Source organism: Streptomyces sp. NPDC024017 (genome assembly GCF_040638895.1).
GTDB lineage: Bacteria > Actinomycetota > Actinomycetes > Streptomycetales > Streptomycetaceae > Streptomyces.
In genome coordinates this window covers 167,557-223,215 of the sequence record NZ_JBEZYZ010000014.1, presented here as the reverse complement: position 1 = coordinate 223,215, position 55,659 = coordinate 167,557, and the positions used below count along the sequence as shown (strand labels likewise).

The 55,659-nt window shown below is 71.3% G+C and carries 55 protein-coding genes and 1 pseudogene (2 of these 56 cut by a window edge); 22 read left to right on the top strand and 34 right to left on the bottom strand.

The genetic code is table 11. The features are described from left to right. Both dnaN and AB0G20_RS33280 read left to right on the top strand, forming a co-directional pair. Positions 1-63, top strand: partial view of a DNA polymerase III subunit beta gene (dnaN, locus tag AB0G20_RS33285; protein ID WP_361308866.1) — the 3' end only. Its footprint begins 1,086 nt before the window's first position; only the last 63 of its 1,149 coding nucleotides appear in the window; the start codon falls outside the window, past its left edge; the stop codon is at positions 61-63. A gap of 151 nt (positions 64-214) precedes the next feature. Next, positions 215-1,231: a sigma-70 family RNA polymerase sigma factor gene (locus AB0G20_RS33280; protein ID WP_361308864.1), complete on the top strand. Its 1,017-nt coding sequence runs from the start codon at positions 215-217 to the stop codon at positions 1,229-1,231. On the opposite strand, the gene AB0G20_RS33275 is transcribed toward AB0G20_RS33280, so the two are convergent. Beyond that, entirely contained in the window at positions 1,115-1,501 is a 387-nt protein-coding gene (locus AB0G20_RS33275) for an STAS domain-containing protein (protein ID WP_361308862.1), read from the bottom strand. The two genes, AB0G20_RS33280 and AB0G20_RS33275, sit on opposite strands and share 117 nt — an antisense overlap. A gap of 136 nt (positions 1,502-1,637) precedes the next feature. Between AB0G20_RS33275 and AB0G20_RS33270 the strand changes: the two genes are divergently transcribed. Continuing rightward, the gene (locus tag AB0G20_RS33270; RefSeq protein ID WP_361308860.1) at positions 1,638-2,558 is read left to right on the top strand and encodes an AEC family transporter; all 921 of its coding nucleotides are present in this window, start codon (positions 1,638-1,640) and stop codon (positions 2,556-2,558) included. Between the two features lie 8 nt (positions 2,559-2,566). Here the strand turns inward: AB0G20_RS33270 and AB0G20_RS33265 are convergent. The 9 genes and pseudogenes from AB0G20_RS33265 to AB0G20_RS33225 form a co-directional block, all read right to left on the bottom strand. Further along, positions 2,567-2,740 (bottom strand): annotated as a pseudogene (locus AB0G20_RS33265) (Uma2 family endonuclease); the annotation flags it as partial. A gap of 98 nt (positions 2,741-2,838) precedes the next feature. Next, positions 2,839-4,116 (bottom strand): thymidine phosphorylase, encoded by a 1,278-nt coding sequence (locus AB0G20_RS33260; RefSeq protein ID WP_361308920.1) that lies wholly within the window; start codon positions 4,114-4,116, stop codon positions 2,839-2,841. A gap of 91 nt (positions 4,117-4,207) precedes the next feature. Continuing rightward, on the bottom strand, positions 4,208-4,612 hold the full coding sequence (locus tag AB0G20_RS33255; protein WP_361308858.1) for a cytidine deaminase: 405 nt from the start codon (positions 4,610-4,612) through the stop codon (positions 4,208-4,210). Continuing rightward, entirely contained in the window at positions 4,609-5,874 is a 1,266-nt protein-coding gene (locus AB0G20_RS33250) for an ABC transporter permease (protein ID WP_361308856.1), read from the bottom strand. Before AB0G20_RS33250 ends, AB0G20_RS33255 begins: the two co-directional genes overlap by 4 nt. After that, complete coding sequence (locus AB0G20_RS33245; RefSeq protein WP_361308854.1) at positions 5,871-6,989, bottom strand: ABC transporter permease; 1,119 nt, start codon at positions 6,987-6,989, stop codon at positions 5,871-5,873. The genes AB0G20_RS33250 and AB0G20_RS33245 overlap by 4 nt, the downstream gene beginning before the upstream one ends. Further along, complete coding sequence (locus AB0G20_RS33240; protein WP_361308852.1) at positions 6,989-8,560, bottom strand: ABC transporter ATP-binding protein; 1,572 nt, start codon at positions 8,558-8,560, stop codon at positions 6,989-6,991. The genes AB0G20_RS33245 and AB0G20_RS33240 overlap by 1 nt, the downstream gene beginning before the upstream one ends. A 210-nt stretch (positions 8,561-8,770) precedes the next feature. Then, on the bottom strand, positions 8,771-9,817 hold the full coding sequence (locus tag AB0G20_RS33235) for a BMP family ABC transporter substrate-binding protein (RefSeq protein WP_361308850.1): 1,047 nt from the start codon (positions 9,815-9,817) through the stop codon (positions 8,771-8,773). 286 nt (positions 9,818-10,103) lie between these two features. Continuing rightward, on the bottom strand, positions 10,104-11,147 hold the full coding sequence (locus tag AB0G20_RS33230) for a BMP family ABC transporter substrate-binding protein (RefSeq protein WP_361308848.1): 1,044 nt from the start codon (positions 11,145-11,147) through the stop codon (positions 10,104-10,106). A gap of 275 nt (positions 11,148-11,422) precedes the next feature. Then, positions 11,423-12,655 (bottom strand): M20 family metallopeptidase, encoded by a 1,233-nt coding sequence (locus AB0G20_RS33225; protein ID WP_361308917.1) that lies wholly within the window; start codon positions 12,653-12,655, stop codon positions 11,423-11,425. A gap of 298 nt (positions 12,656-12,953) precedes the next feature. On the opposite strand from AB0G20_RS33225, the gene AB0G20_RS33220 reads away from it, so the two are divergent. Beyond that, complete coding sequence (locus AB0G20_RS33220; protein ID WP_361308846.1) at positions 12,954-13,688, top strand: class I SAM-dependent methyltransferase; 735 nt, start codon at positions 12,954-12,956, stop codon at positions 13,686-13,688. Positions 13,689-13,849: 161 nt separating this feature from the next. Here the strand turns inward: AB0G20_RS33220 and AB0G20_RS33215 are convergent, their stop codons facing one another. Genes AB0G20_RS33215 through AB0G20_RS33200 form a run of 4 tightly spaced genes read right to left on the bottom strand, consistent with a single transcriptional unit; the run spans position 13,850 to position 18,765 of the window. After that, the gene (locus AB0G20_RS33215; protein ID WP_361308844.1) at positions 13,850-15,085 is read right to left on the bottom strand and encodes a hypothetical protein; all 1,236 of its coding nucleotides are present in this window, start codon (positions 15,083-15,085) and stop codon (positions 13,850-13,852) included. 47 nt (positions 15,086-15,132) lie between these two features. Continuing rightward, positions 15,133-16,071 carry an N-acetylneuraminate synthase family protein gene (locus AB0G20_RS33210; RefSeq protein ID WP_361308842.1) on the bottom strand — a complete coding sequence of 313 codons (939 nt, stop codon included), beginning with the start codon at positions 16,069-16,071 and terminating at the stop codon, positions 15,133-15,135. A 13-nt stretch (positions 16,072-16,084) separates the two neighbouring features. Further along, positions 16,085-17,350, bottom strand: a complete 1,266-nt coding sequence (locus tag AB0G20_RS33205; protein WP_361308840.1) for an N-acylneuraminate cytidylyltransferase — start codon at positions 17,348-17,350, stop codon at positions 16,085-16,087. Between the two features lie 44 nt (positions 17,351-17,394). Further along, on the bottom strand, positions 17,395-18,765 hold the full coding sequence (locus AB0G20_RS33200; RefSeq protein ID WP_361308838.1) for a DUF6716 putative glycosyltransferase: 1,371 nt from the start codon (positions 18,763-18,765) through the stop codon (positions 17,395-17,397). Positions 18,766-18,963: 198 nt separating this feature from the next. Between AB0G20_RS33200 and AB0G20_RS33195 the strand changes: the two genes are divergently transcribed. From AB0G20_RS33195 to AB0G20_RS33180, 4 genes are all read left to right on the top strand, one after another. Beyond that, entirely contained in the window at positions 18,964-19,950 is a 987-nt protein-coding gene (locus AB0G20_RS33195; protein ID WP_361308836.1) for a glycosyltransferase family 2 protein, read from the top strand. Then, on the top strand, positions 19,950-21,281 hold the full coding sequence (locus AB0G20_RS33190; RefSeq protein WP_361308834.1) for an alpha-2,8-polysialyltransferase family protein: 1,332 nt from the start codon (positions 19,950-19,952) through the stop codon (positions 21,279-21,281). The genes AB0G20_RS33195 and AB0G20_RS33190 overlap by 1 nt, the downstream gene beginning before the upstream one ends. A 209-nt stretch (positions 21,282-21,490) precedes the next feature. Beyond that, on the top strand, positions 21,491-22,597 hold the full coding sequence (locus tag AB0G20_RS33185; RefSeq protein ID WP_361308915.1) for an acyltransferase: 1,107 nt from the start codon (positions 21,491-21,493) through the stop codon (positions 22,595-22,597). A 63-nt stretch (positions 22,598-22,660) separates the two neighbouring features. After that, the gene (locus tag AB0G20_RS33180; RefSeq protein WP_361308832.1) at positions 22,661-23,575 is read left to right on the top strand and encodes a class I SAM-dependent methyltransferase; all 915 of its coding nucleotides are present in this window, start codon (positions 22,661-22,663) and stop codon (positions 23,573-23,575) included. Between the two features lie 14 nt (positions 23,576-23,589). Here AB0G20_RS33180 and AB0G20_RS33175 read toward each other — a convergent pair whose 3' ends face one another. Then, positions 23,590-24,240 carry a TetR/AcrR family transcriptional regulator C-terminal domain-containing protein gene (locus AB0G20_RS33175; RefSeq protein ID WP_361308831.1) on the bottom strand — a complete coding sequence of 217 codons (651 nt, stop codon included), beginning with the start codon at positions 24,238-24,240 and terminating at the stop codon, positions 23,590-23,592. A 74-nt stretch (positions 24,241-24,314) separates the two neighbouring features. Here AB0G20_RS33175 and AB0G20_RS33170 point away from each other — a divergent pair, with 74 nt between their 5' ends. Next, positions 24,315-25,715, top strand: coding sequence for an FAD-dependent oxidoreductase (locus tag AB0G20_RS33170; RefSeq protein WP_361308829.1), 1,401 nt, complete (start codon positions 24,315-24,317; stop codon positions 25,713-25,715). Between the two features lie 12 nt (positions 25,716-25,727). Here the strand turns inward: AB0G20_RS33170 and leuE are convergent, their stop codons facing one another. Continuing rightward, the gene (gene leuE / locus AB0G20_RS33165; protein ID WP_361308827.1) at positions 25,728-26,375 is read right to left on the bottom strand and encodes a leucine efflux protein LeuE; all 648 of its coding nucleotides are present in this window, start codon (positions 26,373-26,375) and stop codon (positions 25,728-25,730) included. 51 nt (positions 26,376-26,426) lie between these two features. Next, positions 26,427-28,007: a methylmalonyl-CoA mutase family protein gene (locus AB0G20_RS33160; protein ID WP_361308825.1), complete on the bottom strand. Its 1,581-nt coding sequence runs from the start codon at positions 28,005-28,007 to the stop codon at positions 26,427-26,429. Between the two features lie 141 nt (positions 28,008-28,148). Here AB0G20_RS33160 and AB0G20_RS33155 point away from each other — a divergent pair, with 141 nt between their 5' ends. Then, positions 28,149-28,997: a L,D-transpeptidase family protein gene (locus tag AB0G20_RS33155; protein WP_361308823.1), complete on the top strand. Its 849-nt coding sequence runs from the start codon at positions 28,149-28,151 to the stop codon at positions 28,995-28,997. 158 nt (positions 28,998-29,155) lie between these two features. On the opposite strand, the gene AB0G20_RS33150 is transcribed toward AB0G20_RS33155, so the two are convergent. The 4 genes from AB0G20_RS33150 to AB0G20_RS33135 all read right to left on the bottom strand — a co-directional run bounded on the left by AB0G20_RS33150 (position 29,156) and on the right by AB0G20_RS33135 (position 32,837). Beyond that, entirely contained in the window at positions 29,156-30,202 is a 1,047-nt protein-coding gene (locus AB0G20_RS33150; protein WP_361308821.1) for a hypothetical protein, read from the bottom strand. After that, positions 30,202-30,876, bottom strand: coding sequence for an RNA polymerase sigma factor (locus AB0G20_RS33145; RefSeq protein WP_361308913.1), 675 nt, complete (start codon positions 30,874-30,876; stop codon positions 30,202-30,204). The genes AB0G20_RS33150 and AB0G20_RS33145 overlap by 1 nt, the downstream gene beginning before the upstream one ends. 386 nt (positions 30,877-31,262) lie before the next feature. Then, positions 31,263-32,066 (bottom strand): hypothetical protein, encoded by an 804-nt coding sequence (locus AB0G20_RS33140; protein WP_361308819.1) that lies wholly within the window; start codon positions 32,064-32,066, stop codon positions 31,263-31,265. Positions 32,067-32,219: 153 nt separating this feature from the next. Next, positions 32,220-32,837 carry an RNA polymerase sigma factor gene (locus AB0G20_RS33135; RefSeq protein WP_361308817.1) on the bottom strand — a complete coding sequence of 206 codons (618 nt, stop codon included), beginning with the start codon at positions 32,835-32,837 and terminating at the stop codon, positions 32,220-32,222. Between the two features lie 216 nt (positions 32,838-33,053). On the opposite strand from AB0G20_RS33135, the gene AB0G20_RS33130 reads away from it, so the two are divergent. Then, positions 33,054-34,226 carry an N-acetylmuramoyl-L-alanine amidase gene (locus AB0G20_RS33130; RefSeq protein WP_361308815.1) on the top strand — a complete coding sequence of 391 codons (1,173 nt, stop codon included), beginning with the start codon at positions 33,054-33,056 and terminating at the stop codon, positions 34,224-34,226. Positions 34,227-34,228: 2 nt separating this feature from the next. Here the strand turns inward: AB0G20_RS33130 and AB0G20_RS33125 are convergent, their stop codons facing one another. The 4 genes from AB0G20_RS33125 to AB0G20_RS33110 all read right to left on the bottom strand — a co-directional run bounded on the left by AB0G20_RS33125 (position 34,229) and on the right by AB0G20_RS33110 (position 37,628). Then, the gene (locus tag AB0G20_RS33125) at positions 34,229-34,624 is read right to left on the bottom strand and encodes a hypothetical protein (protein ID WP_361308813.1); all 396 of its coding nucleotides are present in this window, start codon (positions 34,622-34,624) and stop codon (positions 34,229-34,231) included. Between the two features lie 155 nt (positions 34,625-34,779). Further along, complete coding sequence (locus tag AB0G20_RS33120) at positions 34,780-35,334, bottom strand: hypothetical protein (protein ID WP_361308811.1); 555 nt, start codon at positions 35,332-35,334, stop codon at positions 34,780-34,782. 108 nt (positions 35,335-35,442) lie between these two features. Continuing rightward, a complete protein-coding gene (locus AB0G20_RS33115) occupies positions 35,443-35,949 on the bottom strand; it encodes a hypothetical protein (RefSeq protein ID WP_361308809.1) in 507 nt (168 codons plus the stop codon). A gap of 95 nt (positions 35,950-36,044) precedes the next feature. Next, positions 36,045-37,628 carry a glycoside hydrolase family 20 protein gene (locus tag AB0G20_RS33110; RefSeq protein WP_361308911.1) on the bottom strand — a complete coding sequence of 528 codons (1,584 nt, stop codon included), beginning with the start codon at positions 37,626-37,628 and terminating at the stop codon, positions 36,045-36,047. 290 nt (positions 37,629-37,918) lie between these two features. Between AB0G20_RS33110 and AB0G20_RS33105 the strand changes: the two genes are divergently transcribed. The 6 genes from AB0G20_RS33105 (at position 37,919) to AB0G20_RS33080 (ending at position 42,791) form a co-directional block, all read left to right on the top strand. Beyond that, complete coding sequence (locus AB0G20_RS33105; protein ID WP_361308807.1) at positions 37,919-38,413, top strand: 2-oxo-4-hydroxy-4-carboxy-5-ureidoimidazoline decarboxylase; 495 nt, start codon at positions 37,919-37,921, stop codon at positions 38,411-38,413. 192 nt (positions 38,414-38,605) lie between these two features. After that, on the top strand, positions 38,606-38,986 hold the full coding sequence (gene sdhC, locus AB0G20_RS33100) for a succinate dehydrogenase, cytochrome b556 subunit (RefSeq protein ID WP_031107855.1): 381 nt from the start codon (positions 38,606-38,608) through the stop codon (positions 38,984-38,986). A 5-nt stretch (positions 38,987-38,991) separates the two neighbouring features. Next, positions 38,992-39,474: a succinate dehydrogenase hydrophobic membrane anchor subunit gene (locus AB0G20_RS33095; RefSeq protein ID WP_107455798.1), complete on the top strand. Its 483-nt coding sequence runs from the start codon at positions 38,992-38,994 to the stop codon at positions 39,472-39,474. A gap of 19 nt (positions 39,475-39,493) precedes the next feature. Then, positions 39,494-41,248 carry a succinate dehydrogenase flavoprotein subunit gene (sdhA, locus tag AB0G20_RS33090; RefSeq protein ID WP_361308805.1) on the top strand — a complete coding sequence of 585 codons (1,755 nt, stop codon included), beginning with the start codon at positions 39,494-39,496 and terminating at the stop codon, positions 41,246-41,248. Further along, positions 41,248-42,027 carry a succinate dehydrogenase iron-sulfur subunit gene (locus AB0G20_RS33085; RefSeq protein WP_031107859.1) on the top strand — a complete coding sequence of 260 codons (780 nt, stop codon included), beginning with the start codon at positions 41,248-41,250 and terminating at the stop codon, positions 42,025-42,027. Before sdhA ends, AB0G20_RS33085 begins: the two co-directional genes overlap by 1 nt. Positions 42,028-42,179: 152 nt before the next feature. Beyond that, complete coding sequence (locus AB0G20_RS33080; RefSeq protein ID WP_361308802.1) at positions 42,180-42,791, top strand: Uma2 family endonuclease; 612 nt, start codon at positions 42,180-42,182, stop codon at positions 42,789-42,791. A 3-nt stretch (positions 42,792-42,794) separates the two neighbouring features. On the opposite strand, the gene AB0G20_RS33075 is transcribed toward AB0G20_RS33080, so the two are convergent. Both AB0G20_RS33075 and AB0G20_RS33070 read right to left on the bottom strand, forming a co-directional pair. Continuing rightward, entirely contained in the window at positions 42,795-45,284 is a 2,490-nt protein-coding gene (locus tag AB0G20_RS33075; RefSeq protein WP_361308800.1) for a DUF4132 domain-containing protein, read from the bottom strand. Further along, positions 45,284-45,676, bottom strand: coding sequence for a hypothetical protein (locus tag AB0G20_RS33070; RefSeq protein WP_361308798.1), 393 nt, complete (start codon positions 45,674-45,676; stop codon positions 45,284-45,286). The genes AB0G20_RS33075 and AB0G20_RS33070 overlap by 1 nt, the downstream gene beginning before the upstream one ends. A gap of 119 nt (positions 45,677-45,795) precedes the next feature. Between AB0G20_RS33070 and AB0G20_RS33065 the strand changes: the two genes are divergently transcribed. Genes AB0G20_RS33065 through AB0G20_RS33055 form a run of 3 tightly spaced genes read left to right on the top strand, consistent with a single transcriptional unit; the run spans position 45,796 to position 47,501 of the window. Next, positions 45,796-46,203, top strand: coding sequence for a hypothetical protein (locus AB0G20_RS33065; RefSeq protein ID WP_361308796.1), 408 nt, complete (start codon positions 45,796-45,798; stop codon positions 46,201-46,203). Positions 46,204-46,215: 12 nt separating this feature from the next. After that, positions 46,216-46,710, top strand: a complete 495-nt coding sequence (locus AB0G20_RS33060; protein WP_361308794.1) for a DCC1-like thiol-disulfide oxidoreductase family protein — start codon at positions 46,216-46,218, stop codon at positions 46,708-46,710. A 44-nt stretch (positions 46,711-46,754) separates the two neighbouring features. Further along, positions 46,755-47,501 (top strand): TetR family transcriptional regulator, encoded by a 747-nt coding sequence (locus tag AB0G20_RS33055; RefSeq protein WP_361308792.1) that lies wholly within the window; start codon positions 46,755-46,757, stop codon positions 47,499-47,501. Between the two features lie 20 nt (positions 47,502-47,521). Here AB0G20_RS33055 and AB0G20_RS33050 read toward each other — a convergent pair whose 3' ends face one another. The 3 genes from AB0G20_RS33050 to AB0G20_RS33040 form a co-directional block, all read right to left on the bottom strand. Beyond that, positions 47,522-49,075 carry an ABC transporter substrate-binding protein gene (locus AB0G20_RS33050; RefSeq protein ID WP_361308789.1) on the bottom strand — a complete coding sequence of 518 codons (1,554 nt, stop codon included), beginning with the start codon at positions 49,073-49,075 and terminating at the stop codon, positions 47,522-47,524. 174 nt (positions 49,076-49,249) lie between these two features. Continuing rightward, positions 49,250-50,908, bottom strand: coding sequence for a metallophosphoesterase (locus AB0G20_RS33045; RefSeq protein ID WP_361308787.1), 1,659 nt, complete (start codon positions 50,906-50,908; stop codon positions 49,250-49,252). Positions 50,909-50,931: 23 nt separating this feature from the next. Beyond that, positions 50,932-51,171: a hypothetical protein gene (locus AB0G20_RS33040; RefSeq protein ID WP_355720415.1), complete on the bottom strand. Its 240-nt coding sequence runs from the start codon at positions 51,169-51,171 to the stop codon at positions 50,932-50,934. A 172-nt stretch (positions 51,172-51,343) separates the two neighbouring features. Here AB0G20_RS33040 and AB0G20_RS33035 point away from each other — a divergent pair, with 172 nt between their 5' ends. Beyond that, on the top strand, positions 51,344-52,645 hold the full coding sequence (locus AB0G20_RS33035) for a D-alanyl-D-alanine carboxypeptidase (RefSeq protein WP_361308785.1): 1,302 nt from the start codon (positions 51,344-51,346) through the stop codon (positions 52,643-52,645). On the opposite strand, the gene AB0G20_RS33030 is transcribed toward AB0G20_RS33035, so the two are convergent. From AB0G20_RS33030 to AB0G20_RS33015, 4 genes are read right to left on the bottom strand one after another with little or no spacing between them, the layout of a single operon-like run. Further along, positions 52,593-53,510, bottom strand: a complete 918-nt coding sequence (locus AB0G20_RS33030) for a YihY/virulence factor BrkB family protein (RefSeq protein WP_361308783.1) — start codon at positions 53,508-53,510, stop codon at positions 52,593-52,595. The two genes, AB0G20_RS33035 and AB0G20_RS33030, sit on opposite strands and share 53 nt — an antisense overlap. Next, positions 53,498-53,923 carry a GtrA family protein gene (locus tag AB0G20_RS33025; RefSeq protein ID WP_361308910.1) on the bottom strand — a complete coding sequence of 142 codons (426 nt, stop codon included), beginning with the start codon at positions 53,921-53,923 and terminating at the stop codon, positions 53,498-53,500. Before AB0G20_RS33025 ends, AB0G20_RS33030 begins: the two co-directional genes overlap by 13 nt. A 23-nt stretch (positions 53,924-53,946) precedes the next feature. Further along, positions 53,947-54,891, bottom strand: a complete 945-nt coding sequence (locus AB0G20_RS33020; RefSeq protein WP_361308781.1) for a decaprenyl-phosphate phosphoribosyltransferase — start codon at positions 54,889-54,891, stop codon at positions 53,947-53,949. Next, the gene (locus AB0G20_RS33015; RefSeq protein WP_361308779.1) at positions 54,884-55,405 is read right to left on the bottom strand and encodes a phosphatase PAP2 family protein; all 522 of its coding nucleotides are present in this window, start codon (positions 55,403-55,405) and stop codon (positions 54,884-54,886) included. The genes AB0G20_RS33020 and AB0G20_RS33015 overlap by 8 nt, the downstream gene beginning before the upstream one ends. 133 nt (positions 55,406-55,538) lie before the next feature. Here AB0G20_RS33015 and AB0G20_RS33010 point away from each other — a divergent pair, with 133 nt between their 5' ends. Next, positions 55,539-55,659 carry the beginning of an FAD-binding oxidoreductase gene (locus AB0G20_RS33010; RefSeq protein ID WP_361308777.1) on the top strand. Its footprint extends 1,262 nt past the window's final position, so the window shows 121 of its 1,383 coding nt (coding positions 1-121); the start codon lies at positions 55,539-55,541; the stop codon falls past the right edge of the window.

Here is a 55,659-nt window from a genome sequence, read left to right as displayed (position 1 = left end):
GGTACGGCCGCGGCGGCCGGGGAGCACCGGCATCTGCTCATGTCGGTCAAGGAGCTCGTGTGAAGGCCCGCACGCCTGTCGCGGCCGGTCTGGATCACCAGCTCCCACCTGCGCCTTTGTGTGCTCGGGGGGCCGTTGTCAGTGGGCTGCGGTAGCTTCCGAAGTGCTGGAGCGCAAAGGCGCGTGAACAGAACGTCCACAGGGGTGGGTGGAGATGGCGAACGGCACGGCGACACCGACGGATCTGGACACCAGGCTGGAGGCACACCGAACCGAGCTGACGGGGTACTGCTACCGGATGCTCGGCTCCTCCTTCGAGGCCGAGGACGCGGTGCAGGACACGATGGTCCGCGCCTGGCGCAGCTACGACAAGTTCGAGGGCCGCTCCAGCCTGCGCTCCTGGCTCTACCGCATCGCGACCAATGTGTGCCTGGACATGCTGACCGCGGGCAACAAGCGCGCCCGGCCCATGGACCTCACCGAGTCCACCCCGCTCGCCCAGGCCGCCCTCTCCCCCCGCCCGGACAACACCTGGCTGGAGCCCATGCCGGACGCCCGCGTGCTGCCCACGACCGAGGACCCGGCGGAGGCGGCGATCGCCAAGGAGTCCGTGCGGCTCGCCTTCATGGCCGCCCTGCAGCAGCTCCCGGCCAAGCAGCGGGCCGTGCTGATCCTGCGCGAGGTCCTGGCCTGGAAGGCCAGCGAGGTCGCCGAGCTGCTGGGCACCTCGGTGGCGTCGGTGAACAGCGCCCTCCAGCGGGCCCGCGCCACCCTGGCCGAGCGGCAGGAGCCGGGCGCCGGCGCGGCCGTCTCCGACCCGCTGGACGAGGACCAGCAGAAGCTGCTGGACCGCTACGTGGCGGCCTTCGAGGGCTACGACATGGCGGCGCTGACGGCCCTGCTGCACGAGGACGCGGTCATGACGATGCCGCCGTTCGACCTGTGGCTGACCGGCACGCGGGACATCACCGGCTTCATGACCACCCTCGGCGCGCCCTGCGCGGGTTCCCGGCTGGTGCCCGTCCAGGTCAACGGCCTGCCGGGGTTCGCCCAGTACAAGCCGGACCCGGACAAGGGCGGCTTCACGCCGTGGGCGGTCCAGGTGCTGGAGATCTCAGACGGCCGGATCACCGGGTTCCACTGCTTCCTCGACACCCAGCGCTGGTTCCCGCTCTTCGACCTCCCCCTCCACCTCGAAGCGGAGACCGACCAGGTCGAGCAGGGCGCGTAGGGCGGGGTCGGGGGCGCGCAACCGGATCCGTCCCCCGGCCCGGCGGGCGGCCAGCTGGAGCCTCGCCAGCAGGTCGACGGCGGCGAGCCCCGGCGGCCCCACGCCCGCTACATCGCACACCACGACCCGGGCACCGCTGCCGTGCAGCAGTGCCCGTACATCGTCGCTGAGCCCTCTCACCTCGTCCCGGGTGACAGGGCCGGGCAGTACGAGCACGGGCGGTGTCATGGCGTCCACGATCGGTAGACCGGCCGGGCGGCTGTAACTCATCGCGTCTGTCCGTCCTGTCGGCGCCGCAAGGATCACATTGACCCGGGCGGCGCCTTCCCCAGAGGGTTGGCTGTATGCCCCAACCATCTGCTCCCGACGCGTTGCCCGATGCCCTCTTCGCAGGCCAGGAGGCGCCGTGCAGGGGGTACTGAGCGGGTTCGCGGTCATCGCCGTCGTCATCGGCGTCGGCTATCTGATCGGCCGCCGGGGGTATCTGGGCGACGGCGGCCGCGAGGTCCTGACCAAGCTCGCCTTCCACGTGGCGTCCCCGGCACTGCTCTTCACGACCCTCGCGCAGGCCGACCTGTCCGTGATCTTCTCCGACCGGCTGCTGGTCACGGCGATGAGCACGGCGGTGGCGGCGGGCGTCTTCGTGGCGGTGGGGGCGGCGCGCGGCTGGGGCGTGGGCCGCACGACGATCGGCGCGCTGTGCTCCAGCTACGTCAACTCGGGAAACCTCGGCATCCCGATCGCCGTGTACGTGCTGGGTGACGCGTCACTGGTCGCGCCGGTGCTGCTGTTCCAGCTGGTCGGTGTCACACCGGTGGCGCTGACGGTCCTGGACCTGGCGAGCGGCGGGGAGAAACGGCCCCTGTGGCAGCGGCTGCTCACGCCGCTGCGCAATCCGATAGCCCTGGGCTCCCTGGCCGGGGTGGCGGTCTCGGCGTCGGGCCTCACGGTGCCGGGCCCTTTGATGGACCCCCTGACCCTGATCGGCAACATGTCGGTCCCGGCGGTCCTGCTGGCCTTCGGCATCTCGCTCCGCGGCAGCACCCTGCCCCTGCGCGGCGCGGAACGGGCCCCTGTCCTCCTCGCCGTGACCCTCAAGTCGGTCGTCCAGCCCCTGGCCGCCTGGGCCCTCGCGGCCGGCGTCTTCGGCCTCCACGGGGCGTCCCTGCTCGACGTGGTGGTGACATCGGCACTCCCGGCGGCCCAGAACCTGTTCACGTACGCGAGCAGCTACCGGGTGGGCGAGGTGCTGGCGAGGGAGGCGATCCTGCTGTCGACGGTGCTGGCGGTGCCGGTGCTGGTGGTGGTGGCGGCGGTGCTGGGGTGACTCAGTGGCGGCTCGCCGTAAAGCGTGATGGTGGGACCGCCAGGAGCCCAGCCGTCGATGAGCAGATACAGCGGAACACCGGCCTGGGCGTAGCCTGCGGCCTTCTTGATCCGGTCGTGGGCCGCATTCGACTTGGACGTGATCTCGACGATGAGTTCAGCGGCAGCCGCTGGGATGAAGTTGCCGCCCTCGTCACGCAGCATCTGCCTGGGGGCCTGCATGCCGAACGGGACCGGCGGGGGTCCACCGATCCCGTTCACCCGAATGGGAAAGCGCCTGGTCAGGCGATCCGCTCCAGCACCACCGGCGACGCCGTGAAGTCCGTGCCGGGGGCCGCCACGTCGTACGAACCCTCGACCGCCTGGAGCGCGTACTCGAAGCGCTCCGGGGTGTCGGTGTGGAGGGTCAGGAGGGGCTGGCCCTCGGTGACCGTGTCGCCCGGCTTGGCGTGCATCTCGATGCCCGCGCCCGCCTGCACCGGGTCCTCCTTACGGGCCCGGCCGGCGCCCAGGCGCCAGGCGGCGACGCCGATGTCGTAGGCGTCGAGACGGGTCAGGACGCCCGAGGCCGGGGCCTTGATCACGTGCTGCTCGCGGGCCACTGGAAGCGTCGCGTCCGGGTCGCCGCCCTGGGCCGCGATCATGCGGCGCCAGACGTCCATCGCCGAGCCGTCGGCCAGGGCCTTCGCCGGGTCGGCGTCCTTCACCCCGGCGGCGTCCAGCATTTCGCGGGCCAGGGCGATCGTCAGCTCGACCACGTCCGCGGGTCCGCCGCCCGCCAGGACCTCCACCGACTCGCGGACCTCCAGGGCGTTTCCGGCAGTCAGGCCGAGGGGGGTGGACATGTCCGTGAGGAGCGCGACCGTCTTCACGCCGTGGTCGGTGCCCAGGCCCACCATCGTGGAGGCCAGCTCGCGGGCGTCCTCGATCGTCTTCATGAAGGCGCCGGTGCCGACCTTCACGTCGAGGACCAGCGAGCCCGTGCCCTCGGCGATCTTCTTGGACATGATCGAGGACGCGATCAGCGGGATCGCCTCGACCGTGCCGGTGACGTCACGGAGGGCGTAGAGCTTCTTGTCGGCGGGGGCCAGGCCGTCACCCGCCGCGCAGATGACCGCGCCGGTGGTGTCGAGGACGTCCAGCATCTCCTCGTTGGAGAGCAGCGCACGCCAGCCGGGGATCGACTCCAGCTTGTCCAGCGTGCCGCCGGTGTGGCCGAGGCCGCGGCCCGACAGCTGGGGGACGGCCGCGCCGCAGGCCGCGACCAGGGGGGCCAGCGGCAGCGTGATCTTGTCGCCGACGCCACCCGTGGAGTGCTTGTCGGCGGTCGGGCGGGACAGGGACGAGAAGTCCATGCGCTCGCCGGAGGCGATCATCGCGGCCGTCCAGCGGGCGATCTCGCGACGGTTCATGCCGTTCAGCAGGATCGCCATGGCGAGCGCGGACATCTGCTCGTCGGCGACCTCCCCGCGGGTGTACGCGTCGATGACCCAGTCGATCTGTGCGTCGCTGAGCTCACCGCGGTCCCGCTTGGTGCGGATGACGGAGATGACGTCCATGGCCATGGCTTGGCTTCCTTCCGAGGATTCCAGAAGCCGTACGGCCCCCCTGAGCCGGTCGCGTGAGCAACTCAGAGGGGCCGCACGGAAGTTACTTGCTGAGGTGTTCCGGGCCGAAGGCCTGGGGCAGCATCTCCGACAGCGGCAGGATGCCCGCCGGAGTCTCCAGCATGAGTTCGGGGCCGCCGAACTCGTGGAGCAGCTGGCGGCAGCGGCCGCACGGGACGAGCGTGTCGCCGTTGCGGTCGACGCAGGTGAAGTGCGTCAGCCGGCCGCCGCCGGTGTTGTGCAGCTCCGACACCAGACCGCATTCGGCGCACAGGCCGAGTCCGTACGAGGCGTTCTCGACGTTGCAGCCGGAGATGATCCGCCCGTCGTCGACCAGCGCCGCCACGCCGACCGGGTAGCCGGAGTAGGGGGCGTACGCCCGGGACATGGCGTCCCGGGCCACCGCACGCAGCTTCTCCCAGTCGACGGCGGGACCGGCGTCGGTCACTTGCCCTGCCCCTTCCGGTACGGCATGCCGTTCGCCCTCGGCATCCGCAGCCGCTGGGCGGACAGGGCGAGGACCACCAGGGTGATGACGTACGGCGTGGCGGAGACGACCTGGTTCGGGACCTCGTCGGTGGTCGCGTACCAGGCGAACACCAGGAGGCCGGCGATCAGGGTGGACACGGCCGGGACGTACTTCTTGCGGACGACCAGCCAGATCGCGCCGATGATCAGCAGCAGCGCGCCGAGCAGCAGCAGGGCGTGGACGTTGGCGGAGCCGCCGCGCAGGTTGAGGCTGTCGGTGTAGCCGAACAGGCCCGCGCCGAGGGCGAGGCCGCCCGGCATCCAGTTGCCGAAGATCATCGCCGCGAGGCCGATGAAGCCGCGTCCGCTGACCTGGCCCTCCAGGTAGAAGGGGTTGGCCACGATGGACAGGAAGACACCGCCGAGGCCGGCCAGACCGCCGGAGATGACGACGGCGATGTACTTGTACTTGTAGACGTTGACGCCGAGGGACTCGGCGGCCACCGGGTTCTCACCGCAGGAGCGCAGCCGCAGGCCGAAGGCCGTGCGCCACAGGATCCACCAGGTGCCCGGGATCAGCGCGACGGCGATCAGGGTCAGCCAGGAGACGTTGGTGACGAGGCCGCCGAGCAGGCCGGCGATGTCGGAGATGAAGAACCAGCCCTGGTTGTTCAGGTCCCTGAGCGCGTCGGACAGGCCCGGCACGGTGAAGTTGCCGAGGGATTCCACCGCCGGGGACTGCTTGGCCGAGCCGCCCGTGTGGCCCTCGAAGGCGAGGGGCGCGAGGTAGCGGGTGGCGCCGAGGGCGAGGATGTTGATGGCCACACCGGAGACGATGTGGTTCACGTTGAAGGTGACGGTGACGAAGGCGTGCAGCAGGCCGCCGATCGCGCCGCCGGCGATGCCGACCAGGACACCGGTCCACGGACCCCACTGGAATCCGGCCCAGGCGCCGAACCAGGTGCCGAGGATCATCATGCCCTCGAGGCCGATGTTGACCACGCCCGCGCGCTCGGCCCACAGGCCGCCGAGACCGGCGAGGCCGATCGGCACGGCGAGCTGGAGCGCGGTGGACATCTGGCTGACGTTGGTGATGCCGTCGGCGCCGGTGATGAGGCGGACGATCGAGGTGAGCGCCAGGCCTCCGGCGATGATGAGCAGCAGGACGGGCCACGACAGGCGGCGGCCGGTCGGCGCCGAGGGCTGCAGCGTGGGCTGGTTGACGTCGGTCGCGGTGGTCATCGGCCAGCCACCTCCTTCGTGTTCTGAGCGCCGAGGACGTGACCGGCGGCGAGTTCGGCGCCGACGCGGCGCTGCTGGCGGCGCAGCCCCCATTCGCGGACGGCCTCGTAGGAGACCACGACCGAGAGGACGATCAGGCCCTGCATGATGACCGCGATCTCCTTGTCGTAGCCGTGGAAGTCCAGCTCGGGCGAGGCCTTGTCGAGCCAGGCCCACAGCAGGGCGGCGAAGGCGATGCCGACGGGGCTGTTGCGGCCGAGCAGGGCGATGCCGATGCCGAGGAAGCCGATGCCGGTGGGGAAGTTCAGGCTGTAGGTGTGGGTGTCGCCGAGCAGGATGGGCAGGCCGGCGAGGCCCGCGATGCCGCCGGAGATCAGCATGGCGCTGAGCACCATGCGCTTGGGGTCGACGCCGCTGGCCGCGGCGGCGGTCTGCGAGGCACCGGAGGCGCGCAGGTCGAAGCCGAAGCGGGTGCGGTTGAGGACGATCCAGTAGCCGATGCCGAGCAGGGCGGCGAGCAGGACCAGGCCGTAGATCTCACCGGCAGCGCCCATGGGGATGCCGGGGATCCAGCCGGACTCGTACATCTCGCCGGTGGTGTTGTTGTTGCCGACCTTCACGCCGAAGACGCTCGGCAGCCACAGGTAGGCGATCACGGAGGTCGCGATCGCGTTGAGCATGATCGTGGCGACCACCTCGCTGACGCCGCGGGTGACCTTGAGGACACCGGCGATGCCGGACCAGAAGGCGCCGGTGAGGACGGCGGTCAGGAGCAGCAGCGGGACCTGGATCGCGGCGGGCATGTTCACGTGGGCGCCGACGACGGCGGCCATCATGGCGCCGAGCTGGTACTGGCCGTCGACACCGATGTTGAACAGGTTCATCCGGAAGCCGATGGCCACCGCGAGGGCCGCGATGTAGTACATCGACGCCTGGTTGATGATCAGGACCTGGATGTCGGAGAAGCCCAGCTGCTCGAACATCAGGGCGAACGGCTCGAACGGGCTCTTGCCCGACGCGAGCAGCACGATCGCGCTCAGCACGAAGGCCACGAACAGCGCGATGACCGGTCCGGCCACCGCGAGGAGCACGCGCTCCTTGTCGAACTTCTTCATCAGCGGGCCTCGTCTTCCGGAGACTCGGGGGCGTCGGCCTTCGAGATCTCGGGGGTCTCTTCGTGCGCGAGGTGCCCGGTGGCGGCGCCGGTCATGGCCGAGCCGAGCTCCTCGGGGGTGATGGTGGCCGGGTCGGCGTCCGCGACCAGCTTGCCGTTGTAGATCACGCGCAGCGTGTCGGACAGGCCGATCAGCTCGTCCAGGTCGGCGGAGATCAGCAGCACAGCCAAGCCTTCGCGCCGGGCGTCGCGAATGTGGTCCCAGATGGCGGCCTGGGCGCCGACGTCCACGCCCCGGGTGGGGTGCGCGGCGATGAGGAAGCGCGGCGTGTGGCTCATCTCGCGGCCGACGATCAGCTTCTGCTGGTTGCCGCCGGACAGGGAGGCGGCGGTGACGTCGATGCCGGGGGTGCGGACGTCGTACTCCGTCACGATCCGGCGGGTGTCCTCCTGGGCCGCCTTCGGGTCCAGCCAGACGCCCTTGGCGAGCGGCTTCTCGGTGACGTGGCCGAGGATGCGGTTCTCCCAGAGGGGTGCCTCCAGCAGGAGGCCGTGGCGGTGCCGGTCCTCGGGGATGTAGCCGATGCCCTGCTCACGGCGCCTGCGGGTGGGCCAGCCGGTGATCTCCTCGTCGGCGAGCCGGATGGTGCCGGTGTCGGCGGAGCGCAGGCCGATGAGGGCGTCGACGAGCTCGGTCTGGCCGTTGCCCTCGACACCGGCGATGCCGAGGACCTCGCCCGCGTGGATGGTGAAGCTGATGTCGTCGAGGAGGGCCTTGCCGCCGGGGGCCGCGAGGCGCAGCTTGTCCACGGTGATGACCGGGCGGTCGGTGACCGTCGACTCGGCCGTCTCGGGCGTGGGCAGCTCGCTGCCGACCATCATCTCGGCGAGCTGACGGGGCGTCGTCTCGGCGGGGACGGCCGTACCGACGGTGGTGCCGCGGCGGATGACGGTGATCTCGTCGGCGACGGAGAGCACCTCGCCGAGCTTGTGCGAGATGAAGATGACCGACAGGCCCTCGGAGCGCAGTTCGCGCAGGTTGGCGAAGAGGGCGTCCACTTCCTGCGGCACGAGCACGGCGGTCGGCTCGTCGAGGATGAGGGTGGTGGCGCCGCGGTAGAGGACCTTGAGGATCTCCACGCGCTGGCGGGCGGCGACGCCGAGCTCCTCGACCAGCAGGTCGGGCTTGACGTCGAGGCCGTAGCGCTCGGAGAGCTCCTTGATCTTGCGGCGGGCCTTGGCGCCGATGCCGTAGAGCTTCTCGCTGCCGAGCACCACGTTCTCGAGGACCGTGAGGTTGTCGGCGAGCATGAAGTGCTGGTGGACCATGCCGATGCCGCGGACGATGGCGTCGGCCGGCGACGAGAAGCTCACCTGCTCGCCGCCCACGGCGATGGTGCCCTCGTCCGGCTTCTGCATGCCGTAGAGGATCTTCATCAGCGTCGACTTGCCGGCGCCGTTCTCGCCGACGAGGGCGTGCACGGTGCCCTTGCGGACGCTGAGGTGGATGTCGTGGTTGGCCACGACTCCGGGGAAACGCTTGGTGATCCCGGCGAGTTCGACGGCGGTCACCGATTCGTTGACCGCCGCTCCGGCCGGAGGGCTGCTGGACGCGTTGATGGCGCACTCTCCTGGGGACGGGGGCCGTCTACGCGCGTAGCGCCCCTACGGCATACAAAGGGGCCGACGCCCCGCGGCAACGGGGCACGAGGAGCAGCTCCCCGTACCCCGTCGAGCGGACGTAACCCCGGGGGTTACCGCCTGCTTCGAGGCAGTCGCTCGTCAGCTGCTCTTGACCTTGATCTCGCCGCTGATGATCTTCTCCTTGGCCGTCTTGATGGCTGCCTGGAGCTCGGCGTCGTCCGCGAACTTCGGGTTGGAGTTCGACAGGCTCACCTCGCCGGTCTTCAGATCGCCACGAACGATACCGGTCTCGGGCTTGCCGTCCTCGACCGACTTCGCCAGGTTGTACACCGCCTTGGCGACATCCTTCATCGCCGAGGTCAGGATGGAGTCCTTGTACTTGGCAAGGGCTTCCTGCTGGTACTGGTCCGAGTCGACACCGATGGCCCACACCTTGTTGGCGGCGGCGGCCTCGATGACACCCTGACCGGACAGGCCGGCGGCCGCGTAGACGACGTCGGCCTTCTTCTCGATCTGACCCTCGGCAGCCGTCTTGCCCTTGTCGGGGCTGGCGAAACCGCCCTCCTCGGCCGTCTGGGTGAGGTACTGCGACAGCACCTTGACCTTGGGGTCGGTGTCCTTGACGCCCTGCGCGAAGCCCGCCTGGAACTTGTGGATCAGCGGGATGTCCACACCGCCGACGAAGCCGACGACCTTCGACTTGCTGGTCTTGGCGGCGGCGACGCCGGCCAGGTAGGAGGCCTGCTCCTCGCTGAAGACCAGGTCGGCCACGTTCTTGGTGTTGATCGTGGAGTCGTCGACGATGCCGAAGGTGGTGTCCGGGAACTTCTCCGCGGCACCCTTGACGGCCGCGGCGTACGCATAGCCGACACCGATGACCGGGTTGTGGCCCTGCTTGGCCAGGGAGACCAGGCGCTGCTCCTTGTCGGCGTCCGTCTCGCCCTCGGTGGGCTCCACGTCGGCCGTCTGGTACCCGAACTCCTTCTTCGCCTGCTCCAGGCCCGCGTACGCGGCGTCGTTGAAGGACTGGTCGCCCTTGCCGCCGACGTCGTAGGCGATGGCGAGACCCTTGTCGCCCTTCGAGTCGGACGACCCGGAGGTCGAGGTGCCGCCGCAGGCGGAGAGCGCGAGGGCCAGGGAGGCGGTCGCTGCGCCTGCGACCGTGATCCGGGAAATCCGGCGCATGTGTGGGTACTCCTGTCGTACAACCGGGGCCGCATAGCGCCGGGACGGTTCAGCTTCGGCGCTGGCTTCGCCGCAGATTAACGCGCGTAGACCTGCCTGAAAACCCCTTCTGTCCACCTTGTTATGCGCCCGTGGCCAAGCCATCACCCGGCCATGGCCGGGGTGTTGCCGACCGCAAACGGAAGGTGGCGCTGGGTGATCCGGTCCAGGGAGGGGAAGCCGGGAAGCACGGAGCGGGCGGACACCCAGGGGTGTCCGCCCGCTCCGGCTGGTCCGACCGGCCTGCTTACTCGGTCTTGACCTTGATGGAACCGTTGTCGATCTCTTCCTTGGCCTTGTTCACGGCGTCCTTGAGACCCGGGATCTTCGCGTACTCGGGGTTGGACTCGGACAGGCCCACGCCGTTGACCTTCAGGTCAAAGGTCTGGGTGCCGGTCAGCGGCTTGTCGTCGTTGACCGACTTGGACAGCGCGTAGACCGCACCGCCGACGTCCTTGAGCGCGGAGGTGAGGATGTAGTTCTTGTACGGCGCCAGGGCGGCCTGCTTGTACTGGTCGGAGTCGACACCGATCGCCCAGACCTTCGCCTTGGCGGCGGCCTCGATGACACCCTGGCCGGACAGACCGGCGGCCGCGTAGAGCACGTCGGCCTTCTTCTCGATCTGACCCTCGGCGGCGGCCTTGCCCTTGTCGGGGCTGGAGAAGCCACCCTCCTCGGCCGTCTGCGTCAGGTACTGCGAGAGGACCTTCACCTTGGGGTTGGTGTCCTGCACGCCCTGCTTGTAGCCGGCTTCGAACTTGTGGATCAGCGGGACGTCGACACCGCCGACGAAGCCGACGACGTTCGTCTTCGTGGCCTTGGCGGCGGCGACACCGGCGAGGTAGGAGGCCTGCTCCTCGGCGAAGACGAGGGAGGCGACGTTCTTGCCCTCGACCACGGAGTCCACGATGCCGAAGGTGGTGTCCGGGTACTTGGACGCCACGGCCTTCATCGCCAGGGTGTACGCGAACCCGACCCCGATGACCGGGTTGTAGCCCTGCTTGGCCAGCGAGGCGAGGCGCTGCTCCTTGTCGGCGTCCGTCTCGCCCTCGGTGGGCTCGATGTCGGCGGTCGTGTAGCCGAACTCGTCCTTGGCCTTCGTCAGGCCGGCGTAGGCGGCGTCGTTGAAGGACTGGTCGCCCTTGCCGCCGACGTCGTACGCGATGGCGACGCCCTTGTCCTTGCTGTCGCTGTCGCCGCTGTCACTGCTGGTGCCGCCGCAGGCCGTGGCGACGAGCCCGAGCGACGCGACCCCCACCGCGACGCGGGTCAGTTTGGAAATCCGACGCATCTGAAGTTCCCCATTCTCCAAAGCCCCGCAGTGGGTGCTCGGTTCGGCGCACATTAACGCGCGTAGACACTCCTGGGAACGGTTCGCCGCGGGGCCGTTATCCATTCGTGCCGATGGCCGGTTACGCCCTTGTGAACCACGGGATCGAACGGGGTCGAAAGGTGTACTCGGGGACACGGCGTGTGCCTACCTCGTGACGCGCACCAGGCTGCCCCCGACCCGCCCCGGTCGCAACCGGAGCGGGTGAGGTTCTTCCCTGCAGGCCGGAGCCGGCCCTAGCGGAGGCCGTTGACGAGGGCGGCGGCCGTGAAGAGTTCCACGCCGACCGTGATGGCCGACTCGTCGACGTCGAAGTCGCCCTGGTGGAGGTCCCGCACCTGGCGTTCGCCGGGGGTACGGACGCCCAGGCGGGCCATGGCGCCGGGGACGTGCTCCAGATACCAGGAGAAGTCCTCGCCGCCGAGGCTCTGCTCGGTGCCCTCGACGGACTCGACTCCGCGCCGGGCGATCATGGCGTCGCGCAGCAGCTCGGTGACGCCGGGCTCGTTGACGACGGGCGGGACGCCGCGCACGTAGTTGATCTCCGACTTGGCGCGGTGGAGGTTGGCGATCTCGTCGATGGCCGCGACGACGATGTCGGGAGCCTGCCGCCACGCCTCCAGGTCGAGGCAGCGCACGGTGCCGGAGAGCTCGGCGTGCTGCGGGATCACGTTCGGCGCGTGACCCGACTCCACGCGGCCCCAGGTGATGGCGAGGCCGCTGCGGCTGTCGAAGCGCCTGCCGACCAGCGCGGGCACGTCAGTGACCACGCGGGCCGCCGCGGTGACCAGGTCGGTCGTGAGGTGGGGGCGGGCGGTGTGGCCGCCCGGGCCGTCGAGGCCGATCTCCAGCCGGTCGCAGGCGGAGGTGATGGGGCCCTCGCGGAGTCCGATCTTGCCCGCGTCCACGCGCGGGTCGCAGTGCACGGCGATGATCGCGCCGACGCCTTCCAGCGCTCCGCACTTGATGACGTCGGCGGCGCCGCCGGGCAGCACCTCCTCGGCGGGCTGGAAGATCAGCCGGACGGGGCGGGGCAGCGCGCCCTGCCGGTGCAGTTCGGCGAGGACGAGGCCGGCGCCGAGGACGACGGTGGTGTGCACGTCGTGACCGCAGGCGTGCGCACGGTCGGGCACGGTCGAGCGGTACGGGCACTCGCTCTTCATGTCGGGGATGGGCAGGCCGTCGATGTCGGCCCGCAGGGCGAGCATGCTGGGGCCTCCGTCCCACTGCTCGCCCTCCACGCCGATGTCACAGACGAGTCCGGTCCCCACGGCGAGGACGCGCGGCTTGAGGCCGGCCCGCTCCAGCCGCTCCTTGATCGCGGCGGTCGTGCGGAACTCCTGGTTGCCGAGCTCCGGGTGCATGTGCATGTCGCGCCGGAACGCGATGAGCTCGGCCCGCAGAGCGTCGGGCAGCGCACCGGGGAGTACGGCTCCACCGGGAAGATCGACCTCGGACTCCAGTGACATCAGTGGCTTCACCCTTTGAAGGGTAGGGCGCCGAGGCGGTCGACCGACCCTGGATCAACAAAACTTCAACCCGAAAGGGGAAGAAAATATGACCGCCGGACGCATAGCTATCAAGTGAGATGGGTAAACTGGCCTGCCTTTTGGGCCTGGCCGGGCCATCCATCCCCCGGAGTGTGACTTCGACCACATGCGCGTCACGACTCCGGTATCCATCCATCCTCTCCACGGATACCACGCCCTGCGCGGCGAACACGGGCGTGTTCATCTGCCGGACGCGCGCCCCCGCTAGTCTGCGCCCGTGCGCGCCCCCGAGTTCTTACAGTCCACGCAGGCCTCGTACGACGCCATCGCCGAGGCCTACGCCGCCGAGCACCCCGACAGCCTGGCCGGGAGACCGCTGGAGCGGGCGCTGCTGACGGCCTTCGTGGAACTGGCCCGGGTGTCCGCGGGGCCCGGGCAGCCGCCGGTCGCGGACGTCGGCAGCGGTCCGGGGTATGTGACGGCACGGCTGCACGAGGCCGGGCTGCCGGTGTTCGGGGTCGACGCGTCGCCCCGCATGGTGGCGCTGGCCCGCCGGGCGCATCCGGAGCTGCGGTTCCACGTCGGTTCGATGACGGCGCTGGACCTGCCGGACGAGACGCTCGGCGGCATCGTCGCGCTCTACTCGATCATCCATGTGCCGGACGATCATCTGCCGTCCGTCTTCGCCGAGTTCCACCGCGTCCTGCTGCCGGGGGCGCCGGTGCTGCTCGCGTTCCAGTCCGGTGACGAGGACGGGCACCAGCGCCTGACCGAGCGCTACGGCCAGGAGATCTCGCTCGACTACCACTGGCGCACTCCGGACACGGTCGCCGCGCACCTGACGAAGGCGGGCCTGAGCCTCCACGCCCGCGTCCTGCGCGAGCCCGGGCCCGGGGAGAAACTGCCGCGTGCGTTCCTGCTGGCGCGCAGGCCGCCCGGGGAGCCCGCGGCGGACAGGGCGTCCTCGTCCTCCGGCACCCCGGGTGAGATCACCGCCGCCGGTTCCGGCTGACGGACCAGCCGGAACCGGCTCGGGCGGAGTGCACCGCGCGGGGAACCGCCGTGGCGGCCACCCGGGCAGCGGGTACTTCCCGACCGGGCCGGTGCGGCAGCGAAGGCAGCGCGACCTGCCCCTGCAAGCCCCGGGACCCGCGGGCCGGCCGTCCTCCGCGTCTAGCCCGCCGCCACCGCGCCCTGCGTTCCGGTCGGGCCCGGGAGGGCTGTGAAGGTTGCCGCTCCTGCCGGGCCGGGCGGGTCGGCAGGGGCCGGGGTGTCCGTGGTGCTCGCCGGGCTCAGGGGTGCCGCCGGGTTCGGGGGTGCCGTCGGGTTCGGCGCGGGCGTCGGGTTCGGCGCGGGCGTCGGGGACAGCCGGTGTACGTCCCGGGCCGTTCCCGTCACCCCGGACAGGAAGCCCTGGGCTCGGGGGGAGGCGTTCTCGGTCAGCCAGGAGGGGTCGATGTCGCAGACCGCCACGCGGACCTCCGTGCCGGCCAGGGCGAGGGGGAGGGTGTGGACGACCGTGGAGGGGAAGCTGAGGATCGTGCGGCCGATGGGGCCGCGGCGGGCGATCAGTTCCAGGGGCAGCTCGGGGCGGACGATCTCCAGGCCCGTCTCGACGGCGAGGCGGTGGAGCTTGTCGGTGCTCTCGCGGCGGTGGGCGAAGTAGCGGGTGGCGCCATGGGCCCTGGCCAGGGCCTGGACGGCCTCCAGGTAGCGGCCGTCGTCCACCACCCCGGTCTCCACCAGGGACGTGCCCACCATGTCCGCGCCCTTGGTGATGCGGGGCGGGCCGAAGCGGGACCGGGTCCAGGCGAAGGTGTTGGCGCTGACCGTGACGCCCTGAGGAGTCTCCTCCATCGGCATGGAGGAGAAGATCTCGATGCGGCGACGGTCGCCGGGGGTCAGCCGGCGGCGGGCCGAGGCCGACACCGGCGCGAAGATCACGTCCCGTGGGCCGGGGCGGCCGCCCTTGCGGTGCCAGCGCACCAGCCGTTCGCCCCGGGCCAGCTGCCCGACGAACTCCATCGTCGCCGTGCCGTCGTCGACGACGACGAGGTCACGGGCGTGGGTGATCGTCAGCAGCAGCTGGACGTAGCGGGAGAAGGGGTCCCCCAGCACGACCCGGCGTGCCCTGCGGAGCAGGCCGGTCAGGCCGCCGATGGTCTGGAAGGGCGCCAGGGGCCCGCCGCGCGCTTCCTCCCAGCGGACCTGGTGCCCCTCGTCGCGGGCCAGGTCGGACATCCGCCGCAGCTGGCCGCGCGTCATCGGGTCGAGTGGCGACAGCACCACGAGGGTGAGCCCCACGCCGGGCGCATGCGCGTGCGCCCACTCCAGCACGTTCAACAGCTGTACCGGGCTCTCGACGAAGGCGAGAGTGTGAGGGCCGGCGTTCCCGGCGCGGGGGCTCATCGACGTACGACCGTCCCGTCGTAAGGGGGGTTGTGGGGGTGGTTCGTTCAGACGCCGACCGGCTCGCCCGCCGCCGTGGCGATCTCCGCCTCGGCGACCACGCCGGCGACGCGGCGCAGCTTCTTCATCGGGCCCAGCTCGGACTCGTAGACCTTCTTGACGCCGTCACCGAGGGAGGCCTCGATGGTGCGGATGTCGCGGACGAGGCGCGTGAGGCCCTGCGGCTCCACGGACGCCGCCTGGTCCGAGCCCCACATGGCGCGGTCGAGGGTGATGTGGCGCTCGACGAAGGTGGCGCCCAGGGCGACCGCGGCGAGGGTGGTCTGCAGGCCGGTCTCGTGGCCGGAGTAGCCGATCGGGACGTTCGGGAACTCCTGCTGGAGGGTGTTGATGACCCGCAGGTTGAGCTCCTCGGCCTTCGCCGGGTAGGTCGACGTGGCGTGGCACATCAGGATGTTGTCGGAGCCGAGGACCTCGACCGCGTGGCGGATCTGCTTCGGCGTCGACATGCCGGTGGAGAGGATCACCGCGCGGCCCGTGGCGCGCAGGGCCTGCAGCAGCTCGTCGTCCGTGAGGGAGGCGGAGGCGACCTTGTGGGCGGGGACGTCGAACTTCTCCAGGAACGCGACGGCCTCGGTGTCCCACGGGGAGGCGAACCAGTCGATGTTCTTCGACTTGCAGTAGTCGTCGATGGCGCGGTACTCGTCCTCGCCGAACTCCACGCGGTGGCGGTAGTCGATGTAGGTCATCCGGCCCCAGGGGGTGTCGCGCTCGATGTCCCACTGGTCGCGCGGGGTGCAGATCTCCGGGGTGCGCTTCTGGAACTTGACGGCGTCGCAGCCGGCCTCGGCGGCGGCGTCGATCAGCTTGAAGGCGTTCTCGAGCTCGCCGTTGTGGTTGATGCCGATCTCACCGCAGACGTAGACCGGACGGCCCGGGCCGACCTCGCGCGAACCGAACTGGCGGATACGGGAGTTGGTGCTCATGGCAGAGATGTCCTTACTTGGTGAGGGAATCGAGAGAGGGGCCGAGGATCCAGCTGGCGATCTCTCGGATCGCGCCGTCGCCACCGGGGACGGTGGTGACCGCGCGTGCGGCGCCGCGCACGACGTCGTGGGCGCTCGCGACCGCCACGGGCCAGCCCACGAGGGCGAAGCACGGGAGGTCATTGACGTCGTTGCCGACGTAGAGCACGCGCTCCGGCGCGATGCCCTGCTCCTCGCACCACTGCTTCAGCGCGAGGTCCTTGCGGTCGATGCCGTGCAGCACCGGGAGCTTGAGCTTCCGGGCCCGGGCGGCGACCACAGGGTTCTGTTCCGTGGACAGGATCAGCATCTTCAGGCCGCTCCTGCGGAGGGCCGCGATGCCGAGTCCGTCCCCGCGGTGCACGGAGACGAACTCCCGTCCGTCGGAGTCGACCAGCACCCGGTCGTCGGTCTGGGTGCCGTCGAAGTCGAGGACGACCGCGTCGATGTCGTCGGCGGTCGGGAGCGCGCCGGGCCGGTCCGCGTCGAAGAGCGGGGCGAGGGCCCGGGCGCGGGCGAGGTCGTGCGGGTCGTCGATCTCCAGCACGCGCGCGGGGTCCGTGCGGACCAGCTCGGTGCGGCCGAAGAAGCGGTGCTGGTGCTCGCGGAAGCCGGTCGCCTCCATGGCGTAGGCGGCGCCGGTCTCCAGCAGGTCCTGGGGGCGGTCCTGGCGGCGGGGACGGAAGGACTTGTCGTGGTTGACGCCGTAGCCGCCGCCGACCGCGGCGTCCTGCTCCGCGACGGATCCGGCAGCGACCTCGTCCTCGGCGTCCCGCCAGATGAACCCGTGGAACGGTGCCACGGTCACCGCGGTGTCGGCGCCGTTCTCGGCGATCGCGCCGGCGACGCCGTCGATGTCCTCGCGGACGATGAACGGGCTGGTGCACTGCACGAGCAGGACGACGTCCACCGGCGCCCCGTGCAGGGCCTCGTGGGCGTCCATGGCGTGCAGGACGGCGGCCTCGGAGGTCGCCGTGTCGCCGGCGATGGCGGCGGGCCGCAGCACGACCTCGGCGCCTGCCTGGCGGGCGGCGGCCGCGATGGCCTGGTCGTCGGTGGAGACCACGACGTCGGTCACCAGCCGGGCCGACCGGCACTCGCGCACCGCCCGGGCCACCAGCGGGACACCGCCGACGGGCAGGAGGTTCTTCGCGGGCACGCCCTTGGAGCCGCCGCGCGCGGGGATCACCGCGAGCACGCGGCGCACCGAGGCACCTCGGCCCGCTTCGGGTTGGGACATGGGGACTACTCCTTGGGCTCCGTGGGCGGAGGTCTCGGGGCGGCTCACAGCTCGCCCATCCGCCGGATGACGGGCGCCACGCGCTGCACGCCGTGCCGGTAGGCGCCGCGCGCCGCCCGGCGCACGATCTGCCGGACCGGTCCGGGTTCCTTGTCGGCGGCGGGCGCGCCGGGCAGCGGGGTGCCGTCCGGGCCGAGGTGGTGGCGGGCGAGGATCCCGGGCAGATAGCCGGGTGCGGTGACGGGGGTGTAGTACGGGGTCAGCGGGGGCAGGCCGCCGGGCCGGTCGAGGAGCCCGGCGATGCGCTTGCGTGCCGCGTCGAAGGCGGAGTCGTAGGAGCCGTCCGCCGCGACGCCCTGCCGGGAGACCCACTCCTCGTCGGGCGCGGGCCGGTGCCCGGCGTCGAGCTGGTCCCAGGAGGCGAGGCAGCCGGAGCCCACGAAGTGGTGGTTGCCGAGCGACTCGCGGATGCCGAGGTCCGTCAGCACGACGGTCGGGACACGGCGGTGCAGCGACTCCAGGGCGGCCGTGGAACTGACCGTCACCAGCAGGTCGGTGCGGTCGAGGACCTCGCCCATGTTGCCGTACACCAGGCGGAAGTTGTCCGGCGGATCGAGGCGCTGCACCAGCTTCTGGTAGGGCAGTTCCTCGATGTGGGTGGTGTGCTCGCCCGGCTTGGAGCGCAGCTTCAGCAGCACCTCGCGCTCGGGGTGCCTGCGGGCGTGCTGCACCAGCCGGTTCAGCAGGTACGTACGGTCCTTGCGGCTCTCCGGGACGGAGGGCTGGGCGGCGAAGACGACCGTGTAGGGCCTGCGCCCCTGCTCCGCGGAGGGGTCGTGCTCGCCTTCGTACGGCGCTCCCCCGAGGAACGGCAGGGCCACCTCGGTCACCGCGGAGGCGTCCGCGCCGACCCCTTCGTACACGGCCCGGAAGCGGTCCGCGTCCTGGCGGGAGTTGGCGAGGACCAGGTCCGCGCCGTGCCGCAGCAGCAGGCCGTCGGCGAGCTTCTCGTAGACGACACCGACGTAGCCGGTGACGACGACGGGCCGCGAGGTGCGGTTCTCCCAGACGCGTGCCAGGCCGTGGAGCATCGCCTGCACACCGCCGCCCACGAGGGAGAGGACGAGGACGTCGTAGGACTCCTCGGCCATGGCGCGCAGGAACTCGACGGCGGTGACCTCCCGCAGCGAGTCGGCGCGCACGCCCACTTCCTGAAGCTGGCGCGGGGTGGGCGTCGCCCGGCCGCGCAGCAGGAAGCCGTCGAGGAGGGGGCCGACTTGCGCGCCCTCGCGCGGTGCGGCTTCCATGGACGGTCCCGGGGCGATGCGGTCCGCGGTCAGCGCACCCCATTTCCATCGGGTGTCTGAGTCCGCGAGGACGGCGATTCGCGGGCGCTTCGGTGTACTTACTGGCACGTCCAAGACGCTAGGAAGCGAATCCGAGGTATGGCGGAACCCCGACTCAACGAAAAGTTAACAACAGCCCACCGAGAGCCGAACTGGCCTGCTGGAAAGCGGGAAGTACACGGGGTGCACCGTTCTGACACATGGAGTTCACCCGGTGTACCTTCACCGGAAAGTTCCGCTGCCGGGCGGCCTCCTAACGTTTTGCGGGTGCCTAAGCTTTCCGTGATCGTGCCGTTCTACAACGTGCAGCAATATGCCCCGGACACCCTCAGAAGCCTTCGGTTGAACGCCGACCGTGATTTCGAGTTCATCCTGGTCGACGACCATTCGAAGGACGAAACTCCGGCCATTCTCGAACGAGCGGCCGAGGACCTTTCGGATGTCGCCCAGGTGCGGTACATCCGCCACGAGCAGAACGGTGGGCTCGCCACCGCCCGCAACACCGGCCTGGACGCGGCGCAGGGCGAGTACCTGACGTTCCTGGACGGCGACGACTGGCTGGCCCCCGGCTACCTCACCGAACTGGTGTCCGCGATGGACGACTTGGGGTGCGACTTCGTGCGCACCGACCATGTCCAGGCCACCGCGCGCGCCCGTTCCGTGCACCGGGTCCCGGTCGGACGGCGCTGGGAGGCGTTCGACCCGCGGGAGGCGATCCTCCCCGCCCACCGCTCCACCTCCGTGGACTACGCCTACGCCTGGGCCGGCGCGTACCACCGCCGGCTCGTCGACAAGGGCGTTCTTCACTTCACCCACGGGCTGCGCACGGCCGAGGACCGGCCGTGGATCTGGAAGCTGCACCGCGAGGCGGAGTCGTTCGCCGTGGTGAGCCTGCTGGGCGTGTTCTACCGGCGCGGGGTGGCCTCGTCCCTGACGCAGATCGGCGACGTCCGCCAGCTCGACTTCATCCGGGCCTTCGACCAGGTGATCGAGGAGACGGCCGCGGACCGCGAGGCCGACCGGCTGCTGCCCAAGGCGGTGCGGACCTACTGCGCGATCATCGCCCACCACCTCTCCAACGAGGACAGGTTCGAACCGGCCGTGGCCAGGCAGCTGCGGTCGATGAGCGCGGCGGCCATCCGGCGCATGCCGCAGGACGCACTCACCGACGCACTGGAGGCCATGGACATGGACCGCTCGTCCAAGCTGCGGCGGCTGCGGCGCCGGGTGACCACGACGGGAGCGGCCGCCTGATGCCCGGGACCACTCAGATCTTCTGCGCCTCGACGCTGTACGGCGTCGCCACCCTGGCCGCCGCGATCGACTCCGACCTCTTCGAGGAGCCGGACCGCCGGGTGCTGCTGGTGTTCAACAACTCCGCGACCCCGGAGACCACTCCGGCCCTCGACGAGATGCCGGGCTTCGCCCCGCTGCGCGAGCACTTCGACGAGGTGCTGTCCTGGAACGAGGCCATCCGCCCCTTCCACCCCGGGGCCTGGTCGCCGCGCTCCGACGACATCCCGCTGTTCGAGCGCTATCTGCGGATGCTGTGGGGCCTCGGCGACGACCGGGTGAGCCTGGTGCTGGAGTCCATCCAGGTCGCGCCCGCGCTCACGGTGGCCCAGCTGTTCACCGACGCCCCCATCGACGTCTACGCCGACGGGCTGATGAGCTACGGCCCCACCCGCAACAAGCTCGACCCGCTGGTCGGCACGCGCGTACGGCGGCTGCTGCACCTCGACCTGGTGCCGGGACTCACGCCGATGCTGCTCACCGAGTTCGGTGTGCCGGCGCACCTGGTGCCCTCGCCCGCGTTCCTGAAGGTGCTCGGCGAGGTCACCGAGACCGTGCCCGAACTGCCGGACCTGCCCGGCGACTCGGCGCTGCTGCTCGGCCAGTACCTGTCGGCGCTGAACATCCTCTCCCCCGAGGAGGAAGAGGACCTGCATGTGCGGATGATGCGGGGCGCCGTCGCCCGTGGCCACCGCACGGTCGTCTTCAAGCCCCACCCGACCGCACCGGCCCGCTACAGCCGCGCCCTGGAGACCGAGGCGGAGAAGCTCGGCGTGGACCTCACGGTCCTGGACACGCCCGTGCTCGCCGAGGTGCTGTTCGACCGGGCCCGGCCCGCGCTGGTCGTCGGCTGCTTCTCGACCGCGCTGTTCACGGCCTCCGCGTTCTACGACCTGCCGGTCGCCCGCATCGGAACCGAGCTGCTGCTGGAGCGGCTGACGCCGTACCAGAACAGCAACCGGATCCCGACCACCCTGGCGGACGCGCTGCTGCCCGATCTGGCGAGCGGCGAGGACGGTGACGTCCTGCCGGCCGAACGGCTGTCCGCCCTCGTCACGGCCGTCGGGTTCACCATGCAGCCGCAGATCTACCCGGAGCTGCGCCCGCAGGCCGAGCAGTTCCTCGCCCGGCATCTCGGCCCGCGCACCCGGCGCTACTTCAAGAAGCGGCGGCTCACCGCGCTCGGACTGCCCGGGGGCATTCCGCAGCGGCTGGCGTTCCTGCCGCGCAATTCCACCGCACGCCGGGTGGTCCGGCGGGCCCGGGCGCTGCGCAAGGCGGTACGCCGCTGAGCCGGTCCCGCCCCGGCGACATCCAGATGAACCCATGGAGACGGGCGGGCGAAGCCTGTCGTCATCGAACGTAATTGCGTCAACTCTCGTCCTAGGGTGACAGGCGCCCGCCCACAGGCGGCTCAGGCAAAGGACATACGAGCCACACAGAGGTTTCCAGCGTGACCGAGACGGTCGTCAGCACCCGCAAGCCCCAGCCCGGCGTCGCCGTGCTGGTCGAACCACCGGGCGCCACGACCGTCCCACGGCGCAGAAAGGATTCCGGCGGCCGGCTGCGCGCCCTCGACGGACTGCGGCTGGTGGCCGCGCTGATGGTGGCGATGTACCACTACGGCGGACGCGGCGGTGAGGTCGCCCAGGCCTGGGGCACCTCGCCCAGGGACCAGTTCCCCACCCTGCACTCGCTGTTCGCCTACGGCTGCCTCGGCGTCCAGGTCTTCTTCGTGATCAGCGGGTTCGTGATCTGCATGAGCGGCTGGGGCCGTCCCCTGAAGTCGTTCTTCGCCTCCCGCGCCTCCCGGCTGCTGCCCGCCTACTGGGTGGCGGTGCTCATCGTCACGGCGGTGTTCGCGCTGCCGGTGGTGGCCTACAAGGCCGTCTCGCCGAGCGACGCCCTGGTGAACCTGACCATGCTGCAGATGCCGCTCGGCGTGGACCGGGTGCTCGGGGTGTGCTGGACCCTGTGGGCGGAGGTCCGCTTCTACGCCCTGTTCGCCCTGTGCGTCGTGCTGCCCGGAGCCAACCGCCGCCGGGTGATCATGTTCTGTGCGGGCTGGACGCTGGCGGCGGTGATCGCCGAGAACGCGAACATGCCGCTGCTCGACATCGTCCTGATGCCCGAGTACGCGCCCTTCTTCATCGGCGGTGTCGGCCTCTACCTCGTGCACCGCGACCGGCGGGACGTCTACGGGTGGGCCATCGTCGCCGTCAGCTGGCTGATCGGCCAGCACTACGCGGTGCAGGGGCTGTGGCACGCGCCCGACCCGGAGGCGTTCTCCTACCGCTCCTCGTTCGGGATCATCGCCGTCGTCACCTTCGGCTTCGTGGCGGTCGCCGCGATCGCGCTGGGCCTGCTGGGCCGCGTGAACTGGCGGTGGCTGACGGTCGCGGGAGCGTTGACGTACCCCTTCTACCTGGTCCACGAGCACCTCGGCTGGGTGGTGATCCACGCCCTGCACCGCGGACTTGGGCTCCCCTCGGGGGTGACGTTCGCGCTGACGGTGGCGTCAATGCTGCTGCTGGCGTGGTTGCTGAACAAGTATGTGGAGAAGCCGCTGACGCCCCTGCTGCGGACGGCGCTGGCGAAGGCCCGCTGACCTGTTCACGGCCCGTTCAACCGGCCGTCGGTTTGGGCAACGCTCAGAGAGAAGGCTCGTCTCATGACCAACGCACAAGCGACCGACAAGCACCCCGGCGAACTCGCCGACGTCCCGGGCTGGTTCCCGCCGCTGGACCAAGTGCTGTTCACCTGGTTCCTCGAACAGCAGAAGAAGGCCGGCATAAAGGGCGACCTGCTGGAGCTCGGCGTCTACATGGGCAAGAGCGCCATCCTCCTCGGCCACCACCTCCAGGACGGCGAACTGTTCACCGTCTGCGACCTGTTCGAGGGCGACGCCCCGGACGAGGCCAACAAGGCGGAGTCCTCGAAGTCGTACGCCTCGCTCACCCAGCAGGCGTTCGAGCGGAACTACCTCTCCTTCCACGACACCCTGCCGACGGTGATCACCGGCCCCAGCTCCCTGGTGGACGAGAAGGTGGCCCCGGACACCTGCCGCTTCATCCACATCGACGCCTCGCACCTGTACGAGCACGTCCACGGCGACATCGGCGCGGCCCACGACATCCTGCTGCCCGAGGGCATCGTGGTCCTCGACGACTTCCGGTCCGAGCACACCCCGGGTGTCTCGGTCGCCGCGTGGGAGGCCGTCCTCAACCGCGGTCTGCGCCCGATCTGTCTCAGCACGCAGAAGATGTACGCCACCTGGGGCGATCCGGAGCCGCTCCAGGAGGATCTGCTGGAGATGCTGCGGCAGCGCTCGGACGTCGGGCTGAGCGTGCAGGAGGCGGCCGGGCACCGGCTGATCCGGGCGCGTTCCCGGGGCATGAAGCCGCCGTCCTTCCCGCCCTCACGGCACTACGTGGAGCCGGCGCCCGCCCAGGCCCCCACGGCCGCCGAGTCGCGAGCGGCGCGCCCCGCCCGGCCCGCTCCGTCCCGGGTCCGCCGGCTCGCCAAGGACCTGCTGCCGCCGGTGATCACCCGGGCCGTACGGCGGGCCCGCGCGAAACGGTCCTGACGCGCCGGACCGCGTCATGAGACCCCGTAGCGCGCCCCGATCCCCCCGATCACGAGGGCGAGTCCCTCCTCGAAGTGCCGGTCGTAGTCCTCGAAGATCTCCGCGCCCGCCTGAGCCGACAAGGGAAAGTCGGCCATCAGGCGGGCGCGTTCGTTCATGTCATAGCCCTCGCGGCGCTCGCCCGGCAGCGGCTGCACACCCTGCTCCTCGGTGACGAAGCCCAGCGTGTACAGGTACGCCGTGGTGAGCGCGCGGGCCGCCTGGGCGAGGGTGAACCCGGCGGCCGTGAGCAGGCGCAGGTTGTCCTCCATCTGCCCAGCGTGCTCGATGCCGGTGAAGCGTGAGCCGCTGAACACCTTCGCGCCGTCCCGGTAGCCGAGCAGGGCCGCACGCAGGCCGCGGTTGGCCTTCAGCAGCCGGTCCTGCCAGGTGTCGGCCGGGTCGAGCGCGGTTCCGGCGACCATCCGGCGGTACATCTCCGTCGCCATCTCGTCGAGCAGCGCCTGCTTGTCCTTGAAGTGCCAGTAGAGGGCGGGCGCCTTCACGTCCAGTTCCCGGGCGATGGCGCGCAGGGTCAGGCCGTCCAGGCCGGCCTCGTTCAGCAGCCGCAGCGCGGTGTCCGCGACCCGGCGGCGGTCCAGGGGCTCGCGTCGTTCCGTACTCACGCTTGACAACTTAACACCGTTAAGGCAATCCTCTGAAACGAAGCTACTTAACAGCGTTAAGGAGAGGGTGGCTGATGGACACGGACGTGCTGGTGGTAGGAGCGGGCCCGACGGGCCTGGCACTCGGTATCGACCTCGCCCGGCGGGGCGTGGCCGCGCTGGTCGTCGAGCGGGCGGAGGCGTTGTTCCCCGGCTCGCGCGGCAAGGGGATCCAGCCGCGCACGATGGAGGTCTTCGACGACCTGGGCGTGCTCGACGCGATCCGGGCGGCGGGCGGCCGCTATCCGGTGGGGACGATCTGGCAGGACGGCAGGCGGGCCGGTGAGCACCGGATGTTCGACGCCGCCGAGCCGACCGAGGACGCGCCGTACACCGAGCCGTGGATGGTGCCGCAGTGGCGCACGCAGCAGATCCTGCGGGCGCGGCTGGAGGAGCTGGGCGGGGAGGTGGCCTTCGGCCGGGAGGTCGTCGGTCTGACGCAGGACGAGAACGGGGTGCGCGCGGAGTTCGTCTCGGGCGAGGTCGTCACCGCCCGGTACGCCGTGGCGGCGGACGGCGGCCGCTCGACCGTGCGCAGGCTGCTCGGCATCGGCATGGCGGGCGAGACCGTCGACCCGAACCCGACGCTGGTGGCGGACGTCCGGATCAGCGGCCTGGACCGGGACAACTGGCACGTCTTCCCGCCCGGTGAGGGCGACGGCTTCCTCGCGATCTGCCCGCTGTCCGGCACCGAGGACTTCCAGCTGGTGGCGCAGTTCCCGGAAGGGACGGCCCCGGACCTCTCCCTGGAGGGCATCCGGAAGGTCGTCGCCGCCCGCACGCACCTCTCGCCGGAGTCCGTGACGGAGCTGCGCTGGGCCTCGGACTTCCGCCCCCGGGCCGCCCTCGCGGACCGCTTCCGCTCCGGGCGGGTCTTCCTCGCCGGCGACGCGGCGCACGTGCACTCCCCCGCCGGCGGCCAGGGCCTCAACACCAGCGTCCAGGACGCCTACAACCTGGGCTGGAAGCTGGGCGCGGTGCTGCGGGACGGCGCGGACGCGGCCCTGCTCGACTCCTACGAGGAGGAGCGCCGGCCCGTCGCCGCCGATGTGCTCGGGCTGTCCACCCGTGTGCACCGCGGCGAGACCCGGCGCGGCGAGGCGACCCGCCAACTCGGCCTCGGCTACCGGCAGTCGCCGCTCACCCGCGAGACCCGGACCACCCCGGGCCCGCTCCGGGCGGGCGACCGCGCACCCGACGGGACGGTGGCCGGCGTCCGGCTCTTCGACGCGTTCCGCGGCCCGCACTGGACCCTGCTGGCCCTGGGGGACGCGCAGACACCGGACCTCGGCGCGCGGATCCCGGTCGTACGCGGCCCCGCGCCCGGAACGTACGGGCCCGGCCTGTACCTCGTCCGCCCCGACGGCTACGTCGGCTGGGCGGGGGACACGGCGGCCGGACTCCCGGACTACCTGGCCCGCTTCGGCCGGCGCTGACGAGCGCGTGCGCTACGAACTCGCCAGCGACAGCTTCACGGCGAACCCCAGGAACAGCGCACCCGCCGCCGAGGTCGCCCCGGCCGACAGGCGCCTGCGGCGGCGGAAGGCGGCGGCCAGCCTGGTGCCGCCGAATATCAGCGCGCTGAGGTAGAGCACGCTGGCGAGCTGGGCGAGGGAGCCGAGGACGACGAAGGACAGGGCGGGGTAGGCGTACCCCGGGTCCACGAACTGCACGAAGAAGGCGACGAAGAAGAGGATCGCCTTGGGGTTGAACAGGCTGACGACGAAGGCACGGCGGAAGGGCCGCTCCTCGGCGGGCGCGGGGGCCTCACCACCGGCGGTCCGCTCCCCGCGCGTCCGCCACATGCCCCACGCGGCCCGCAGCATGCCGATGGCCAGCCAGGTCAGATATCCGGCCCCCGCGTACTTCACGAGGGCGAACAGCACGGCGTTCGCCTGGAGCAGCGAGGCGACTCCGGCCGCGGACAGAGTCATCAACACCGTGTCCCCGCACCAGACTCCGGCAGCGGCGGTGTACCCGGCTCGCACGCCACGGCGGGCGGCCACGGACAGCACGTACAGCGAGTTGGGGCCGGGCAGCAGGACGATCAGCACCAGGCCCGCCAGGTAGGTGGGCAGATCGATGACACCGAACATGAGAATGAGTGTCGCACGGGGGTCTGACATCCCCACCCCGGCTGTCCGCGGTCAGAAGACGTCGGACGGGACGTACGCCCCCCACACGTCGCGCAGTGCGTTGCAGACCTCTCCGACGGTGGCCCGGGCGCGCAGGGCGTCCTTCATGGGGTAGAGGACGTTGTCGTCGCCCTCGGCGGCCTTCTTCAGCGCGGTCAGGGCGGCGTCGACGGCCGGCTGGTCGCGCTGGGCGCGCAGTGCGGCCAGGCGTTCGGCCTGCCGGGCCTCGATGGCGGGGTCGACGCGCAGCGGCTCGTAGGGGTCTTCCTCGTCGAGCTGGAAGCGGTTGACGCCGACGACGACGCGTTCGCCGGAGTCGGTCTCCTGGGCGATGCGGTAGGCGTTGCGCTCGATCTCGTTCTTCTGGAAGCCGCGTTCGATGGCGGCCACCGCGCCGCCGAGTTCCTCGACCTTGGCCATCAGCTCCACCGCCGCGGCCTCGACGTCGTCGGTCATCTTCTCGATCACGTACGAGCCCGCGAACGGGTCCACCGTGGCCGTGACATCGGTTTCGTAGGCGAGGACCTGCTGGGTGCGCAGGGCCAGGCGGGCGGACCTGTCGGTGGGCAGGGCGATGGCCTCGTCGAAGGAGTTGGTGTGCAGCGACTGCGTCCCGCCCAGGACCGCCGCCAGGCCCTGCACCGCGACCCGGACCAGGTTCACCTCCGGCTGCTGCGCGGTCAGCTGCACCCCCGCCGTCTGCGTGTGGAAGCGCAGCATCAACGACTTGGGGTTCCTCGCCCCGAACTCCTCGCGCATCACCCGCGCCCAGACCCGGCGCGCGGCACGGAACTTGGCGACCTCCTCCAGGATCGTGGTGCGCGCCACGAAGAAGAACGACAGGCGCGGAGCGAAGTCGTCCACGTCCATGCCCGCCGCGACGGCGGTGCGCACGTACTCGATGCCGTCGGCCAGGGTGAAGGCGATCTCCTGCGCCGGGGAGGCACCCGCCTCGGCCATGTGGTAGCCGGAGATCGAGATGGTGTTCCAGCGCGGGATCTCGGCCCGGCAGTACTTGAAGATGTCCGCGGTCAGCCGCAGCGACGGCTTCGGCGGGAAAATGTAGGTGCCCCGGGCGATGTACTCCTTCAGCACATCGTTCTGGATCGTGCCCGTCAGCTGCTCCGCCCCGACCCCCTGCTCCTCGGCGACCAGCTGGTACATCAGCAGCAGCAGAGCCGCAGGCGCGTTGATCGTCATCGACGTCGACACCTGGTCCAGCGGGATCCCGCCGAACAGCACCCGCATGTCCTCGACGGAATCGACGGCCACACCCACCTTGCCGACCTCACCGTGCGCGATCGCCGCATCGGAGTCATGACCCATCTGCGTCGGCAGATCGAACGCCACCGACAACCCCGTCGTGCCATGAGCGATCAACTGCCGGTAGCGGGCATTGGACTCACTCGCCGTACCGAAACCGGCGTACTGGCGCATCGTCCACGGACGGCCCGTGTACATCGACGGATACACACCCCGCGTGTACGGAAACGCCCCCGGCTCCCCCAGCTTCTCCACCGGATCGAAGCCATCGAGCACCTCCGGCCCGTAGACCGGCTCGATCGGCAGTCCGGACTCCGACTCACGCGCCATGGTGGTTTGCCTCCCGCAGAGCAGTGACCTCGCTCACCCACCATGCCCCCTGGTTCGCGGCGGGTCACGCCCGGGGAACATCTCAGGTGACATCCGGGCACACCGGTGAGACGAGCGGGGGGCCGTGTGCGTACCACGGGCATGGGGAGAGCATTCGTGGCGGGACTCGCCGTGGTGGCCGCGCTGACCGGCTGCACGGTGCAGGCTCCCGAGGGCGAGGGGAAACGCCGCTCGCCGGTGCACATCGAGCTGCCCAGCAGCACTCCGTCCCCGGACCGCACGCCCGCCGGAGGCGGCGACGAGCCGAGCGCCGCGCCGGCGCCGGACGACGACAAGCCCAGTGCCGCTCCCGCCCCGCCCCGCGTCCTGTGGTCCCGCGGCGCCACCGGCCGGGACGTCCGGGAGCTCCAGGCCCGGCTGCGGCAGGTCGCCTGGCTGTTCGAGGGGCCGACCGGGACGTACGGCGAACAGACGGAGCGGGCGGTCAGCGGGTTCCAGGGCAAGCGCGGGCTGCCGCGCACCGGGAAGACCGACGCCGTCACCTGGCAGCGGCTGGTGCGCATGACGCGCGAGCCGGGCCGGTGGGACCTGTACCTGATGGGCGGCCAGCAGGCCGACCCGCCGGACGCGCGCTGCCGCAGCGGCCGGGTGCTGTGCATCGACAAGACCAGCAGGACACTGCGCTGGATGATCGACGGGCGGACCGTGTCGACAATGGCGGTCCGCTTCGGCTCGCGGGGCACACCGACTCGGGAGGGCGTCTTCTCCGTCTACTGGAAGTCCCGCGACCACGTCTCGACGCTCTACGACTCGCCCATGCCCTACGCGATGTTCTTCAGCGGCGGCCAGGCCGTGCACTTCTCGGCGGACTTCGCCGCCCGGGGCTACGCGGGCGCCTCGCACGGCTGCGTCAACGTACGGGACGAGGCTGCGATCGCCGAGCTGTACGCGCAGGTCCGCAACGGCGACAAGGTCGTCGTGTCCTGGTGACAGCGGGGAGGGGAAGTGTGGGGCGCGGGCGGGACCGGGGGAACGTGTCCCGCCCGCGCTCAGGTGCACGAGCCGTAGGTACGGGGGGAACCCCGGCTCTGTGCGACAGCCGATGACCAGTCGGCTCACTTGTTACTGCGCCCGGGCGGCCGAAAACGTCACACCCTCGGCCAGGTGATTTTCACGGAGTGCGAAACCGCAGGTCGCAGCGGTGCGAGAGAGCTCCGGAGCCGGTCACGGTCCGCGTCCTCATCGTCGTCGGCCCGCTTCTCGGCCGTCCGGCCGGCCTTCCGCTCGGCCTTGTCCCGCTTCCGGTCCCGGTTGCTGTCCCGGTCCGTGCCCTTGCCCTGGTGACGGCCCTTGTCCGCGTGGTCGTCGTTCCTGCGCTCCCCCGAGCGGGGGTCGGCCTCGGACAGGACACCCTTGCAGTACTTCCACGCCCTGAGACCGCCCGCCGCGTCCCGCAGGGCGCGCCTGCGGTCGGGGTCCAGCCGCCTTCCGTCGCGGAGGTCGCGGCAGGCGGAGGTGATCTCCCTGCGGTGGTCGCCGGAGCGGTCCTTCCGGTCGTCCGGCTTCGGGGCCGCGTCGTCGCGCTCCTCGTCCCGCCCCTGGGCACCGGCCCCGCCCGTCGAGGTGTCGCCCTGGGCGCCGTCGGAGGTCGAGCCGCCCTGCGCGGCGTCGCTCGGCGTGGGCGACACCAGCGGGCGTTCCGGATGAGTGACGGAGGCCGAGACGGAGGCGCCGGGGTTGGGTTCGTCGCCGCCGAACGGCGCCTTCAGGACTCCGGTTCCGGCCGCGAGGGCGACCCCACCGGCCATGCCGACGGCCAGCACGGCGGTCAGGGCGAGGCGGGCGGGACGGGCCCAGCGGGGCCGCCGAGCGATGACGGTGCCGCTGCCGCCGGGGGTTCCGATACGGACCAGCCCTGCGTCGGCGGCCTCGGCCGCGTCCTGTCCGCCGGTGGCCGCACGGGCCGTTGCCGCGTCGGCGCGTTCCGCGCGGGCCTTGCGGAAAGCGGCCACCGCGGCGGCCTCGCCGGGGAGTTCATCGCTGGTCAGCGGGGGTGTGGCGGACAGCGCGCCGAGGGTCCTGGCGAGGTGTTCGGCCTGGTCCCGGCCGGCGCCGTCGACAGCTCCGAGTGGCTCTCCGCTCAGCAAGCGCTCCGCCGTTTCGCGGTCCAGCCACCTGTACTGCTCGTCGGCCATCACACATCCTTCTGCGTCCGCGCAACGCTGTGCGTCACACGTGCGGACGTCACGGCACCGCCGCGCGGTTCTCGCTGGGGCGGCAGGGCGTCGAGCACCCCGGCCGATTCCGGATCGGCCTGCGGGTCGTCGCCGAGCAGTTCGGCGAGCCGCTTCAGGCCCCGGTGCGCCGCCGTGCGGACCGCGCCCGGGCGCTTGCCGAGCGTCTCGGCGGCGGTCTTCGCGTCGAGTCCCACCACCACGCGCAGCACGACCGCCTCGGCCTGATCCTGCGGCAGCCGGGAGATCAGGGAGAACGTGCCGTCGGTGGCGAGCGCCTCGATGGCCTCGCCGGCGGTGTCCGACGCGGCGGCCCGGCCGGTCAGCTCGGTCTCGTCACCGCCGATCGCGGGCCGGCGCCCGCGCATGCGTATGTGGTCCAGCGCGCGGTTGCGGGCGATCCGGGCGGCCCAGCCGCGGAACCGGTCCGCGTCGCCGGTGAACCGCTCCAGATCGCGGGCTATCTGAAGCCACGCCTCGGACGTCACGTCCTCGGCGTCGGGGTCGCCGACCAGTGTCCGTACGTACCCGAGCAGCCGCGGATGCACGGTGCGGTAGACAGTCCGGAACGCGTTCTCGTCTCCGTCCTGTGCCGCACGTACCGCGGCGGTCAGCTCCGCGTCGTCCCCCAGCACCGCGCGCCCTTCTGCGCCTAAACCGGCGCCGCTTTCGCGGACCGGGTTCTCGCCGTTGTGGTTGCTCAATTGTTGGTTGCGGTTACCAGCCCGCAGGTGGTTGCGGTGGCCCTACCGCCTCCGCGTTGGCGCGAATGGCACGTTACGACCTGAAACCACTCCCCGTCCATGTCCGTCCGCGATGCAACTAAGCCGTGACGCGGTGGGGTGTGACAGAAAACGCACCCTGGGCGCTGTAGGGAGTACGGGCCGCCGCGCGGCCCGTGCCGCGCGACGGCCGGGGCCTCTCCTGTGGGGGGTGGCGGCCTCGGCCGTTGCCATGGCGGGTGCCGGCGCACGGGCGGAATCGCCCCGGCGGTCACGGGCGCCGTTCGCGGAATCCTCTGCTACTGACGGCCGTTGGGCTGGGAGCGCTTGCCCTCGCTCCGGCCCTGGCCCGTGCCGTTGTCCGGCCCGCCGCCCGCACCGTCGTTCGCGGCGGGAGTGTTCTCGTCCTTGGCGGGGTCGTCGTTCCCCGCGCCACCGCTGTCGTCCTTGGCGGGGTCGTCGTTCCCCGCGTCACCGCTCTCGCCCTTCGGCTCGTCCAGCCGGTCGGCGCAGAACGCCGTGACGTTCCTCTCACCGTCCGCGGCGGCCACGAGACGCTGCCAGGCCGTCGCCTCCATGGCCTTGCCGCGTCGCCCGGCCTGCTCGTAGGCGCGGCAGTGGGCCTCGGTGTCCTGGGCGGGGGCCGGCCGGTCCGGGTGGGCCGGGGCCGAGCCGGTGCCGGTGCCGGGGCTGTTGCTGCCGCGCGGAGGCGTCGCCGCCGGGTCGTGGGGGGCGCTGCTCGGGGCGGGCCGGCGCTCGGGGGCGTCCTTCGTGCCGTCCTCCGGCGATCCCGCCACGCCGATCGCCGCCACCGCGACACCGCCCAGCGTGAGACTGGCGAGCAGCACGGAGAGCGTCGTCTTCAGGGACCGCCCCAGGTAGCGCCGCTCCCGGGCACTCCAGTCGTCCCGGCGGCGGGTGCGCGTGCGCAGGGCCCCGGCGTCCCGGGCTGCCCGGAAGGCGGCCACGGCCCGCTGCTCGGCCTCGGCGTCGACACCGTCCCGGACGAGGGAGGCGACGATCAGCGCCTCCACGTCGGAGTCGAGGAGGGCGTGCCGGGAACCACGGCCGGAAAGCCCGCCGTCGCTCTGCCGTTCACCCATGTCCGTTTCCGTCCCTGCTCGATCCGATCGATCCGTCTGTTCCGCCTGTGCCGGCCGGCCCGCCGGGTCCCAGTACGTCCCGCCGGTCCGCCCTGTTCAGAGCGCCGAGTCCGCGCGCCCCGCCCGGGCCGTCCGCGAAACCGCCGGTTCCGCTCACGTCGACTCACCCAGCGTCCGGGGAGCCTCATCCGTCACACTCTCCGCGCCCAACTGCCCGGCGAGGCGTTTCAGGCCCCGGTAGGCGGCCGTGCGTACCGCACCCGGGCGCTTGCCCAGGACCCGCGCGGCGGCCGGGCCGTCGAGACCGACCACGACGCGCAGCAGCACGGCCTCGGCCTGGTCGCGCGGCAGGCCCCGGACCAGCTCCAGGGCGTGCTCGGTGGAGATGGTCTCCAGCGCCTGGTCGTGCGTGCTCTGCGGTCCGGGCAGTTCCAGGACGTCCTGTTCCAGCGCGGACGACCGGGGCCGTACCCGCTGCCGGCGCAGGTGGTCCAGCGCCCGGTGCCGGGCGATGGTCGCCGTCCAGCCGCGGAAGCCGGCCCCGTCACCCCGGAACCGCCCGAGGTCCCGGGCGATCTCCAGCCAGGCGTCGGACGCCACGTCCTCCGCGTCGTCCCCGACCAGGCCGCGCAGATAGCCGAACAGTCCGGGCTGCACGAGGCGGTAGGCGACCGCGAAGGCCGCCTCGTCACCCTGCTGGGCCCGCGCGACGGCCGCACCCAGTTCCCCGTCGTACGCCTGCCCGCGCCGGGGTTCCGTTCCCTGACCCAAGTACCGTCCTCGTCCGTGCCGGGTGCGCGCCCTCCCACGCTCATCAGCGCCGTTCCGCGCGGAAGTGTCACAGCGCGTCAGGCGTCGGGCGCCCACGACCGTTCGGGTCAACCCGCCCCGCCGTCCTCGGGAGCCCGGCCCCGCAGAGGTTTCGGCCAAGTGACGTACCGGGGAGCTCTGCTCGCGATGCCACCGCCCACGAAAGGCGAGCGCCGTATGACACCCCGCCTCCTGCGCACCGCCGTCGCCACCGCTCTGGCCCTCGGTGCCCTCGGTCTGACCCAGCCCGCCCGGGCCGTCTCCTCGGACGGTGTGCACACCGTCCGGGTGCCGGACGGCGACCCTCACGAACGGTCCCTCGCCCCGCGCACCACCGAGCCGTTCAGCCTGGTCGGTGTCACCTGGGACGACCCGGACGCGACCCTGGACGGCACCGTCCAGGTGCGCACCCGCTCCCGGGAGAGCGGCACGTGGAGCGCGTGGCGCCCCCTGGAGACGGACGTCCGTACGCCCGAGACCGGCCCGGAACGCGACCGGGCCGGTGTGCGCGGCAGCACCCAGCCGCTGTGGACCGGGCCCTCGGACGGCGTCCAGGTGCGCGTGTCGGGCTCGCGCCTGCCGGCGGGGCTGCGCGTCGACCTGGTCGATCCCGAGGCCGGGTCGGAGAGCGTGCACACCGCGCCCGTCGAACCGGACGCCGTCGGGCCGGCCGCCGGGCCGCGCGCGGCCGAGCGTCCCGCCGTGACGTCGCGCTCCGCCTGGGGCGCCGACGAGTCCCTGGTGAAGGATCCGCCCACCTACACCGGCGACACCAAGGCGCTGTTCGTCCACCACACGGCGGGCACCAACGACTACGCCTGCTCCGAGTCGGCGTCGATCGTGCGCGGCGTGTTCCTCTACCACGTGAAGAGCAACGGCTGGAACGACATCGGCTACCACTTCCTCGTCGACAAGTGCGGCACCGTCTTCGAGGGCCGTGCGGGCGGCATCGACAAGCCCGTCCTCGGCGCGCACACCTACGGGTTCAACACCGCCACCAGCAGCGTCTCGGTGCTCGGCGACTACTCCACGGCGGCCACGAACGCCGCCGTGCGGGAGTCGGTCGCGAAGGTCGCGGCGTGGAAGCTCGGCCTCTACGGCCTCGACCCGACCGGGACGGTCGTGCTGACCTCCGGTGCCGACAACGGCAAGTACAAGCTGGGTCAGAAGGTGACCTTCCACCGCATCTCCGGCCACCGCGACGGCTATCCGACCGAATGCCCCGGGCAGCACCTCTACGACGACCTGCCCGAGATCCGCACCCTGGCCGCGAACGCCGCCAAGCCGGCCGAGGCCGCTCAGGAACCGCCCGGGCCCCGGGACGAGGACGAGGACCTGCTCCCGCGCTGACGCTACCGCCGGGACTCGGTGCCCACCGCGTCCCGGCACAGCAGCCGCAGCGATCCATGACCGGCGTAGCAGCGGCGGGCCTCGTCGATGGGGTCCCACAGGCGCCCGTCGGGGGTGCGCAGCCAGTGGTCGCCGCCGGTCGCCCACCACTCGGCGCCGGTCTGACGCGCCATCACCTCACCGGCATAGGCGCCGAAGCCGCGCAGCACTGCCTCGACGGCGGCGTAGGGCGCTCCCTCCCGTCGTATCCCCTCGATCATCCGGTCGATGCTCCACAGGCTCTGCGCCGAGTAGTCGAGGCGCAGTCGTGCTCCCTCGCGCATCGTCGCCACTGTGTCCGCCGCCCACCGCAACGGCTTCGCAGCCGCCGATGGCCTGGTCTCCGCTTGAGTCGTCACATCCCGGAAAGCGCTGCGGCGAAGCGTTTCGTCACCCGGAATCGGCGACTTCCCCGAAGCGGCGCAGGACCGCCCCACCTCGCGCAAGGGACAGTCACAGGACCCTTCCAGGAGCCGGGTTTAGGCCGCTCAGGGCCGTAGGCGGGCGCCGCCCTTCAGCTCTGTTGCCGATTCCGGCGGGACACCACCGCGCGCAGGACCCGCCGCCCCTCCACCGACACCTCCAGCGCCCGGCGCAGCCCGGCCGGGCCGTGTCCGGCCAGGACCTCCAGGACGGTGATCTGGCGGCGAAGTTCGGCGGCGACGAGGGGTGACATGCCGTCCGTACGGCCCTCGCGGCGGGAGTCGACGGACGAGGCCTCGTCCTCGGTGGTGTCCAGGAGCCGGTGGATCTGGAGGGAGGCGACGGAGCAGGCGTCGGCCCACACCCGGACCCCCGCGGCGGACCGCTCGGCGGGAGCGGCCTCGAGCATCCGGTGGGCGAGCACGACCGCCTCGTCCCCGGCGCCGGCCGCGTCCAGCTTGCCGCGCGCCTGCTCCAGCCGCTCGCCCCATTCACCGGCACCGGCGCCGTCGCTGAGGCTCGCCCACACCGGCCGCAGGATCTCGTCGTCGCCGCCCAGCAGGGGCACGCACCGATCCAAACAAGCCAGCCCGCTCGCGGCCAGCCCGCGCTCGTCGGCCTGTGCGATCAACTCCACCAGGCTCATCCACGCCTCCCTCCGCGGGCCGTCTCCGGGGCCCGATCAGGCCGCTGCCAGCCCTCACCCCTCACGGAACCCGCACTTCCCCTTACTGCGTGCGACGGCCCCGGAGTGTCACAGGGGGACCACGCCCAGTCTGTCGAGGAAGCGGAACAAGAGGTTTTCGGCCAGGGGATCGGGGTCTGACGTGAGTACGTCCACCAGGGCGTCGGCGTTCACTTCGCACCCGGCCTCGGCGGCCCAGCGCACGGCCCGCTCGGCGGCGTCGCCGGGTTCCAGGAAGTAGTCCTCCAGCGTGAGGCCCTCCCGGCCCGCCCCCAGGTACCCGGCCATGGCGGAGCGCGCGAGGCAGGTCGTCCACGCCCCGCTCTCCGGAGCAGCGGCCTCCAGCACCACGCACTCGCTGTTCATGACGTACCCGAAGAGCGCGGGCGCCCCGGTCTCCCGGGCGAGGGCGTTCATGTTCCCGATGTCGCCGTCGCTGCTCGGGTACTCCCACACCTGCCATCCGCCCGGCGCCGAGGCGCGCTGCGTCGGACCGTCCCCGGCCGACGCCAGCGCCTCCAGCTCCGGCAGCGGCCGCTCCCCCCGGCCGACGACGAAGTATCCCCAGTAGCCCATGTCCCGGTTCCCCCCGGCATATTCGATGCTGCTCGCGTCAGAAGACCACCACAGCCGTACGGGAGTTCGCAGCCGTATGAGCCAATTCCTGCCGGTCAGCCGAGCCTGTCCGCCAGTGCCCGGAACTCCGCCCAGGACAGCTCGGGCCGGTCCGGGTCCCACAGCTTCTGGACGGTCGCCCGCAGCGGCATCCGGATCCCGGCCGCCACCTGGTCCTGCGTCTGGGAGTTCGCGAGGTCGCACCACACGGCGAAGGACCCGCCGAGGATCTGGCCGTCGTAGCGCGCCGGCACGGCCGCGGTGCCGCGCAGCACCCGCGGCGTCCACTGCTCGTAGATCCGCTGCCCCGTCGGGTAGACGAAGGTCTGCGGCTCGCCGAGCACGTAGTACAGGAACTCGTCGTTGTAGTTGATCACCTTGCGGCCCGCCTGGAGGTACTCCAGGGGCGCCCGGGCGCCGATCTCCTTGCCGGTCCAGTAGGCGACCTGGATGTCCTTGGCGGCCTGCACGGAGGTGCCGCGGAAGAAGCCGTCGTTCCAGGCGCGGGGGACGCGCTGATGCTTGCGGACGGTGTCGGCACGGTCGTTCAGCCAGCCGGTCGCGAGGTCGGCGACCGTCGCGCCGGAGCCGTACTTCTCGCGGGCGGCGGTGGCCAGCTGCGGGAACGACGCCTCCGGATTCGACCGGGTCAGCGCCTGGTACTCGTCGCCGCCGAGGTGCCACGGCCCGCCGGGGAAGAGGTCCGCGTACTCGTTGAGCAGGTCGTCGACGATCTCGGCGCTCTCGGCCTTGGAGATGTCGATGGCGCCCTGCACCGCCGACCCCTGCGCGCTGCGCAGCTGCAGGTCGGGGTGGGCGTCGAGGACCGCGCCGAGGTGCCCGGGCGAGTCGATCTCGGGCACGATCGTGATGTGCCGGCTGCGCGCGAGGTCGATGATCTTCCGCACCTGCGCCTTGGTCAGATGCTCCTGGGACACGATCTCGGGATGCGAGGACGACTCGATCCGGAATCCCTGGTCGTCGGAGAAGTGCAGCCCCAGCTGGTTGAACTTCAGATCGCCCAGCTCCCGGATCCGGTCCTCGATCCAGCCGGCCGTGAAGGGCTTGCGCGCGATGTCCAGCATGAACCCGCGCTGCGGCTTGGCCGGCTCGTCCTTCACGACCCCCTCGGGCGCCGTACCGCCGTCGTGGGTCTCCTGCTTCAGGGTGCGGGTGCCGTAGAAGACACCCGCGTCGGACGGCCCGTTGATCTCCGCCCGCCCGTCGCGCACGGTCATCACGTACGACTCCGGGTTCGCGCCCTCGTCGCTGTTCAGCGCCAGCCGCAGGTCCCCGGCCCGCTTGTCGCCCTTCTCGCCCGCGTACGCCATGCCCAGCTCGCCGGCGACGAGCCTCCCCTCGTCGGCCAGCGCCGGGTCGTCCACGACCACCCGGTTGCCCCTCTCGGGGCGCCAGCCCGGGCCGCGCGCCGGCTCGTGGTCGCGCACGGCGGGGATGGTGCGGGGCGCCTCGGACAAGGGGTAGGAGCGGGTCGGGCTGGGGGTCGCGTCCGGGGGCGCGGCCGCGGTGGCCCCCTGTGAGGCTCTGGCCTGCGAGCCCGTGGACCCGCCGTCACCGTCCGAGGCTGCCCAGAGCCCAAGACTCACCCCGGCCCCGACCACGACCAGGGCTACAGCCATGGCCACGACCAGCACCTGCCGCTGTTTCTCCTGCTTCGCCGAAGTCCGGCGCCTGTGCTGACTCACACGGCCAACCTAAAACCCGAGACCGTCCGGCGCGCGTCCACCACGCGTGCCGAAACTCTCTCTCCCGGGTGAAATTCAGGTATCTCTCGGACACGTCATGGTCGTACTCGATAGCGTGACGTCACATCTCTCACAACTCGCCCTGCCGACACACGTGACGCCCACGAGGACCCACGCTGCCTGCGCACCGTCTCCCAGATCTCCCCGGCCGGCTCGCCATACCGGTGGAGCACTTCAACGCAGCCTCCGCACAGGAGCTGGAGCAGGCCCTCCTCTCCTGCCTGCGCAGCCTCCGCTGGGCCCGGCGCGTCGCGGACCACCGCCCCTACCCGGACCTGGACTCGCTGCTGGCCGCCGCGGACGAGGCGGCCTACGACCTGACCTGGCCCGACCTCACGGAAGCACTGGCGGCCGAGTCCCTGCCCACGCTCCCGCCGGACACCTACTCCGCGGCCCACACCGCCCTCAGCGCGGCCCACGCCGCCTATGAGGCCCGTTTCGGGCACGTGTTCGTCATCTGCCTGGACGGTGTCTCCCCGTCCGAGACCCTGGACCGCCTCCTCGAAGCCATCCGGTCACGATTGACGAACGATCCGGAAGAAGAGCGGGTGGTCGTGGCCGACGAACTCCGGCGCCTGGCGAGCGGGCGGCTGGTCAGTGCCCTCAGGGACGCGGGGAACTGCGCGAACAACCACAGCGCACCCGCACCCGGCAGATAACAGGACACCCCACCCCAGAAGCCGTTTCCGCTAGCCCGTACGCATGCCAGTTTGATCACACAGCCAGACCCCGGCGCAGCCCGGCGGCAGCACATCGCTACGATGCTGGGGGCCGGTGGACCGTACCCGGCCGGGCCCGACCGACACACCAAGCCGGCGCGGCCCCAATCCCCGCTCCCGGAGGAAACTTCCGTGCCGGCTGGAACGCTGTACCGCGGCCGGGAAGGAATGTGGTCCTGGGTGGCTCATCGAGTCACCGGCGTCCTCATCTTCTTCTTCCTGTTCGTCCACGTGCTGGACACCGCCCTCGTCCGCGTGTCCCCTGAGGCCTACGACACCGTCGTGGCCACGTACAAGACGCCGATCGTCGCGCTGCTGGAGTACGGCCTCGTCGCCGCCATCCTCTTCCACGCGCTCAACGGCCTGCGTGTCATCGCCGTCGACTTCTGGATCAAGGGCGCCCGCTACCAGAAGCAGATGCTCTGGACCGTCGTCGCCCTGTGGGTCGTGCTGATGCTCGGGGCGATCTACCCCGTCCTCGGCCACGCCGCTCGTGAACTCTTCGGGAGCTGACGCCAATGTCCACGTCTGAGAAGACCGCCGCCGGCGTCGGCCCCGTCGAGGGTGGCGCCGTCTACACCGTCGACAACCCGGCGCCCTTCATCGAAGCCCCGCGCCAGCGCACCAAGAAGACCCCGAAGACCACCCGGGGCAACTTCGAGCTGGCGGCCTGGCTGTTCATGCGCCTGTCCGGCGTGGTGCTGGTCGTGCTGGTCCTCGGCCACCTGCTGATCCAGCTCGTGCTGGACGGCGGCGTCTCCAAGATCGGTTTCGCCTTCGTGGCGGGCCGCTGGGCGTCCCCGTTCTGGCAGGTCTGGGACCTGCTGATGCTGTGGCTCGCCATGCTGCACGGCGCCAACGGCCTGCGCACGGTCATCAACGACTACGCGGAGCGCGCGAACACCCGGCTGTGGCTCAAGGGCCTGCTCTACACCGCCACGGTGTTCACCATCCTGCTGGGCACGCTGGTGATCTTCACCTTCGACCCGAACATCCGCTAGGCACGGGGTTGCGAGAATCATGAAGATCCACAAGTACGACACCGTCATCGTCGGCGCCGGTGGCGCGGGCATGCGCGCGGCCATCGAGTCCACGAAGCGCAGCCGCACCGCCGTGCTGACCAAGCTCTACCCCACCCGCTCCCACACGGGCGCCGCGCAGGGCGGCATGGCCGCCGCGCTCGCCAACGTGGAGGAGGACAACTGGGAGTGGCACACCTTCGACACGGTCAAGGGCGGTGACTACCTGGTCGACCAGGACGCCGCCGAGATCCTGGCGAAGGAGGCCATCGACTCGGTCCTCGACCTGGAGAAGATGGGCCTGCCGTTCAACCGCACCCCGAACGGCACGATCGACCAGCGCCGCTTCGGCGGTCACTCGCGCAACCACGGCGAGGCCCCGGTCCGCCGCTCCTGCTACGCGGCCGACCGCACCGGCCACATGATCCTCCAGACGCTGTACCAGAACTGCGTCAAGGAGGGCGTGGAGTTCTACAACGAGTTCTACGTCCTGGACCAGCTGATCACCGAGGTCGACGGCGTCAAGAAGTCGGCCGGCGTCGTGGCGTACGAGCTGGCGACCGGTGAGATCCACGTCTTCCAGGCGAAGTCCGTGGTCTACGCGTCCGGTGGCTGCGGCAAGTTCTTCAAGGTGACGTCGAACGCGCACACGCTGACCGGTGACGGCCAGGCGGCGGTCTACCGCCGCGGCCTGCCGCTGGAGGACATGGAGTTCTTCCAGTTCCACCCGACCGGCATCTGGCGCATGGGCATCCTGCTGACGGAGGGCGCCCGCGGTGAGGGCGGCATCCTCCGCAACAAGGACGGCGAGCGCTTCATGGAGAAGTACGCGCCGGTCATGAAGGACCTCGCGTCCCGTGACGTCGTCTCGCGCTCCATCTACACGGAGATCCGTGAGGGCCGCGGCTGCGGTCCCGAGGGCGACCACGTCTACCTCGACCTCACGCACCTCCCGCCGGAGCAGCTGGACGCGAAGCTTCCGGACATCACGGAGTTCGCGCGCACCTACCTCGGCATCGAGCCCTACACGGACCCGATCCCGATCCAGCCCACCGCGCACTACGCCATGGGCGGCATCCCGACGAACGTCGAGGGTGAGGTCCTGGCGGACAACACCACGGTCGTCCCGGGCCTGTACGCGGCCGGCGAGGTCGCCTGCGTGTCCGTGCACGGCGCCAACCGCCTCGGCACGAACTCGCTGCTGGACATCAACGTCTTCGGCAAGCGCGCGGGCATCGCCGCCGCGGAGTACGCGCAGAAGGCCGAGTTCGTCGAGCTGCCGGAGAACCCGGCGGAGCTCGTGGTCGAGCAGGTGGAGCGACTGCGCGACGCCACCGGCACCGAGCGGGTGGCGGAGCTGCGGCGCGAGCTGCAGGAGACCATGGACGCCAACGTCATGGTGTTCCGCACCGAGCAGACGATCAAGACGGCGGTCGAGAAGATCGCGGAGCTGCGCGAGCGCTACAAGAACGTGGCGATCCAGGACAAGGGCAAGCGGTTCAACACGGACCTGCTGGAGGCCATCGAGCTGGGCAACCTGCTCGACCTCGCCGAGGTCATGGCGGTCTCCGCGCTCGCCCGCAAGGAGTCCCGCGGCGGTCACTACCGCGAGGACTACCCGAACCGCGACGACGTCAACTTCATGCGGCACACCATGGCGTACCGCGAGGTCGGCGCCGACGGCTCCGAAACCGTCCGTCTCGACTACAAGCCGGTCGTCCAGACCCGCTACCAGCCGATGGAGCGTAAGTACTGATGGCTACCCCTGTTCTGGACAAGGAAGACGCGGCCGGCAAGCCCGAGCCCGGTTTCGCCGACTCCCCCTACATCACGGTCACCTTCCGCATCCGCCGCTTCAACCCGGAGGTCGCGGCGGAGGCGGTGTGGGAAGACTTCCAGGTGGAGATCGACCCCAAGGAGCGTGTCCTCGACGCCCTCCACAAGATCAAGTGGGACCTGGACGGCACTCTCACCTTCCGCCGTTCCTGCGCCCACGGCATCTGCGGCTCGGACGCGATGCGGATCAACGGCAAGAACCGTCTGGCCTGCAAGACGCTGATCAAGGACATCAACCCCGAGAAGCCGATCACGGTCGAGGCCATCAAGGGCCTCACGGTCCTGAAGGACCTCGTGGTCGACATGGAGCCGTTCTTCCAGGCGTACCGCGACGTCATGCCCTTCCTCATCACGAAGGACACGAACGAGCCGACGCGTGAGCGGTTCCAGACGGCCGAGGACCGCGAGCGCTTCGACGACACGACGAAGTGCATCCTCTGCGCGGCCTGCACCACGTCGTGCCCGGTCTTCTGGAACGACGGCCAGTACTTCGGCCCGGCCGCCATCGTCAACGCGCACCGCTTCATCTTCGACTCGCGTGACGAGGCCGGCGAGCAGCGCCTGGAGATCCTCAACGACCGCGACGGCGTCTGGCGCTGCCGCACGACCTTCAACTGCACGGACGCCTGCCCGCGCGGTATCGAGGTCACGAAGGCGATCGCAGAGGTGAAGCGTGCGCTGATCACGCGCCGCTTCTGAGGTCGACCGCTTGCTCATGAGGGCCCTGTCTCCGCTGGAGACGGGGCCCTCTGGCATATGCCACGCCTTCGGGTGAAGGCAGCAGAACGGGCCGCACCGACGTCGTCCGGCCTACGATGATGCTCTCGACACCAGCCACAGGAGGCATGCTGATGTCCGCTGCAGCCGTCGAGCGGCCTTACGGAAGGCGTCCGCTGATCGCGGAGGCCAACCGGCTCATGGAGCGCAACCCTGGCTACCGAGTCGAGATCATCGGAGGCCAGATCCTCGTGTCCCCACCCCCCGACGGCGCGCACGCGGTGGCCCTGACCGACCTCATGCTGCCCTTCGTGGAAGCGGGCCTCCACGGGCCGGATTCGAAGCTGGTTCAGGGCATCGGCCTCTGGCTGCCGACCGGCACGGAGGACTATGCGATCCCGGACCTGTCCCTCGTGGACGCCGACTACCGGGACCACCTCATCGAGAACAACTGCTACGACCCCGTCTGCTTCCGTCTGGTCCTGGAGGTCACTTCCAGCAACTACCGGACGGACCTGCGTACCAAGGTCACCGCGTACGCGGAGGCGAAGGTCCCCGTGTACGTCATCGTCGACCGCAAGCACCAGCGCCTGCACGTCCTCACCGAACCCGCCGGGGACACCTACGAGAAGCACCGTCCGCATGCCCCCGGCGAAATCGTCATGCTCCCCGCGACCATCGGCGCCGAAGTCACCCTCGACGTCGCCGCGATCCTGGAGGCGGGTCGGCCGGGGTCGAACGACTGAGGCTCACAACTGGCTCAGAATCGACGGGTCCGTGATCTTCGTGTCCGCCGCCAGCAGCATCGCCTTGCTCAGGATGACCGCCAGCGTGCGGTCGCCCTCGAAGGGGAGGTAGCCCGTCCCCGAAGCCGTCGGGTCGGACTTCGGGACGATGCAGAGGTACTGGTCGTTCGGGGTCATGAGGATGTTGCCCGAGCCCAGGTGGATCTTGTACGTGTGGCGGTCGCCGCGGACGTGGAGGAAGCGGCCCTCCAGCGTGCAGCGGTCGGCGATGGCCAGGCGGGGTATCAGGCGGTCGAGCAGCGTGCGGCGGGTCTCGGCGCTCGCGTTCAGCTCGCCGAAGCCGTACGTCGTCCAGTACTCCCGGAAGCGGCCGCCGGGGCCGCCGTCCTGCCAGGTCGGGTCGTTGCCGACGCTGGCCACGCCGACGAACAGGTCGACGTCGCGCAGGACTTCGGAGAGGACCAGAGGCGGGATGTCCTCCAAGGGGATCGGAGCGACGGGGTCTCGGCCGTCGCGGAGCCACATGGTGTACTCGCCGCCGTAGCAGGGGGCGGAGTTCTCCGGGGCGTCGATCGGGTAGAAGCGGACCTGGTCGGTGCGCAGGCGCAGATAGCTGCCGGAGTCGGTGGTGTCGATGCCGTACTCCTCGCCGTCGCCCTCGATCCAGTACTCGGCGCGCAGGCCCCACTGGGGCAGCTCGCGGGTGGCGGGCGGGGCCGAGTCGTCGACGCACAGGCGCAGCTTGTTGCGCCAGCCGCGGATCGCGGCCAGGGAGTGGAACTGGTGCTGGCGCAGGATGTGCGCCGCGAAGCGGTTGGAGTAACTGCCGGTGGCCCGCTCGGCGTCCGTGAGCAGGTAGATCTCGCGGTGGGCCTGTTTGAACGGCTGAGTGATGCCGTGCCGCTCCAGCCAGTCGCGCCAGGCGACGATCTCGGCGGTTTCGCGGCCGACCGGGTGCCACAGCTCGACCCGGGTGCCCTCCGTGAGCGGTTCGTCGGCGAGTGTGCGCAGGTCCCCGTCCGCCCAGCCGGCCGTCCTGCCGTCGATCGTCCACAGCAGGCGGCGGGCGAGCGTGCCGACGAGCGGGTGGTCGAGGTAGCGCTCGCGCCAGACGGCGTACGGCCAGGTGCGGCGGGCCAGGAACTGGCGGTCCAGGCGCTCGCTCTGCGCCGAGAGCATCTTGTCGATGTCCTTGACCGCGGTCTTCAGGTCCTTCAGTTCGTCCGGGTGGTCGCGCTTCACCGCGGCCGGCACGGACTTGACGGGCTTGCCGGCGGCGTTGCGCCAGCTCAGCACGGCTCGCGGGCCGCGGACGTCGAGGAGTGCGGTCGCCTCGCCCAGGCGGTGTTCGGCGTGACCGATATCCGTCAGGCCGTAGGCCGGCACCGCCAGTTCCTCGATCTCCTCGCGGCTGAGGCCGAGCGAGGTGGCACGGGTCTGCAGGGCCGCGTCGAGGAGCTTGGCCGTGTTCTTGTACGTCACGCGCGTGGCCAGCCGGGCGAGTTCGGCGAGGGCCGTCTCGGAGTCGATCCGGGCCAGCGCGACGACACCGGCGTTGGCGACCTTCGGGTTGCGGGGGCCGATGCCCGCGACCTTCCTCAGTGAGGTCTCGACCAGGGCGCCCAGGGCCCGGGCGGTGCCGGGGTGGGGCGGCAGCAGGGAGAGGAGCCAGGCCAGGCCGCGCAGGGCCGTGGCGTTGTACGGGTCGTAGGCGTTGTTGATGTCCGGCTCCCACGCCTGGCGTTCCAGGGGGAGCGTGCGGGGGCGGCCGACGAGGGCGAGCCAGGACAGGACCGTGTCGCGGACGCAGTCGGCGCCGAGAGTGTCCAGCAGGGTGCGGGCCTGCTTGTCCCACTTGGCGGTGGGCTTGGAGGCCGTCGCCGTCGACGCGTGGGTGAGGAGGGCCTGCCAGTCCGGGGTGGTGGCGTCGCTCAGGGCCTGTTCGGCCCACGCCTCGCCCACGTTGAGGACGGGCTCGGTGAGCTGCCGGGCCAGCCCGACGAGGTCGTCCGCGCGGTAGGCGTCCAGGGCCGCGCGGCGGACCACCGCCACGACGGGAGCCGGGAGGGGACGGCCCGCTGCCAGCTCGGCCCGGCCCAGGATCTCGAAACGGGCCGCGTACCAGAAGGACTGGCGGCGGGCGAGATCGTCCAGGGCCTTGCGGCGCTCGGCGGCCAGCGGATCGTCGGCGAGGCTCTCCGAGCCGTCGAGGCCCTCGGCGATCAGGGTGCACAGGGCGAGATGGCGGCAGCGGGCCTCCGTGTCGTCACCGGCCTGGTGGAAGCGGTCGGCCAGGGCGTGCAGCAACTGGCGACGGTACTCCGCCGACAGGGCGCGGAGCTGGTCCAGCACCTGCTCCCAGCCGCCGCCCCAGGCGCCGCGGCTGGAGTCCATGACGCGCAGCGCCTCGTCGGCGACCCGGCCGACGTCGCCGTCGGCGATCCTGTTGCGCAGCCGGTCCGTGTGCGACCGGGGGGTGCGGAAGGAGCTCATCAGCCACCGACCAGGGGGACGAGCTTCAGGAACGTGACCTCGGTGCCGAGCGGCAGCTCGATCTCCTCGTCCGGGTCGGTGACCTGACGGTCCCCCACCAGCACCAGGAAGCCGTTCCCGGCGAAGGCCCGCTCGGCCAGGGCCGTCTGCGCCTCGGGGTCGATCCGGCGGGGAGTGGGCACCGCGTAGCCGTTCAACACGCGCTCGGTGTCCTCGGGCTGTACGAGGCCCTGGAAGAGCTCCGGTGTGCGGGCGTTGTACTCCGCTACCTCCTGGAAGACCCGGCGCCGAATCAGTTCCCGTACGGTCAGCCGCTCTTCGGCGATCTCCAGCCCCCAGGCCGTCCGCCGCTCCCCCGCCGTCGTCTCGTCGACGAACGTCACGATTCCCATGCCGACGACAGTACGAGGCACCACTGACAATCACTCCGGACCTTGTGTTGAACATGTTCAAAAGTAGGTCTAGAGTCATCCCCGACAGCGTTTTGAACGTGTTCAAGAAGGGTGGGGCAATGGACCGCACGGTCATCGCCTACGTCATCTACCTGCTGGTCAGCATCGGTCTGACCATCTGGGTGGCCCGCACGCTCAGCAAGAACGGGAGGATCTTCCTCGCCGACGTGCTGCACGGCAACGAGAAGCTCGCCGACGCCGTCAACCACCTCCTGGTGGTCGGCTTCTACCTCGTCAACCTCGGGTTCGTCGCGCTGTACCTGAGCGACGACGAGACCATCGCCGACGCGCGCGGCATCTTCGAGGCCCTGTCGACCAAGCTCGGCGTGGTGCTGCTGGTGCTCGGCGTGATGCACCTGAGCAACGTCTACGTGCTCAACCGGATACGGCGCCGGGGAGCCATGGAGCGCGAGCAGGTGCCGCCGGTGCCGCCGCAGGGCTGGGCCGCCCCGTCGGCGCAGGCCTGAGCGGAGGCCCGCGTGAACGCGATCGCACCGGTCCGCCGGCTCACCGTCCTGTACGACGCCGAGTGCTCCCTGTGCGCGTTCCTGCGCGACTGGCTCCGGCGGCAGCCCCAACTGGTGCCGCTGGAGCTGGTCCCGGCCGCCTCCGAGGAGGCCCGGCGGCGCTTCCCCGGCCTCGACCACGGCGCCACCCTCGACGAGATCACCGTCATCGGCGACGCCGGGCAGGTCTACCGGGGCCCTGCCGCCTGGGTGGTCACCCTGTGGGCGCTGCGCGAGCACCGGCCGCTCGCCCACCGGCTGAGTACTCCGGCCGGTGCCCGGCTGGCCAAGGGCGCGGTGCTCGCCGCCGCCAAGTGGCGCGGGGCGCAGGCGCACCGGGGGCAGCGCGGCGGCGCGCAGTGGGGCGGCCGGGGGTACCGGCGGGCGGACGGATGGTCGTACGACCCCGACAGCGGCTGGAGCTACTCCCCGCCGGGCTGCGCCGACGGCACCTGCGCCCCCAGGTAACCGCACCGGTAGCCGCACCGGTGCTGACGTTAGGCTCTCTTTCCGTGCCCGCGAAGAACGACGGCCCCGACGACGGCGCCACCCCCACCAAGTCCGAGCAGACCCGCGCCCTGATCCTGGAGACGGCCATGCGGCTGTTCCAGGAGCGCGGCTACGACAAGACGACGATGCGGGCCATCGCCACGGAGGCCGGGGTCTCCGTCGGCAACGCGTACTACTACTTCGCGGGCAAGGAGCACCTGATCCAGGGCTTCTACGACCGGATCGCCGCCGAGCACCAGGTGGCGGTCCGCGAGATCCTGGACCGGGAGAGCGACCTGGAGGCCCGCCTCGCGGGGGTGCTGCGGGCCTGGCTCGACATCGCCGCGCCGTACCACGAGTTCGCGGTGCAGTTCTTCAAGAACGCCGCCGACCCGGACAGCCCGCTCAGCCCCTTCTCCCCCGAGTCGGAGCACGCGCGCGAGGAGGCCATCAGCGTCCACCGGGAGGTGCTCGCCGGGGCCACGAAGACCAAGGTGCCCGAGGAACTGCGGGAGATCCTGCCCGAGTTGATGTGGCTGTCCCAGATGGGGCTCGTCCTGTACTGGATCTTCGACCGTACCGAGGGGCGCGAGCGCAGCTACCGGCTGGCCGAGCGCGGCGCCCGGCTCACCGCGCGGGGCGTCGCCCTGGCCCGCTTCCGGGTGCTGCGGCCGCTCGTGCGCGAGGTGCACGAACTGTTCACGGAGTTCCTGCCGGGGATGACGAACGCCATCCCCGATCCGGCGGCCCGGCGGCGCACCGACTCCTGAGGCCCGGCCGCGCCGGACCGTCAGAGCGCGGTGAGCCTCCACAGGCGGAACACGCCCGTGCCGTCCGACAGGTACTGGCCGCCCCCGACGTCCTCGGAGGTGACGACGTACTCCTTGGCCTGCCACAGCGGCAGCACCGGGACGTCCCGGGCGACGGTCTGCTGCACCGAGCGGAAGTCCTGGTCGGCCTCCGTACGGTCGGCGAAGCGCCGGCTGTCCTTGATGAGCCGGTCGACGTCCTTGCTGCTGTAGCCGGTGTTCATGGCGCTGCCGGAGCCGACGAGCGCGGCGCCGAAGGTGTCGGGGTCGGGGAAGTCGGCGACCCAGCCGACGGCGTACGCGTCGAGCCTGCCGCCCGCCCACCGCTTCTGGAAGGCGGTCCACTCGTAGCCCTTGAGGGTGACCTTGAACAGGCCGCTCGCCTCCAGCTCCTTCTTGATCTGGGCCGCCTCCTGCTCACCGGCGCCGCGGCCCTCGGCATAGCCGTAGGTGAAGTGCACCGGCAGGCTCACACCGGCCTGGGTGAGCAGCCGCCGGGCCTTCTTCGGGTCCGGCTTCGGGTAGTCGTCGAAGAACGAGGCGGTGTGCCCGGTGAGGCCCGCCGGGATCAGGGAGTACAGCGGGTCGACGGTGCCGTCGTAGACGGTGGCGGCCAGTTCCTCGCGGTCGATCAGCCAGGCCATGGCCTGCCGGACCTTCGGGTCGTGCAGCGGCTTGCCGGAGCGGGTGTTGAAGTACAGGTTCCGGGTCTCGGAGCCGTCCGCCTCGTAGACGCGCTGGGCGGGGTCGCTCGGGTTGAGTCCGGCGAGGACGCCGGGCGGCAGCTGGTCGGTCGCGACCTCGACCTGCTTGTCCTTCCAGGCGGTGTCCAGGGCCTCGGGGGTCGCGTAGTAGCGCAGCTCGACGGGCCTGCCGGTGCCGCTGACGGCGCCCCGGTAGTGCCGGCTGGGCGCGAGGACCGCGTCCCGGTCCTTCGTGTACGAGGTGAGGGTGTACGGGCCCGTGCCGTCGACGCCGTCGTCGGTGCGCAGCTTGCCGGCCGGGTACGCGGTGCGGTCGACGATCGAGCCGGCGCCGGTGGCCACCTTGAAGGGGAACGTCGCGTCCGGCGAGGTCAGGTGGAAGGTGACGGTCATGCCGTCGGCGGCCACGGAACCGAGTGTGCCGAGCAGGGACGCCGGGCCGACCGGGGCCTTGATCTTCAGGATCCGGTCGAAGGAGTACTTCACGTCCTCGGCGTTCATCGTCCGGCCGCTCGGGAAGGTGAGGCCGTCGCGCAGCTCGCAGCGGTACGTGGTGAGGTCGCCGCGGACGAACGCGCAGGTCTTCGCCGCGTCCGGTACGGGGGCGGTGCCGCCCGGCGCGAAGGTCAGCAGCGACTGGAAGACGTTGCTGAACAGCGCCCAGGAGCCCGCGTCGTACGCACCGGCCGGGTCGAGCGAGGTGACGCCGTCCGTCGTGCCGACCGTGATGGTCTTCCCGTCGCCCTTCGACGGCAGGAACTGCCAGGCGCCCACGCCCGCGGCGGCCAGGACCAGCAGCGCCGCGAGTATCCGTATGCGAACCGATCGCATCGGCTTTGCCCTCCCCAGACCCCCTTGGGGCCCTTGTGCGTATGCCACACCCCTTCGTGGCGGGCTCACCCAATCACAGGATTTTGACCGGGGGGAAGGGAGATCTGACGAGTTGGGAAAGACCTTACCGATGGGCTGTTCGGTCCGGTTTCACAGCGTTCTCACAGGGCGGGCTCAGGCCTGCTTCGACGCGAGCTCGACCAGGGTGATGTCCGACGGTGCGCCCACGCGGGTGGGCGGGCCCCAGGCGCCGGCGCCGCGCGAGACGTAGAGCTGGGTGTCGCCGTAGCGCTCCAGGCCCGCGAGGGTGGGGTTGGCGCCGGAGGCGATGAGGTTGCCGGGCCAGAGCTGGCCGCCGTGGGTGTGGCCGGAGAGCTGGAGGTCGACGCCGTGCTCGACGGCGTCGTGGATCTGGACGGGCTGGTGGGCGAGCAGCACACACGCGCGTGCGGTGTCCCGGTCGCCGAGCGCCTTCGCGAAGTCGGGGCCCTGGCCCTCGTCCGCGCCCGCGACGTCGTTGACTCCGGCCAGGTCGAAGTACGGCATCTCCCTGCGGGCGTTCTCCAGCGGGTGCAGGCCCAGGCGGCGGACCTCCTCGACCCACTGCTCGGCGCCGGAGAAGTACTCGTGGTTGCCGGTGACGAAGTAGGACCCGTGACGGGCCCTCAGCTGGGCGAGCGGGGCGGCCGCGGGGCCCAGGTCCTTCACACTGCCGTCGACCAGGTCGCCGACGACCGCGATCAGGTCGGGCTGGGTCGCGTTGATCGTGTCGACGACCTTCTGCGCGAAGCCGCGTCCCAGGACCGGGCCGAGGTGCACGTCACTGACCACGGCGATCCGGTACCCGTGCGCGGCGCGCGGCAGTTTGGCCAGGGGCACGGTGACCCGCTTCACCTTCGGCCCGCGCAGCACGCCGTACGTCCCGTACCCCACGGTCCCGACGGCGGCGGCCGCGGCGGCCCCGGCGACGACCCGGGAGACGAAGAGACGGCGGGAGGGTCCGGTGGGGGTGACGGAGGGCTCCGGGGAGCCCTCGGGGGCGTCGGATTCGAGGCCGCTCTGCGGGTGAGGAGGGGCCGCGCTACCGCCGGAGTCGGGCTGGGAGGCGGCCGCGGGTGCCGTCGCGGGCGCGGGCGCGTGGGTCACGCCTGCGCCTGACTGCGGACCCTCGGCCGTCGAGGTCGCGGTGGCGGCCGCGCTACCGCCGCGCTCGGACTGCGAGGCAGTCACCGGTGTCGCCGCGGAGGCGGTCGCTCCACCGGCACCGCCCGGCTGCAAGGCGGTCGCGGGCGCAGGGGCCGCGCTGCCGCCGTGGTCGGGGTGGGAGGCGGTCGCTCCACCGGCACCGCCCGGCTGCGGCGCGGTCGTCGGCATGGGGGCGTCGCCGGCGTTCCGCTGCGGGCTGGTCGGGGGGACGGTCGCGGCGGGAGGTCGGCCCGCCGCCGTCGCGTCGGTGGGGCCTGCCCGGTCGGGGGTCGGAGTCGGCTGCGGGCCCTGGTTCGTTCGTCGCGCGCGGTGTTCGAGGAAGCGGCGCAGGAGCGGCCGGACGATCTCACCGGCCAGCACCGCCAGCAGCAGGTATATCGACAGGGCCAGCCACAGGAAGCCCGGCCAGGCGAGGACCTGCTGGAGCCAGAACGGGGCGCCCGAGCGCTCGGCGACCAGGGCGGTGATCGCCAGGATCCAGCCGCCGGCGATCAGGACCGCGCCCGCGCGGCGCGTGCGGCCGGGGCCGCGGGTCGTGTCGCGGAACAGACGGCGCCACACGTACCAGTTGGCCGTCACGATGACGGCCAGGACCAGCACGGCGACGAGTACGAAAACGATGACCACGGTGTCGTGTCTCCCGATCGCCGCTATGACGTCCGGCGCAGTGCGCGCAGACCACGCAACCCGATGGCCCCGATGGCCGTCCCCAATACGAAGGAGACGACGGCGAGCAGCAGGTGCACCCAGAAGTAAGCCGTGGGACGACCGTCGTCGAAAGCGAGCCCGCTGCTGTCCTTGACAAGGTTCTTGACGAAAGTGATCCAGATGACCCAGCTCCACACCCCGAAGGCGAGCAGGAACCAGGAGACGGGGCGGCTGAGCTTCACAAAATCAGACCTTTCATCACAGCGCCGAGCTCCCGGGGCCGGCCGGGGGTCCGGGGAACGTCCCCCGGATGAGCACAGCATGAGACCAGTATCGCCAGAGCCTGTCCGGTTCCGTTCCCGGGGTGGGGCCGGGGGCGGGACTTCCCGCCGTACGGCATGTACGTTTCCGACCGTGCCCGCTCCGAAGAAGACCATCAGGCGATCCCTGCTGGTCACCTCCGCCGCCCTGTCGTCCCTCGCCCTGGCCGCACCCGCCGCCGTCGCCGCCCCGAGCCCTTCGGGCAGTCCCTCGGCGAGCCCGTCGGCCACTCCCCCGGCGTCGATGTCGACCGTGGGCGGCGCCCGGCTCGGGCAGCCGGGGACGCAGGTGAACCTGGCGGGCGGCGTGCCGGTGCTGCCGAAGGACCTGAGCGCCCGCTCCTGGATCGTCGCGGACGCCGAGTCCGGTGACGTGCTGGCCGCGCACAACGCGCACTGGCGCCTCGCCCCGGCGAGCACGCTGAAGATGCTGTTCGCGGACACGCTGCTGCCGAAGTTCCCGAGGGACACCAAGCACAAGGTCGTGCCCTCCGATCTGGCGGGCATCGGCTCGGGCTCCAGCATGGTCGGGATAAAGGAGGAGGAGACGTACACGGTCCACGACCTGTGGCTGGGCGTCTTCCTGCGCTCCGGCAACGACGCCGTGCACGTGCTGTCCGCGATGAACAAGGGCGTCGAGAACACCGTCAAGGAGATGAACGAGCACGCCGAGGAGCTCCAGGCCCTCGACACGCACGTCGTCAGCCCGGACGGCTACGACGCCGAGGGGCAGGTCTCCTCCGCGTACGACCTGACGCTGATCGCCCGCTCGGGGCTGCAGAAGAAGGACTTCCGGGAGTACAGCGCGACGGTCAGCGCCAAGTTCCCGGGGCAGACGAAGAAGGGCAAGAAGGGCAAGAAGGTCCGCGAGTCCTTCGAGATCCAGAACACCAACCGGCTGCTGGCCGGCGACTCGGACGTGCCCGTCTACCAGGGCATCGCGGGCGTCAAGAACGGCAACACCACCAACGCCGGCGCCACCTTCACCGGCGTTGCCGAGCGGAACGGCAAGGTGCTGCTCGTCACGGTGATGAAACCGGAGAAGGACGAGCACAACGAGGTCTACAAGGAGACGGCCCGGCTGTTCGACTGGGGCTTCAAGGCGGCCGGGAAGGTGCAGCCGGTGGGCGAGCTGGTGCCGCCCAGGGGCGCCGAGCAGGCCAAGCCCGGCGCGAACCCCTCCGGTGAGGCGGGCGGCTCCGGGGACGGCGGCAGCGGCACGGCCGGGACCGGCGCGAAGCCGGTGGCCAGCGCCCCGGCCGCGAACGGCTCCAGCGGCATCGGGACCGCGCTCGGCATCACGGGCGGGGTGCTGGTGCTGCTCGCGGGCGGCGCGTTCCTGGTCAACCGCCGCTGGCCGCTGCCGGATCTGGTGCGCCGCCGGACTCGCCAGTGACGCCCGGGACTTCGTCCTCCTTGCTCTGCGTCGCCGTCCAGGCGGCGCAGAACAGCACCAGCTTCGAGGTGAAGTTGATCCACAGCAGCAGCGCGACGGGCACCCCGAACGCGCCGTACATGCTCTTCGCGGCCACGCCCTGCAGATAGCCGCTGAGCAGCAGCTTCAGCAGTTCGAAGCCGATCGCGCCGGTCAGCGCCGCCACGAACAGGCGGTGGCGCGTCGGCTCGACGCCGGGCAGCAGGGTCAGGACGTAGAGCAGGAGCAGGAAGTTCGCGAGGACGGCGATCAGGAACGCGACGATGTGCAGCAGGACCCCGCCCCAGCCGCCCTCGTCGATGCCGAGCTCCCGGGTGAGCCGGCCGATCATCGCGGAGGCGACGGCGGAGGCGGCGATGGTGACCAGGAGCGCGCCGCCGAGACCGAGCAGGACCCCCGCGTCCTTGCCGTAGCGCACGGCGGGGTTCTCCTCGTCGTCGTCGAGGTCCCACACCGCCCGCAGGCACTCGCGCATCGAGCCGGCCCAGCTGACGCCCGTGAAGAACAGCAGCGCGCCCGCGATGAGGCCGATCGTGCCGGCGTTGTCCACGAGGCCGGCGATGTCCAGCTGGTCGGAGATGCCCGGGACCTGCTCGGCGAGCTTGTCTTGGAGCTTCTCCTCCTGCCCCGTGCTGAGCGTGGCGGCGGCGATGGTGGCGGACACCGTCAGCAGCGGGAACAGCGCGACGAAACTCCTGAAGGTCATCGCGGCGGCCAGCCGCGTCCACTTCACGCCGTCCAGCCGCTCGTACGAGCGCCACGCGTGGGTGACCATCAGCCGCTCCGCCCACGGCCCGATCACCGGGAGTCTTTTCAGCCAGTCCATGATCCGACTCTGCCCTCCGCCCGGAACACCCATGTACGGGTACCCCAGAACCGCAGGACTGTGGCCAGTGCCATACCGATGACCGCGCCGGAGACGGTGTCCGCGCGCTGCGAGGTGAGGCCGAGGCCGTAGTGGCTGACGGCCAGGCAGAGCAGTTGGACGGCGGCGCCGGCGAGGTTCACCGCGAAGAACACGGCGTACGGGCGCACGCCCCGGTGTCGCGTGGTCCGGTAGGTGCCGAGGGCGTTGCCCGCGTAGGCGACCGTGCAGGCGGCCAGGAAGGACAGGGACTTGGCGGTGAGCGGGTCGAGGCCGGCGGGTCCGCGCAGGCCGGTGAAGAGGGCGAGGTCCACGGCGTAGGCGAGGAGACCGACGGTGGCGAAGCCGAGCAGTTCCCGGCGGCACGGGAGCACGGGGCCTCGCCACGCGCGCGTGGTCACCAATTCGCCACTGCCAGGCCGTACATCGCCATCCAGGCCACGCCGATGAGTGCGAGGGCGCGGTCGCGCAGGACGACGTCCTCGGGTTCGCCGGCCGTGCCCCGGTCGGCGAAGACGGCGTATCTGAGGATCGCCAGGATGAAGGCCACCATGGACAGTTGGCGCCAGGGCAGCACGCTGGTGTGCGGGACGCCGCCCTCCTCCATGGCCCACAGGCAGTAGCCGAGGACGGCGACGCCGGCCGCGAGCTGCCAGACGAAGCGGAGGTAGCCGGTGGTGTACTCGGTGAGCAACGCGCGGGTGGCGCCCGCTTTTCCGGCCATCTGGACGGCTTCCGAGTAGCGCTTGGCCGACACCATGAACAGTGCCCCGAAGCCGGTGGTGATCAGGAACCAGCGCGACAGCGGGATGCCGAGGGCGAGTCCGCCGACCATGGCCCGCATCAGGAACCCGGTGGTGACGACGGCGAGATCGACGACCAGGACGTGCTTGAGGCTGACGCAGTAGGCCAGTTGCATGGCGAGGTAGGCGGTCAGCAGGGCGGCGACGGCGGGGCCGCACAGCCAGGCCGCCGCGGCGGGAGCGAGGATGCCGAGGCAGCCGCCGACGGCGTAGGCGACGGGTACGGGGACCTGCCCGGCGGCGACCGGGCGGTGCCGCTTCGTGGGGTGGGCGCGGTCGGCGTCGGCGTCGCGGGCGTCGTTGACGAGGTAGACGGCGGCGGCGCAGGCGGTGAAGAGGACGAAGACGAAGGCGACTTGGAGCAGGGCGTGTCGGGAGAAGAGCTGGCCGGCGGCGGCCGGGGCGGCCACCACGAGAACGTTCTTGACCCACTGCCTGGGGCGCGCGGTCCTGAGGAGACCGGCCAGGAGACCGCCCTTGCGGGACGGCGCGGGCCGCTCCTCGTGGGTGCGCTGCCGCAGGACGGCCGTCTCAGTCATGGTGGGCGCCTCCCCGCATCCAGCGGGCGCCGAGCCGGGCCGTGAGGGCGCCCAGGGCCGCGCCGGCGGCGACGTCGGAGGGGTAATGGACGCCGACCACGAGGCGCGAGACGCACACGGCGGCGGCGAGCGGCGGCACCGCGTGGGCGCCCAGGGCGCCGAAGGCCACTGCGGCGGCCGCGGCGGAGGTGGCGTGCGAGCTGGGGAAGGAGTGCCGCCCGGCGGTGCGCACCAGGGGCTCGACGTGTGCGGGGCGCGGCCTGCGCACGACCCGTTTCACCCCCATGCTGGCGAGGTGCGCCCCGGCGGTGAGTGCCGTGCCGCGCAGCCAGGCGCCGCGTCGCCTGCCGTCGACGGCGGCTCCGGCGAGCCCCGCCGCGAGCCACAGCGCCGCGTGCTCCCCCGCCCAGGACAGGGCACGCGCGGCGCCGGCCACGCGCGGGTCGGTGCCGCACGCCCTGAGCGCCGAAACGATCCGGTGGTCCATGTCGTGCAGGTCGTCGAGTTGGTCCATGTGGACTCACTGTTCACGCCCATCAGGCCCGAACTCCGGCAATATTGAGCGACATCCCATTAATCACCCATTTCGGGGAGGCATGCCATGTTCTCGAACTAATAGCTCACACTAGGGCGATACGGTCACGGACATGTCTGCCGACACCGATTCCGACCCGGACGTCATGGGCCTGGACCACACCACCGTCACGGGCTGGGGCCGCACCGCCCCCACCGCCGCCCGGCTGATCCGCCCTCGGACGTACGAGGAGG

Coding starts and splice junctions, on each gene's coding strand:
- AB0G20_RS33280 (WP_361308864.1), top strand. CDS start 215: ATGGCGAACGGCACGGCGACACCGACGGATCTGGACACCAGGCTGGAG.
- AB0G20_RS33275 (WP_361308862.1), bottom strand. CDS start 1,501: ATGAGTTACAGCCGCCCGGCCGGTCTACCGATCGTGGACGCCATGACA.
- AB0G20_RS33260 (WP_361308920.1), bottom strand. CDS start 4,116: ATGGACGTCATCTCCGTCATCCGCACCAAGCGGGACCGCGGTGAGCTC.
- AB0G20_RS33250 (WP_361308856.1), bottom strand. CDS start 5,874: ATGACCACCGCGACCGACGTCAACCAGCCCACGCTGCAGCCCTCGGCG.
- AB0G20_RS33245 (WP_361308854.1), bottom strand. CDS start 6,989: ATGAAGAAGTTCGACAAGGAGCGCGTGCTCCTCGCGGTGGCCGGACCG.
- AB0G20_RS33235 (WP_361308850.1), bottom strand. CDS start 9,817: ATGCGCCGGATTTCCCGGATCACGGTCGCAGGCGCAGCGACCGCCTCC.
- AB0G20_RS33230 (WP_361308848.1), bottom strand. CDS start 11,147: ATGCGTCGGATTTCCAAACTGACCCGCGTCGCGGTGGGGGTCGCGTCG.
- AB0G20_RS33225 (WP_361308917.1), bottom strand. CDS start 12,655: ATGTCACTGGAGTCCGAGGTCGATCTTCCCGGTGGAGCCGTACTCCCC.
- AB0G20_RS33215 (WP_361308844.1), bottom strand. CDS start 15,085: ATGAGCCCCCGCGCCGGGAACGCCGGCCCTCACACTCTCGCCTTCGTC.
- AB0G20_RS33210 (WP_361308842.1), bottom strand. CDS start 16,071: ATGAGCACCAACTCCCGTATCCGCCAGTTCGGTTCGCGCGAGGTCGGC.
- AB0G20_RS33205 (WP_361308840.1), bottom strand. CDS start 17,350: ATGTCCCAACCCGAAGCGGGCCGAGGTGCCTCGGTGCGCCGCGTGCTC.
- AB0G20_RS33190 (WP_361308834.1), top strand. CDS start 19,950: ATGCCCGGGACCACTCAGATCTTCTGCGCCTCGACGCTGTACGGCGTC.
- AB0G20_RS33180 (WP_361308832.1), top strand. CDS start 22,661: ATGACCAACGCACAAGCGACCGACAAGCACCCCGGCGAACTCGCCGAC.
- AB0G20_RS33170 (WP_361308829.1), top strand. CDS start 24,315: ATGGACACGGACGTGCTGGTGGTAGGAGCGGGCCCGACGGGCCTGGCA.
- leuE (WP_361308827.1), bottom strand. CDS start 26,375: ATGTTCGGTGTCATCGATCTGCCCACCTACCTGGCGGGCCTGGTGCTG.
- AB0G20_RS33160 (WP_361308825.1), bottom strand. CDS start 28,007: ATGGCGCGTGAGTCGGAGTCCGGACTGCCGATCGAGCCGGTCTACGGG.
- AB0G20_RS33155 (WP_361308823.1), top strand. CDS start 28,149: ATGGGGAGAGCATTCGTGGCGGGACTCGCCGTGGTGGCCGCGCTGACC.
- AB0G20_RS33150 (WP_361308821.1), bottom strand. CDS start 30,202: ATGGCCGACGAGCAGTACAGGTGGCTGGACCGCGAAACGGCGGAGCGC.
- AB0G20_RS33140 (WP_361308819.1), bottom strand. CDS start 32,066: ATGGGTGAACGGCAGAGCGACGGCGGGCTTTCCGGCCGTGGTTCCCGG.
- AB0G20_RS33130 (WP_361308815.1), top strand. CDS start 33,054: ATGACACCCCGCCTCCTGCGCACCGCCGTCGCCACCGCTCTGGCCCTC.
- AB0G20_RS33120 (WP_361308811.1), bottom strand. CDS start 35,334: ATGAGCCTGGTGGAGTTGATCGCACAGGCCGACGAGCGCGGGCTGGCC.
- AB0G20_RS33115 (WP_361308809.1), bottom strand. CDS start 35,949: ATGGGCTACTGGGGATACTTCGTCGTCGGCCGGGGGGAGCGGCCGCTG.
- AB0G20_RS33110 (WP_361308911.1), bottom strand. CDS start 37,628: ATGGCTGTAGCCCTGGTCGTGGTCGGGGCCGGGGTGAGTCTTGGGCTC.
- AB0G20_RS33095 (WP_107455798.1), top strand. CDS start 38,992: ATGTCCACGTCTGAGAAGACCGCCGCCGGCGTCGGCCCCGTCGAGGGT.
- sdhA (WP_361308805.1), top strand. CDS start 39,494: ATGAAGATCCACAAGTACGACACCGTCATCGTCGGCGCCGGTGGCGCG.
- AB0G20_RS33085 (WP_031107859.1), top strand. CDS start 41,248: ATGGCTACCCCTGTTCTGGACAAGGAAGACGCGGCCGGCAAGCCCGAG.
- AB0G20_RS33080 (WP_361308802.1), top strand. CDS start 42,180: ATGTCCGCTGCAGCCGTCGAGCGGCCTTACGGAAGGCGTCCGCTGATC.
- AB0G20_RS33075 (WP_361308800.1), bottom strand. CDS start 45,284: ATGAGCTCCTTCCGCACCCCCCGGTCGCACACGGACCGGCTGCGCAAC.
- AB0G20_RS33070 (WP_361308798.1), bottom strand. CDS start 45,676: ATGGGAATCGTGACGTTCGTCGACGAGACGACGGCGGGGGAGCGGCGG.
- AB0G20_RS33065 (WP_361308796.1), top strand. CDS start 45,796: ATGGACCGCACGGTCATCGCCTACGTCATCTACCTGCTGGTCAGCATC.
- AB0G20_RS33050 (WP_361308789.1), bottom strand. CDS start 49,075: ATGCGATCGGTTCGCATACGGATACTCGCGGCGCTGCTGGTCCTGGCC.
- AB0G20_RS33030 (WP_361308783.1), bottom strand. CDS start 53,510: ATGGACTGGCTGAAAAGACTCCCGGTGATCGGGCCGTGGGCGGAGCGG.
- AB0G20_RS33020 (WP_361308781.1), bottom strand. CDS start 54,891: ATGACTGAGACGGCCGTCCTGCGGCAGCGCACCCACGAGGAGCGGCCC.
- AB0G20_RS33015 (WP_361308779.1), bottom strand. CDS start 55,405: ATGGACCAACTCGACGACCTGCACGACATGGACCACCGGATCGTTTCG.